34 protein-coding genes (1 of these 34 running past the window's edge) are annotated in these 57,671 nt (G+C 73.1%); 12 read left to right on the top strand and 22 right to left on the bottom strand.

The features are described 5' to 3' along the window. Nucleotides 1-296, bottom strand: partial view of a hypothetical protein gene (locus ABZ725_RS05260; protein ID WP_358801417.1) — the 5' portion only. 172 nt of this gene lie to the left of the window's left edge; only the first 296 of its 468 coding nucleotides appear in the window; its start codon is at nt 294-296; the stop codon falls past the left edge of the window. Nucleotides 297-448: 152 nt separating this feature from the next. Here ABZ725_RS05260 and ABZ725_RS05255 point away from each other — a divergent pair, with 152 nt between their 5' ends. Then, on the top strand, nt 449-1,870 hold the full coding sequence (locus ABZ725_RS05255; protein WP_358801416.1) for a lipase maturation factor family protein: 1,422 nt from the start codon (nt 449-451) through the stop codon (nt 1,868-1,870). On the opposite strand, the gene ABZ725_RS05250 is transcribed toward ABZ725_RS05255, so the two are convergent. From ABZ725_RS05250 to ABZ725_RS05230, 5 genes are read right to left on the bottom strand one after another with little or no spacing between them, the layout of a single operon-like run. Next, the gene (locus tag ABZ725_RS05250; RefSeq protein WP_358801415.1) at nt 1,858-2,682 is read right to left on the bottom strand and encodes an amidohydrolase family protein; all 825 of its coding nucleotides are present in this window, start codon (nt 2,680-2,682) and stop codon (nt 1,858-1,860) included. The two genes, ABZ725_RS05255 and ABZ725_RS05250, sit on opposite strands and share 13 nt — an antisense overlap. After that, nucleotides 2,679-2,993, bottom strand: a complete 315-nt coding sequence (locus ABZ725_RS05245) for an L-rhamnose mutarotase (RefSeq protein ID WP_358801414.1) — start codon at nt 2,991-2,993, stop codon at nt 2,679-2,681. Before ABZ725_RS05245 ends, ABZ725_RS05250 begins: the two co-directional genes overlap by 4 nt. Beyond that, a complete protein-coding gene (locus ABZ725_RS05240; protein WP_358801413.1) occupies nt 2,990-3,958 on the bottom strand; it encodes an aldo/keto reductase in 969 nt (322 codons plus the stop codon). Before ABZ725_RS05240 ends, ABZ725_RS05245 begins: the two co-directional genes overlap by 4 nt. Beyond that, nucleotides 3,955-4,710, bottom strand: coding sequence for an SDR family oxidoreductase (locus ABZ725_RS05235; RefSeq protein WP_351913989.1), 756 nt, complete (start codon nt 4,708-4,710; stop codon nt 3,955-3,957). Before ABZ725_RS05235 ends, ABZ725_RS05240 begins: the two co-directional genes overlap by 4 nt. Nucleotides 4,711-4,715: 5 nt before the next feature. After that, nucleotides 4,716-6,050, bottom strand: a complete 1,335-nt coding sequence (locus ABZ725_RS05230; protein WP_358801412.1) for an L-fuconate dehydratase — start codon at nt 6,048-6,050, stop codon at nt 4,716-4,718. A 164-nt stretch (nt 6,051-6,214) separates the two neighbouring features. On the opposite strand from ABZ725_RS05230, the gene ABZ725_RS05225 reads away from it, so the two are divergent. Further along, nucleotides 6,215-6,931: an FCD domain-containing protein gene (locus tag ABZ725_RS05225; protein WP_358801411.1), complete on the top strand. Its 717-nt coding sequence runs from the start codon at nt 6,215-6,217 to the stop codon at nt 6,929-6,931. A 109-nt stretch (nt 6,932-7,040) separates the two neighbouring features. Further along, nucleotides 7,041-8,384, top strand: coding sequence for an amidase family protein (locus tag ABZ725_RS05220; RefSeq protein ID WP_358801410.1), 1,344 nt, complete (start codon nt 7,041-7,043; stop codon nt 8,382-8,384). Between the two features lie 99 nt (nt 8,385-8,483). Here ABZ725_RS05220 and ABZ725_RS05215 read toward each other — a convergent pair whose 3' ends face one another. Continuing rightward, the gene (locus ABZ725_RS05215) at nt 8,484-8,657 is read right to left on the bottom strand and encodes a hypothetical protein (protein ID WP_358801409.1); all 174 of its coding nucleotides are present in this window, start codon (nt 8,655-8,657) and stop codon (nt 8,484-8,486) included. Between the two features lie 457 nt (nt 8,658-9,114). Here ABZ725_RS05215 and ABZ725_RS05210 point away from each other — a divergent pair, with 457 nt between their 5' ends. Both ABZ725_RS05210 and ABZ725_RS05205 read left to right on the top strand, forming a co-directional pair. Continuing rightward, nucleotides 9,115-9,564 (top strand): hypothetical protein, encoded by a 450-nt coding sequence (locus ABZ725_RS05210; protein WP_358801408.1) that lies wholly within the window; start codon nt 9,115-9,117, stop codon nt 9,562-9,564. Between the two features lie 25 nt (nt 9,565-9,589). Next, on the top strand, nt 9,590-10,348 hold the full coding sequence (locus tag ABZ725_RS05205) for an SDR family oxidoreductase (protein ID WP_358801407.1): 759 nt from the start codon (nt 9,590-9,592) through the stop codon (nt 10,346-10,348). Between the two features lie 9 nt (nt 10,349-10,357). Here the strand turns inward: ABZ725_RS05205 and ABZ725_RS05200 are convergent, their stop codons facing one another. From ABZ725_RS05200 to ABZ725_RS05180, 5 genes are all read right to left on the bottom strand, one after another. Then, nucleotides 10,358-11,866 carry an SDR family NAD(P)-dependent oxidoreductase gene (locus tag ABZ725_RS05200; protein ID WP_358801406.1) on the bottom strand — a complete coding sequence of 503 codons (1,509 nt, stop codon included), beginning with the start codon at nt 11,864-11,866 and terminating at the stop codon, nt 10,358-10,360. 104 nt (nt 11,867-11,970) lie between these two features. Beyond that, entirely contained in the window at nt 11,971-13,347 is a 1,377-nt protein-coding gene (locus ABZ725_RS05195) for a wax ester/triacylglycerol synthase family O-acyltransferase (RefSeq protein WP_358801405.1), read from the bottom strand. A 102-nt stretch (nt 13,348-13,449) separates the two neighbouring features. Continuing rightward, nucleotides 13,450-14,670: a glucose-1-phosphate adenylyltransferase gene (glgC, locus tag ABZ725_RS05190; RefSeq protein ID WP_351913972.1), complete on the bottom strand. Its 1,221-nt coding sequence runs from the start codon at nt 14,668-14,670 to the stop codon at nt 13,450-13,452. Nucleotides 14,671-14,723: 53 nt separating this feature from the next. Continuing rightward, the gene (gene glgA, locus ABZ725_RS05185; RefSeq protein WP_358801404.1) at nt 14,724-15,887 is read right to left on the bottom strand and encodes a glycogen synthase; all 1,164 of its coding nucleotides are present in this window, start codon (nt 15,885-15,887) and stop codon (nt 14,724-14,726) included. A gap of 38 nt (nt 15,888-15,925) precedes the next feature. Further along, nucleotides 15,926-16,705: a (2Fe-2S)-binding protein gene (locus ABZ725_RS05180; protein WP_358801403.1), complete on the bottom strand. Its 780-nt coding sequence runs from the start codon at nt 16,703-16,705 to the stop codon at nt 15,926-15,928. A 209-nt stretch (nt 16,706-16,914) separates the two neighbouring features. Between ABZ725_RS05180 and ABZ725_RS05175 the strand changes: the two genes are divergently transcribed. Then, nucleotides 16,915-18,126 (top strand): DMT family transporter, encoded by a 1,212-nt coding sequence (locus ABZ725_RS05175; protein WP_358801402.1) that lies wholly within the window; start codon nt 16,915-16,917, stop codon nt 18,124-18,126. On the opposite strand, the gene ABZ725_RS05170 is transcribed toward ABZ725_RS05175, so the two are convergent. Further along, nucleotides 18,116-19,333: a transglycosylase family protein gene (locus ABZ725_RS05170; RefSeq protein WP_358801401.1), complete on the bottom strand. Its 1,218-nt coding sequence runs from the start codon at nt 19,331-19,333 to the stop codon at nt 18,116-18,118. The two genes, ABZ725_RS05175 and ABZ725_RS05170, sit on opposite strands and share 11 nt — an antisense overlap. 206 nt (nt 19,334-19,539) lie before the next feature. Between ABZ725_RS05170 and gndA the strand changes: the two genes are divergently transcribed. Then, nucleotides 19,540-20,979 (top strand): NADP-dependent phosphogluconate dehydrogenase, encoded by a 1,440-nt coding sequence (gene gndA / locus ABZ725_RS05165; protein ID WP_358801400.1) that lies wholly within the window; start codon nt 19,540-19,542, stop codon nt 20,977-20,979. A gap of 457 nt (nt 20,980-21,436) precedes the next feature. Here the strand turns inward: gndA and ABZ725_RS05160 are convergent, their stop codons facing one another. The 3 genes from ABZ725_RS05160 to ABZ725_RS05150 form a co-directional block, all read right to left on the bottom strand. Continuing rightward, nucleotides 21,437-21,784, bottom strand: coding sequence for a GNAT family N-acetyltransferase (locus ABZ725_RS05160; protein WP_358801399.1), 348 nt, complete (start codon nt 21,782-21,784; stop codon nt 21,437-21,439). Between the two features lie 29 nt (nt 21,785-21,813). Then, a complete protein-coding gene (panD, locus tag ABZ725_RS05155) occupies nt 21,814-22,233 on the bottom strand; it encodes an aspartate 1-decarboxylase (protein WP_351913958.1) in 420 nt (139 codons plus the stop codon). 150 nt (nt 22,234-22,383) lie between these two features. After that, on the bottom strand, nt 22,384-22,863 hold the full coding sequence (locus tag ABZ725_RS05150; protein WP_358801398.1) for a MarR family transcriptional regulator: 480 nt from the start codon (nt 22,861-22,863) through the stop codon (nt 22,384-22,386). A gap of 273 nt (nt 22,864-23,136) precedes the next feature. Between ABZ725_RS05150 and ABZ725_RS05145 the strand changes: the two genes are divergently transcribed. The 5 genes from ABZ725_RS05145 (at nt 23,137) to ABZ725_RS05125 (ending at nt 29,322) form a co-directional block, all read left to right on the top strand. Further along, nucleotides 23,137-25,881, top strand: a complete 2,745-nt coding sequence (locus tag ABZ725_RS05145) for an AAA family ATPase (protein ID WP_358802046.1) — start codon at nt 23,137-23,139, stop codon at nt 25,879-25,881. 95 nt (nt 25,882-25,976) lie between these two features. Then, a complete protein-coding gene (locus tag ABZ725_RS05140) occupies nt 25,977-26,801 on the top strand; it encodes an alpha/beta hydrolase (protein WP_358801397.1) in 825 nt (274 codons plus the stop codon). Between the two features lie 19 nt (nt 26,802-26,820). After that, a complete protein-coding gene (locus tag ABZ725_RS05135; RefSeq protein WP_358801396.1) occupies nt 26,821-27,651 on the top strand; it encodes an alpha/beta hydrolase in 831 nt (276 codons plus the stop codon). A gap of 19 nt (nt 27,652-27,670) precedes the next feature. Continuing rightward, nucleotides 27,671-28,468 (top strand): alpha/beta hydrolase, encoded by a 798-nt coding sequence (locus tag ABZ725_RS05130; RefSeq protein ID WP_358801395.1) that lies wholly within the window; start codon nt 27,671-27,673, stop codon nt 28,466-28,468. Nucleotides 28,469-28,530: 62 nt separating this feature from the next. Then, nucleotides 28,531-29,322: an MBL fold metallo-hydrolase gene (locus ABZ725_RS05125; protein ID WP_358801394.1), complete on the top strand. Its 792-nt coding sequence runs from the start codon at nt 28,531-28,533 to the stop codon at nt 29,320-29,322. A gap of 58 nt (nt 29,323-29,380) precedes the next feature. Here ABZ725_RS05125 and ABZ725_RS05120 read toward each other — a convergent pair whose 3' ends face one another. The 6 genes from ABZ725_RS05120 to ABZ725_RS05095 all read right to left on the bottom strand — a co-directional run. Beyond that, nucleotides 29,381-34,852, bottom strand: coding sequence for a type I polyketide synthase (locus tag ABZ725_RS05120; RefSeq protein ID WP_358801393.1), 5,472 nt, complete (start codon nt 34,850-34,852; stop codon nt 29,381-29,383). 10 nt (nt 34,853-34,862) lie between these two features. After that, nucleotides 34,863-43,187 carry a type I polyketide synthase gene (locus ABZ725_RS05115; protein ID WP_358801392.1) on the bottom strand — a complete coding sequence of 2,775 codons (8,325 nt, stop codon included), beginning with the start codon at nt 43,185-43,187 and terminating at the stop codon, nt 34,863-34,865. Nucleotides 43,188-43,404: 217 nt separating this feature from the next. After that, nucleotides 43,405-44,607, bottom strand: a complete 1,203-nt coding sequence (locus ABZ725_RS05110) for an acyl-CoA dehydrogenase family protein (RefSeq protein ID WP_358801391.1) — start codon at nt 44,605-44,607, stop codon at nt 43,405-43,407. A 230-nt stretch (nt 44,608-44,837) separates the two neighbouring features. Further along, on the bottom strand, nt 44,838-46,349 hold the full coding sequence (locus tag ABZ725_RS05105) for an MFS transporter (RefSeq protein WP_358801390.1): 1,512 nt from the start codon (nt 46,347-46,349) through the stop codon (nt 44,838-44,840). A 68-nt stretch (nt 46,350-46,417) separates the two neighbouring features. Continuing rightward, entirely contained in the window at nt 46,418-49,276 is a 2,859-nt protein-coding gene (locus ABZ725_RS05100) for an aminotransferase class III-fold pyridoxal phosphate-dependent enzyme (RefSeq protein WP_358801389.1), read from the bottom strand. Nucleotides 49,277-49,288: 12 nt separating this feature from the next. Continuing rightward, nucleotides 49,289-57,671: SDR family NAD(P)-dependent oxidoreductase (locus ABZ725_RS05095; protein ID WP_358801388.1), on the bottom strand; the 8,383-nt coding region annotated here is incomplete at its 5' end.

Here is a 57,671-nt window from a genome sequence, read left to right as displayed (position 1 = left end):
ACATCGGGGGCGAGACCACGGTCGAGGCCGGCGTCAGCGTCGAGACCCGGGGCGGTTTCGGCATCGGGTCCGAGGTCGACGCCCGGGTCGGCGTCGAAATCGGCTTCGGTCTCGGCCTCGGTCGCGCTCTCGGCCTCGGAGGCCGAGTCCGCGAAGAGGGCCCGCCCCTCGGCCGCCGGGAGGACGACCTCCGAGCCAGGCATCGTGCCGTTCACTCCCGCACCGTCACGGCCGGCGACGAGGAGCGCCGCCGAGAGCGCACAGGCGGTGAGGAGAGCGGCAATGGGTAGTCGCACCACGTTCTCCCACATCGTCTCGGTCAGTCCAGATGAATCCACCGGGAGGTGATTCGCCCACTATTGTCTGCTTCACCCGCCTGTGTCACGCAAGCGGAGCACGCGCACACGCACAGTGACCTGGCCGGATCGGAGAAGAGGAGCGCAGGTCCGTGGAGTGGTTCACCGCACCCGAGTACGGGCTGAGCCGGCTGGTCTTCCAGCGGGCCCTGGCCGGTGTGTACCTGGTCGCGTTCCTGACGGCGGCCCTGCAGTTCCGGGCGCTGCTCGGCGAGCGGGGGATGCTGCCGGTGCCCCGGTTCGTCGAGCAGGTGCCCTTCCGGCGCGCGCCGAGCCTGTTCCACCTGCGCTACTCCGACCGCCTGTTCGCGGCCTGCGCCTGGACGGGCTGCGCGGTGTCCGCGGCGCTGCTGGCCGGGCTGGACGGCCTGTTGCCCCTCGGGGCGGCGATGGCGCTGTGGCTGGTGCCGTGGGCGCTGTATCTGTCGATCGTCAACGTCGGGCAGACCTGGTACTCGTTCGGCTGGGAGTCGCTGCTGCTGGAGACGGGTTTCCTCGCCGTGTTCCTCGGCAACGACGAGGTGGCCCCGCCGATCCTGGTGCTGTTCCTGATGCGCTGGATCCTCTTCCGGGTGGAGTTCGGCGCGGGCCTGATCAAGATGCGGGGCGACGCCTGCTGGCGCAAGCTCACCTGTCTCTACCACCACCACGAGACGCAGCCGATGCCCGGCCCGCTGAGCTGGTTCTTCCACCGGCTGCCGAAGCCGCTGCACCGCGTCGAGGCGGCCGCCAACCACGTCACCCAACTCGTCGTGCCGTTCCTGCTGTTCGCCCCGCAGCCGGTCGCGACCGCGGCCGCGTCGCTGATGATCCTGACCCAGCTGTGGCTGGTGGCGTCGGGCAACTTCGCCTGGCTGAACTGGATCACGATCGTCCTGGCCGTGCCCGCGCTCGAACTCCCCGGCGCGCAACGGTCCTTCCCGGCCACCCCGGTCTGGTACGAGGCGGTGGTCCTCGCCGTCGCCGCGCTGCTGCTGTTCCTCAGCTATCACCCGGTGGTCAACATGCTCTCCCGCCGCCAGGTGATGAACCGCTCCTTCGATCCGCTGCACCTGGTCAACACCTACGGCGCGTTCGGCAGCGTCAGCCGGATCCGCTACGAGGTGGTGGTCGAGGGCACGCTCGACGATGTGCCGCGCGAGGACTCCGACTGGCGGGAGTACGAGTTCAAGGGCAAGCCGGGCGATCCCCGGCGCTGGCCACGCCAGTTCGCCCCGTACCATCTGCGGCTCGACTGGCTGATGTGGTTCGCGGCGCTCTCCCCCGCGTACGCCGGACCGTGGTTCGGCGCCCTGGTGGAGCGGCTGTTGGAGAACGACCGCGACACGCTGAAGCTGCTGCGCAGCTCTCCGTTCCCGCCCGACGAGCCGCCCCGCCATATCCGCGCCCGCCTCTTCCGCTACCGGTACACGACCTGGCGGGAGCTGCGGGAGACGGGCGCCTGCTGGCGGCGGACCTATGTGCGGGAGTACCTGCCGCCGACCCGGCTGGCGGAGGCGGCTCAGAGGCCGTAGACGCGGACGGCGGTGGTCTCGAAGATCTGGGTCTGTTCGCCCGGGTCGGTCAACCGGCGTGCGAGGGCGAGGACTTCGCCGTACGACGCCAGGGGTGTGCACACCGGCCAGTCCGAGCCGAACATCAGCCGGTCCGGGCCGAAGGCCGCAAGCGCCGTGTCCGCGTACGGGCGCAGGTCGTCGACGGTCCAGGACTCGGGGTCGGCCTCGGTGACCATGCCGGACAGCTTGCAGACCGTGTTGGGCAGGGCGGCGAGGGTGCGGACGGCGGATGCCCACGGTTCCAGCGCGCCGGCGGCGATCGGCGGCTTGCCCAAGTGGTCGAGGACGAAGGTGAGTTCGGGCAGGCCGGCGGCCGCCCGGGCGCAGGCCGGGAGTTGGCCGGGCAGCACGACCAGGTCGTAGACGAGTCCGGCGTCGGCGACCGCGGCAAGACCATGCCGTACGTCCGCCCGCAGCAGCCACTCCGGGTCCGGCTCGCCCTGGACCTGGTGCCGGACGCCCTTGAGGTACCGGCCGCCGGGCAGCTCCCGCAGCCGGGCCAGTTCGTCGGCGACGTCCGGGCGGGTGAGGTCGGTCCAGCCGACGACGCCCGCGATCAGGTCGCTCCGGGCCGCGAGGGCGAGGAACTCGGGGGTCTCCTCGGCCACGGTGACCGTCTGGACCAGGACCGTGCGGTCGACTCCGGCCGCGCGGGCCTCGGGTGCGAGGTCGTCGACGGTGAAGTCCCGCCGCAGCGGGCTGTCTTCGGCGATCCAGTCCTGGTCGCGGACCGACAGGTCCCAGACGTGGTGGTGCGCGTCGACGGTCACGGCAGCTCCCAGACGACGGGCAGGCCCGCGCCCGCGCCCTCGTCGGAGTAGTCGTGCACCACGTCGAGCAGCTCGGCCATCCGGGCCTGCCACACCACGTTGACCGGCAGTTTCTCCAGCTCGGCGAGGAGACGGGCGTAGTCCTCGCACTCCAGGACGTGGAACAGGTCCGTGCCGCTGCGCCAGATCGTCCAGGAGGCGGCCCCGGAGGCCCGGATGGCGTCCGTCAGCTCCTTGGGGACCTCGCGGTGGGCGGCCTCGTACTCGGCGACGCGGTCCGCGCGGACCTTGGTGTGCAGGGCGACCCTCATGACGGCTCCTCGTCGGGAAGCAGACCGGCGTCCCGCAGTTCCTGCCAGAAGTCGGCGGGGACCGGGGCCGCGAACTGTTCGGCGCAGTCGCGCACTTCGTCCGGCGAGCGCGTGCCGACCAGGACGCTCGCGACGGCCGGGTGGGCGGAGCAGAAGGCCAGGGCGGCGGCCCGCAGGGTGGTGCCGTGCCGGTCGGCGATCTCCTTCATGCGCAGCGCCCGGTCCAGCAACTCGGGCGTCGCCTGTGCGTAGTCGAACGTCGCGCCGGGCCGGGGGTCGGCCAGCAGACCGGAGTTGAACGCGCCCCCGATGACCACCGACACACCCCGCTCGACGGCGGCGGGCAGCAGCTCGGCCCGGGCCCGCTGGTCGAGGAGCGTGTACCGGCCCGCGCACAGCACCACGTCGACGTCCGTGTCGGTGACGAAGCGCGTCAGCATCTCCGTCTGGTTCATGCCGGCGCCGATCGCCCCGACGACGCCCTCCGAACGCAGCTTCTCCAGCGCCGGGTAGCCCTCGCGGAAGGCCTGTTCGGCGTGGTCGTCGGGGTCGTGGAGATAGACGACGTCCACCCGGTCGAGGCCGAGGCGCTCCAGGCTCGCGTCCAGGGTGCGGCGGACGCCGTCGGCGCTGAAGTCCCACACGCGCTCGTGCGTGGCGGGGACGGCGAAGCCGTCGGCCAGATCGTCGCCGCCCCGGCCGGTCGGCTCCAGGCGGCGGCCGACCTTGGTCGAGATCGTGTACTGCGCGCGGGGGTGCTCGCGCAGGGCCGCGCCGAGGCGGCGTTCGGACAGGCCGAGACCGTAGTGCGGCGCCGTGTCGAAGTAGCGGATGCCCTGCTGCCAGGCGGTGGCCACGGTCTCGTGCGCCTGCTCCTCGCCGACTTCGGTGAACAGGTTGCCGATGACCGCCGCGCCGAAGCCGAGCGGGCTGACGGGGACGCCGCTGCGCCCGAGCCCGCTCATCGGCCCGCCGGCCTGAGCCTGAGGCCCTGCATGCCGCCGTCGACGGCGAGCGCGGTGCCGGTGGTGGCGCCGGACAGCGGGCTCGCCAGGTAGGCGACGGCCGCGGCGACCTCGGCGGCGCTGACCAGGCGGCCGGTGGGCTGGCGGGCCTCCAGCGCGGCGCGCTCGGCGGCCGGGTCGTCGGCCGCGTCGAGCAGCCGGCCGACCCACGGGGTGTCGGCGGTGCCGGGGTTCACACAGTTGACGCGGATGCCCTCGCGGACGTGGTCGGCGGCCATGGCGAGGGTCAGCGAGTACACCGCGCCCTTCGTCGCGCTGTACAGGGCGCGTTGCGGGAGGCCCGCGGTGGCGGCGATGGAGCAGGTGTTGACGACGGCCGCGTGCGCGGAGCGCCTCAGATGCGGCAGGGCGGCGCGGGCCGTGCGGACCATGCCGACGACGTTGACGTCCAGCACCCGGTGCCACTCGGCGTCGTCGTTGTCCTCGACGGTCCCCTGTGCGCCGATGCCCGCGTTGTTGACCAGGATGTCGAGCCCGCCGAGTTCGGCGACGGCCGCCTCGACGGCCGCGCGCACCGAGGCGTCGTCGCCGACGTCGGCACGGTAGCCGAGCAGAGGCTTCTCGACGCTCGACGGGTCCAGGTCGAGGACGGCGACGCGTGCGCCGCGCTCGGCCAGGAGCTCCGCGGTCGCCCGGCCGATGCCCGAGGCGCCCCCCGTCACCAGGGCCGTCAGCCCTTCGAAGTCGCTCACTGCGCCTACTCCTTCCGGTCCTTGAGGTCGGCGGCCCAGAACTCGCCGCCGGGATACGTGTACCGCGCGATCGACTCGGGCCGCATGGCGGCCGAGAAACCCGGCGCGGTGGGTGCCGTGTAGTGACCTTCGCGGATCACCACCGGGTCGAGGAAGTGGTCGTGCAGATGATCGACGTATTCGATGACCCGGTCCTCGGTGGTGCCGGTGAGGGCCACGTAGTCGAACATCGACAGGTGCTGGACGAGTTCGCACAGGCCGACGCCGCCGGCGTGCGGGCACACCGGGACCCGGAACTTGGCCGCCAGCAGCAGAATGGCGAGGTTCTCGTTGACCCCGCCGACCCGGGCCGCGTCCAGCTGGAGGACGTCGAGGGAACCGGCCTGGAGGAGCTGCTTGAAGACGACACGGTTGTGGACGTGTTCCCCGGTGGCCACCTTGACGGGGGCGACGGCCCGGCGGACGGCCGCGTGGCCGAGGACGTCGTCGGGGCTGGTGGGCTCCTCGATCCAGTACGGGTCGAACTCGGCGAGGGCGCGGGTCCAGCGGATCGCCTCTTCGACGTCCCAGCGCTGGTTGGCGTCGACCGCGATCCGGATGTCCGGGCCGACCGCGGAGCGGGCGACGCGGCAGCGCCGTACGTCGTCCTCGAGGTCCGCGCCGACCTTGAGCTTGATCTGCCGGAAGCCGTCGGCGACGGCCTCGGTGGCGAGGCGGGTCAGCTTCTCGTCGTCGTAGCCGAGCCAGCCGGGCGAGGTGGTGTAGCCGGGGTAGCCGCGCTCCAGCAGCCGGACCCGGCGTTCCTCGGCGCCTTCCTTGCCGCGGCGCAGCAGGGCGAGGGCCTCGTCGGGGGTGAGGGCGTCGGTGAGGTAGCGGAAGTCGATCTGGCGTACCAGCCACTCGGGCTCGGCGTCGGCGAGCAGCCGCCACAGGGGCCGGCCGGCGCGCTTGGCGGCCAGGTCCCAGGCGGCGTTGACGACCGCGCCGATCGCCATGTGCATCACGCCCTTCTCGGGGCCGAGCCAGCGCAGCTGGCTGTCGCCGATCAGGTCGCGGCTGAGCGTGCCCGGGTCGGCGCAGAGCTCGTCGACGGACCGGCCGACGACGTGCTCGCGCAGGGCGTCGAGCGCGGCGACCTGTACCTCGTTGCCCCGGCCGATGGTGAAGGTGAAGCCGTGCCCCTCGTGGCCGTCGGGAGCGTCGGTGCGCAGGACGACGTAGGCGGCCGAGTAGTCGGGGTCCGGGTTCATCGCGTCGGAGCCGTCGAGCTCGCGCGAGGTGGGGAAGCGGATGTCGTGGGTGTCGACCGCGGTGACGCGGGCGGTGGGCGGGGGCGCCATCGGTCGGCTCCTCATCTGGCGTGCTTCGTGCGACAGCCGCAATATTTATCAGACCACTTCCCCCTCAGACCACCCTTGGAGGCGAGTTTGGGCCCATTATTGGGGCAAGTGGTCCGACCACATCGATGACTAGACTGCGCGGCACCGGCGACAGGAGAGAGCACGTGGACGAGCCGCGGCAGGGCACGGCAGCAGCCCCCAAGGGCACGGTGACGCAGCGCGCCATCGAGCGGATCAAGGCGATGATCGGCGAGGGGCTGCTGGAGCCGGGCCAGCGGCTGCCGACCGAGCGCGATCTCGCGGCCCAGCTGGGCATCTCGCGCAGTTCGATGCGCGAGGCGATCCGGGCGCTCACGGTGCTGGGCGTGCTGGAGGCCCGGCACGGCTCGGGCATCTATGTGACGCAGCTCCAGGCCGGGGATCTGCTGGAGACGTTCGGGGTGGTCGCCGATCTGTCGCGCGGGCCCCGGCTGGTGGAGCTGCTGGAGGTCCGGCGGATCCTGGAGTCGACGGCGACCGCGCTGGCCGCCGCGCGGATCACCCCCGACCAGCTGGCCGTCGTGGCGGGCCACCTGGATGCGATGAACGCCACCGACGACCCCGACGAGATCCTCGCCCACGATCTCGCCTTCCACCGCGCGATCGCGGCGGCCGCCGGCAACGAGACGATGGCGGCGATCCTGGAGGGCCTGTCCTCGCGCACCTTCCGGGCCCGGGTCTGGCGCGGCTACCGCGAGGAGGGCGCCTTCGACCGCACCCGCCGCGAACACGCCGCGATCCACCGCGCCCTGGCCGCCCGCGACCCGGAGGCGGCCCGCGCGGCGGCGGCCGCCCACGTCGGCGAGGTGGCGGAGTGGCTCAGGGCCCAGGTGGGCCCCTGACCGGGAAGTGACCGGCAGACGGCCAGGACGTCGGCGGGCTCTCGACGCGGGGCGTGAAGGCGGGGCACAGTTCTCCTCACATACTCACCAGTAGGACCAAGGAGCCGCCGTGACCAGCTGGGTCGGTCGGACCGCCGTCGAGATCGCCGCCGCCGTTCGGGAGAAGGAGGTCACGCCGCGGGAGGTGGTGGCCGAGCATCTCGCGCGGATCGAGCGCCTGGACGGCCGGATCGGCGCGTTCCGGGTGGTGCGCGCCGAGGCGGCGCTCGCCGAGGCCGACGAGGTGGCCGCCCGCGCCGACCTGGCCGAACTGCCGCTGGCCGGGGTGCCGGTGGCGGTCAAGGACAACCTCGGCGTGCGGGGCGAGTCGACGCGGGTCGGCTCGGCCGCGACCCCGGACACCCCGGCCGACGCCGACCATGTCACCGTGGCCCGGCTGCGGGCGGCCGGCGCCGTGGTCGTGGGGCTGACCAATGTGCCGGAGCTGTGCGTCTTCGGCACCACGGAGGGCGTCCACGGCACCGCCCGCAACCCGTGGGACACCTCCCGCACGGCCGGCGGCTCGTCCGGCGGCAGCGCGGCCGCGGTCGCCGCCGGGATGACGCCGATCGCGCTGGGCAACGACGGCATGGGGTCGCTGCGCATACCGGCGGCCAACTGCGGCCTGGTGACCGTCAAGCCGGGCCACGGGGTGGTGCCGGCCGGGATCGGGGACGGCGACTGGTTCGGGATGTCGGAGAACGGTCCGCTGGCGACGACGGTCGAGGACGCGCGGCTGATGCTGTCCATCCTCGCCGGCGCCGACGTGACGGCGGCCGAGGAGCCCGGCGCGCTGAGGATCGCGGTGTCGGTGCGCAGTCCGCTGGCCGGAACCACGGTGAGCAGACCGTACACGGACGCGGCGCGGGAGGCGGCCGGGGTGCTGGTCCGGGCGGGGCATCATGTGGAGCGGGCGGACCCGCCGTATCCGCTGTCGCTGGGCGTCACCTCGCTCGCGCACTGGACGGCCGGCACCGCGGTGGACGCCGCGAGCCTCGACGCACGGCTGCTGACCCGGCGCACCCGGGTGCACGCGGCCCTCGGCCGGCGCTTCCTGGCCGGGGTGCGCGACGGCTCGGGGCGGGAGACGCTGCGCCGACGGCTGGAGCCGTTCTTCGCGGAGTACGACGTGCTGCTCACACCGGCGCTCGCGCGACGGTCGCCGAAGTCGGCGCCGTGGCACGAGCGGGGCTGGCTGCGCAACGTCCTGGCGAACACGAACTACTCGCCGCTGACCCCGCCGTGGAACCTGACCGGCTGGCCCGCGATGGCGGTCCCCTTCGGCACGCTGCCGTCGGGCGCTCCCACCGCCGTGCAGCTGGTGGGCCGGCCGGGGACGGAGGGCGAACTGCTGCGGCTGGCGGAGCAGTTGGAGAGCCTGCGGCCGTGGCGGCGGACGGCTCCGCTCGACTGAGGGACGGGGAACCGAAGGACGGGGAGAAGACGACGGAAGGGCTCGGCATGGGCGTGCCGGACGCGGCGCACGCCCATGCGGTGAGCGATCGCGAGCGGGTCAGTCCACGCTGGGCAGGATGTGGTCCTCGGCGAGGTCGTCCTCGTAGCCCGCGAGGCGGATCGGGGCGGAGCGGGCCCACACGTCCAGGCTGCCGATCTCACCGGGCCTGCGGTCGGCCCGCTCCGTGGGTTCCTTGGGACGTTGCTCGCGATTCGTCTTCTCCGGTGTCACCGCGCACTCCTTATGTGTCGGGTCACCCTCGGGGCGTGCCGGTCGGTCTGCGATCCGGCGCTCGACGCTCCCTCGGGTCTGGCTGGAGTCGGTGGCGACGCTGTGGCGCCGGTGACTCCCAGGAGGGCTGGCCGTTGTGAACCGGCTTGTCCCAGACGGACGGTGGGTGTGGGTGGCACTCCGTCGTGCTGTCCGTCCGATACAGACTAACCAAATGAGCGGGGTGCCGCTCGATAGGGCTGAAAACTTGGCGTAACCATGGCGCGTCACCCGCATGTCCCCGCAGGTGAATTGAACTCCTTCCGCCGCATTCACACCCTTTGAGTTCACCCGTCCGGCGTACACCGGCGCACACGCCTGCCGATCCGTCGCGCCGTTCAAGTGCCGTTCGTCCGGTCGCAAGCCGGACATGATCTGGTGGCGTCCGGCAACGGCTGTCTCGCGGAAGGACAGACGCATGGAGCTGCGCAGCGTCGAGGAGCTGATGGACCTGCTGTACGCCTGCCGGGGCGTGTCGGACGCCCCGGACGGCGGTGTCGTCGGCGTCGATCTGCACGATCACGCGCTGCAGACGGCGGCGCTGCTGCGCCGAAGTCGCCCCGCCGACAAGGAACTCCAGCTCACCGGGCTGGTCCACCCCATCGGCCGGCTCCTGTGCCCCACCGACGCCGGCCTGCGTTCGGAGCGCGCCGCCGACGCCGTACGCCCTCTGCTCGGCGCCCGTGTCTCCCGCCTCATAGGCCTCCACCCCTGGCACGAGGCTCCCGCCGACGACGACCTCTTCAGCCTGCGTCAGGCCGACGAGGACGGCCGGGTCGCCGGATTCGACGCGGGGGTGCTGGAGGACTGGCGCACGGTGCTGGAACTGGTGGCGGCACGGAACTCACGTCTCGGGGCTGTCGATTGAGGGTGGGCCGTGAGACCGTGCGCCGATGACGTCGTCGTACGGGTTGAGCGGTAAGGCTGCCGTCGTGACCGGCGGCACTCGGGGCATCGGCCGGGCGGTGGCGCGGGCGCTCGCGGACGCCGGGGCCCAGGTGTGCGTGAGCGCCCGCGACGCCGACGAGGTGCGCCGGGCGGCCGTGGAGCTGGGCGGGATCGGCCTCGCGGGCGACGTCGCGGACCCCGGGCTCCCCGAGGAGCTGACAGAGCTGTGCCTACGGACGTTCGGCCGGCTCGACGTACTGGTCAACAACGCCGCGTCCAACCAGCCGTACGGCCCGCTGATGGACGCCGACCCCGCCGTGTGGCGCCGGACGTTCACGGTGAACGTCGAGGCGCCGCTACGGCTCGTGCAGTGCGCGTGGCGCGGCTGGATGCGGGAGCACGGCGGAGCGGTGGTCAACGTCTGCACGGAGGGCGCGACCCACGTCGGCCCGTCCGTGGGCGCCTACGGCACCAGCAAGGCGGCCCTGCGCCACCTCACCCGGCAGCTGGCGGGCGAGCTGGGCCCGGGGGTGCGGGTCAACTCCGTCTCCCCCGGCCTCGTACGCACCGAGATGGCCCGCTTCATGTGGGAGCCGAGAGAGCCGGAGATCGCGCCGACCCTGCCGCTGGGCCGCATAGGCGAGCCCGAGGACGTGGCGAGGGCGGTGCTGTGGCTGGCGTCGGACGCAGCGGACTGGATCACCGGGGCCGACCTGCTGGTGGACGGCGGCACGAACGTACGAGCGGCGCGCATACCGACCTGAAGGGGCCGGCTACCACTTCCCGGGCGCGTAGTCCTTCAGGAAGACCCCGTACACGTCCTCGCCCGCCTCGCCGCGCACCACGGGGTCGTACACCCGGGCCGCCCCGTCCACGAGGTCGAGCGGCGCATGGAACCCCTCCTCCGCAAGCCGCAGCTTGTCGTAGTGGGGACGCTCGTCGGTGATCCAGCCCGTGTCGACGGACGTCATCAGGATCCCGTCGGCCTGGAACATCTCCTGCGCACTGGTCCGCGTGACCATGTTCATCGCGGCCTTCGCCGCGTTGGTGTTCGGATGCCCCGCACCCTTGTAGCCGCGCCCGAAGACGCCCTCCATCGCCGAGACGTTCACGACGTACGCCCGCCCGCTCGCCGCCCGCTTCGCGGCCTCGGCCATGGCCGGGCGCAACTTGCTGATCAGGATGAACGGCGCCGTGTAGTTGCACAGCTGGGTCTCGAGGAGCTCCACCGGGGAGATCTGCTCGATGGTCTGCACCCAGGTGTTGGTGTCGACCACGTCCGGCACCAGACCGCCCGCGTCGATGGCGGTGCCGTCGAGGTGCCGGGCGACGCTCGCGTTGCCCGCGACCAGGGCGAGGTCGGCGACCTGCTGTGCGTCCATGCCGCTGATGCCGGCGGGCAGCGCGGCGAGGCCGTCGACCGCGCCGGAGCCGAAGGCGCCGATGACGTGGTGGGCGGGCAGCTCGCCGGCGGGCAGCGGGGCGCTCTCGCCGCCGACCAGGGCGGCGTAGGCGGAGGGCAGCCGGCGCACGGTCTGCGTCGCGTTGTTGATGAGGATGTCGAGCGGGCCGGCCTCGGCGACCTGGTCGGCGAGGGCCACGGCCTGCGCCGGGTCGCGCAGGTCGATGCCGACGACCTCCAGGCGGTGGATCCAGTCGGCCGAGTCGTCCATGGCCTTGAAGCGGCGGATGGCGTCCTTCGGGAACCGGGTCGTGATCGTGGTGTGCGCGCCGTCGCGCAGCAGCCGCAGCGCGATGTACATGCCGATCTTGGCGCGGCCGCCGGTGAGCAGTGCGCGCTTGCCGGCGAGGTCGGCGCGGACGTCGCGCTTGGTGCGGTTCAGGTCGGCACACTCGGGACAGAGCTGGTGGTAGAAGTAGTCGACCTCCACGTACCGGGCCTTGCAGGTGTAGCAGGAGCGCGGGCGCTGGAGTATCCCCGCGATCTTGCCCTCCTCCGTGACGGAGGACGGCAGGATGCCCTCGGTCTCGTCGTCGATGCGCTGGGCGGAGCCGGTGGCGGTCGCCTCGGTGACCGCCTTGTCATGGGCGGTCTTGGCGGCCCGGCGCTCCTGGCGGCGGCGCTGCTTGACGGTGCGGTAGACGCCGGCGGTGGCCCGGCGCACGGTGATCGCGTCGGGGTGGTCGACGTCCAGCTTGTCGAGTTCGTCCAGCACCGCGAGGCAGACGGCGAGCCGCTCCGGGTCGATGCCGGGGCCGTACAGACCCTCGTCCACGGCCTCCTCGGTGATCGTCGCCGAGCCGTCCTCTGTCACCGTCATCGCGCTGCCGCTTCCCTGCTGACCCGGGTGGCGCTCCGACCGCGCCCGCCCTACGAACAGGGGATTTTACGGAGCGCCGGGCCTCTCCTCCAAACCCGTTCCCGTCAAGAGCCGCAGGCCGTGATGAGCGTCTCCACCTCGGCGGTCAGGGCGCGTGCGAACCGGTCGAGATCGGGAACGGCCTCGGCGTCGGCGACGAGCCCGTAGTGGACCTGGCCGCGGTAGGTCGAGACGGCGACCGCCAGCGCCTGTCCGCGGGCGAGCGGGGCGTACGGGAAGACCTCGGTCACCGGGTTCCCGCCGAGCTTCAGGCCGAGGCTGGGCAGCGGGACGCTGGTGACGAGGATGTCGAACCAGAGCCGGGCGGCCTGCCCGGCCAGCGGGCCGCCGAGACGGTGGCCGAGGGCCGGGACATGGTCGGCGAGCAGGGCGACGGCCCCGGCGCCCCGGCCCGGCCCCGCGTCCTTGTTGCGGTCCATGGCGGTGCGGACCGTGGCCAGCCGGCTCAGCGGGTCCGGGTCGTCGACGGGGAGCCGGGCCAAGTACCCGGAGAGCCGGTTGCCCTGTGGGTGGGCGGTGCGCGGGCGGCGCTTGGAGACGGGGATGAGGGCGCGCGGCACGACGCCGTCGCTGCCGTCGCCGCGTTCGTCGAGCCAGCGGCGCAGGGCGCCGGCGACCACGGCGATCAGCACGTCGTTGACGGTGCCGCCGGCGACCTTGCGGATCCGGTGCACATCGTCGAGGTCGATGACCACGCCCGCGGTGCGGCGGGTGCCGCTGGAGCGGGCGGTGAGGGCGGGGCTGGGGCGCATGCCCAGGGTGTGCACGGCGACGGAGGCGCCGATGTCGAGCGCGCGGCCCACGTCGGAGACGGCCCCGCGCAGCAGGTCGGGCAGTCTGCGCACGTCGGGGAGGAGCCCGCGGGGCGGTTCGGCGGGACGGGGCCGGGGCGCGGGCAGGTCCAGCGGATCGAGGACGGCCGCGGCCAGCGTCAGGGCGCGCAGACCGTCGGCGAGGGCGTGGTGGAACTTGAAGAGCACGGCGAAGGACCCGCCGTCCTCGCCGGGCAGCACATGCGCCTCCCACGGCGGGCGGCCGCGCTCCAGGGGCCGCTGCATGAGCAGGCCGGCGTCGGCCTGGAAGTCGGCGGTGGGCGGGTGCAGCGTGACGTGGTGGAGGCGGTCGAACTCGGGGTCCGGCTCCCGGGTCGCGCCGCCGAAGGCGAGCGGCAGCCGCAGGTCGAAAGGACGGCGCAGGTCGAACGGCTGGGCGGAGTCGAACGGCCGCCACACGTCGCGGATGCGCATGCGCAGCCCGGGGACGGCCGCCGCGCGGGCAGCGAGCAGGTCGGCGGCGTGGGCGCCCGCGGTGGGCGAGTCCGCCGTGAAGACGCCGAGCGCGCCCAGGTGCATGGGGTGCTCGGCCGACTCGAGGTTCCAGAACGCCAGGTCGAGGGGTGCCAGCAGATCATCAGCAGTCAAGGACTTGCCTCGCGTCGACGAAGGGTGAGGCAAGCAGTCAATCGCGCCGGGCGATTACGGTCAAGTACGATCATGCTACGCACAGTTAACAGCGCATTAAGTTCAGGACACCTGCTGACCCTTACCCAGGGCGATCACGCCGCCCTTGGACACCGTGTAGAGCTCCGTGTCCCGCTCCGGGTTCACGCCGATGGTCGCACCCGGAGGGACCTCGACGTTCTTGTCCAGGACCGCCCCGCGCACGACCGCACCCCGCCCGATGCGCACGTTGTCGTGCAGGATCGACCCCTGCACGACCGCTCCCGGATCGACCACGACCCCCGGGGACAGCACGGACCGGGTGACCTGACCGCGGATCAGACACCCCGAACTGATGATCGACTCGCCCGCGATGCCGCCCGCGCTGAAACGGGCCGGGGAAAGCTGACCCGAGTGGGTGTAGATCGGCCAGCTGCGGTTGTAGAGATTGAAGGCGGGGCGCTCGGCGATCAGATCCATATGGGCGTCGTAGTACGCGTCGAGCGTGCCGACGTCCCGCCAGTAGCCCTGGTCGCGGCTGGTCTCACCGGGCACATGACCGTCGCGGAAGTCGTACAGCTGGGCCTCGCCGCGCTGGGTGAGCTGAGGCAGGATCGAGCCGCCCATGTCGTGGACGGAGGTCTCGTCCTCGGCGTCCCGCTGGAGCGCCTCGATGAGCGCCTTGGTGGTGAAGATGTAGTTGCCCATCGAGGCGAACACGGACGCCGGGTCGTCCGCCAGCCCCGGCGGGTCGGCGGGCTTCTCCAGGAAGCGCTCGACCGTCTGGCCGTCCGAGCCGGGAGTGATCACCCCGAAGGACGAGGACTCGCCGCGCGGGACGCGGATCCCGGCCACCGTGACGCCCGCGCCGCTGTCGATGTGCTGGGCGAGCATCTGGCGCGGGTCCATGCGGTAGACGTGGTCGGCGCCGAACACGGCCACGTACTCGGGCCGCTCGTCGTAGATCAGGTTCAGCGACTGCAGGATGGCGTCGGCGCTGCCGAGGTACCAGCGCGGGCCGAGCCGCTGCTGGGCCGGGACCGGCGTGACGTAGTTGCCCAGCAGACTCGACATCCGCCAGGTGGTGGTGATGTGCCGGTCCAGCGAGTGCGACTTGTACTGCGTCAGCACGCAGATGCGCAGGACGTCGGCGTTGACCAGGTTGGACAGGACGAAGTCGACGAGCCGGTACGTGCCGCCGAAGGTGACCGCTGGTTTGGCGCGGTCCGCCGTCAGGGGCATCAGGCGTTTGCCCTCGCCGCCGGCCAGCACGATCCCGAGCACCGAAGGTCCACCACGACGCATGGCCGCTCCCCTCACCCTGTTGGATACCCATGGCTGCCCAGGCGCGAGCCCCTCTACGCCTGTTTGACGATCTCCTCATACAGCCGGACGGTCCGCCGGGCCACCGCGTCCCAGCCGAACTCGTCCACCGCGCGGGCCCGGCCTTCCTCCCCCATGCGGCGCGCCGTCTCCGGATCGCCGAGCAGCGCGTCCAGCGCGCTGCCGAGGCCCGCCTCGAAATCGTCGTCGACGGTGACGAGCGTGCCGGTCACGCCGTCCTCGACGACCTCCGGTATCCCGCCGACCCGGGAGGCCACGACGGGCGTGCCGCACGCCATCGCCTCCAGGTTGACGATGCCGAGGGGCTCGTACACCGACGGGCAGACGAACACGGCCGCGTGGGTGAGGAGTTGGATCACCTCGGGGCGCGGCAGCATCTTCGGGATCCAGTGCACGCCGTCGCGGGCGCCGCTCAGCTCCGCGAAGAGGTCGCGGAACTCCCGGTCGATCTCCGGAGTGTCGGGCGCGCCCGCGCACAGCACGACCTGCGCCGCGGGGTCGATGTCCCGGACCGCGCGCAGCAGATGCGGCACCCCCTTCTGCCGGGTGATGCGGCCGACGAACAGCACGAACGGGCGGTCCGGGTCGAGCCCGATCCGGGCGAGGGCGTCGGTGCCGTGGTCGGGGCGGTAGAGGGCGGTGTCGATGCCGTTGTGCACGACATGGACCCGGTCCGGGGCGAGCGACGGATAGCAGGTGAGGATGTCCTCGCGCATCGCGCCGGAGACGGCGATCACCGCGTCGGCCGCCTCCACCGCCGTCCGCTCGGCCCAGCTCGACAGGGCGTAGCCGCCGCCGAGTTGTTCGGCCTTCCAGGGCCGCAGGGGCTCCAGCGAGTGCGCGGTGACGACGTGCGGGACGCCGTACAGCTGTTTCGCGAGATGTCCGGCGAGGTTGGCGTACCAGGTGTGGGAGTGGACGAGTTCGCGGCCTTCGAGGGCGGCCGCCATGGCGAGGTCCACGGAGAAGGTGCGCAGCGCGTCGTTGGCGCCGTCGAGCGCGGACCAGGGGCGGTGCCGCTGGACGCCGATCGCCCGGTCCGCGCCCGAGACCTCGCCCCAGCAGTGCACCTCGAGGTCGATGAGCTGCCTCAACTCCCGGGCGAGGAACTCGACATGGACGCCCGCTCCGCCGTACACGTCCGGGGGATACTCCCGGGTCAGCAGTCCCACTCGCACCCGGAACCCCCAGTCTCAGCGGTCGGCTCCCTTCATGGTCACCCAGACGGGGCGTGTGGGGAAGAGCGCGGGGGTCGTGTGAAGCAACAGTCGCCGCAGACACCGCCGTCGGGCACCCGGTAGTAGAGACAGCAGCTGCGGCGGCGGAACGCGGTGCCGGTCAGGGCGCCGGTGTCCGCGAGGAGCGGGTGGGCGAGGAGTTCGGCGGTGAGGGCACGCGCGTGTGCGGCGACGTCGGGGCGGCCTCGGGCGTGCGCCCACTGGTCCAGCAGACGGGCGGTCGAGGCCAGGGCCGAGGCGGCGTTGCCGCGCAGCAGGCCCGGCGCGACCGGGTGGCGGACGCGCAGGGCGGCGGAGAGGGGTTCGAGGTGGCCGTCGAGGACGGTCGCGGCCACGGTCGCCGCGTCCGCGGGCCTCGGCCGCACCTGCGTCAGCCACAGGTCGTCCGGGGCGCCGGCGTCCGGGTCCCAGCGCAGCAGCCTCGGGGAGAGGTCGGGGATCGACCCGTACAGGACGGCGCAGCCCAGCGTGACCGACCACAGTCGGGCCGCGAGCCCCTGCTGCGCCACGGAGGCCCCGATGCGGTCCTCGGGGGCGCGCAGGGCCCGGTTCACCTTGCGGACCCGGAAGGTCAGGGGATCCGCGTGGGCGTCCGCTGCCGCGCCGTCAGGGATCTCCCCGTAGGCCTGCGCCAGGGTCGGCAGGGGCCGGGGCGGCTCTCCTGCGCCGGGTAGTGGGGTGCGCAGGGCGAAGAAGCCGCCGAGCGGGCGGAGCGCGGCGAGTTGCGGGTCGAGGTCCACGAGGTGCAGTAGTACCAAGGTCGGTAGGGGTCGCGCTCAGGGGGATCCCCGGTACGTCACCCGCCTGAGGGAGGACAGCGGGGGCTTCGTACTCCATCGGTAGTAGGACTCATTGCGTGCTCAGGTACGACGACGGGAACAGATCCACAAGGCATCGTGTTGGTTATGAGAGCCAGCCGTTCGCCGCGCCGGGCCCCGCGCCCCCGCCTCACGCAGAGGAGCAGCTCATGAGCGCCCTCGCGTTGTCCGTGGTCCTGTCGCTCGTCTCCGCCGTGGCGTATGCCGGCGGGGCGATCGTGCAGGAGCGGGTCGCGGAGTCCTCGCCGGGCGAGGAGTACGCCCCGCTGCGTCGGCTGAGCTGGTGGGGCGCGGTGGCGTTGAACGGCCTCGGCGGCATTCTCCATGTGGTGGCGCTGGCCTATGGCCCGCTCAGTCTGGTCCAGCCGCTGGGCGCGCTGACCATCGTGTTCGCGCTGCCCATGGCCGCGCTGTTCGTCGGCCGCAAGGCCGGGGCGACGGCCTGGCGGGGCGCGATCATGGCGACGGTCGGTCTCGCCGGTCTGCTGTCCCTCGTCGGGGCGTCCGACGCGCAGTCGCTGAGCACCCCGCAGCGGGTGACGGTGGCCGTGTTCACCGCCGGTGCGGTCGTGGGCCTGATGATCGCCGCGCGGGCCGCGCATCGGCACCCGGCGGTCCGCAGCATGCTGCTGGCGACCGCGTCGGGCATCGCGTTCGGCATGTCGTCGGTGTTCACCAAGACCGTCGCCGTCGACTGGACCGGCGGCGTCTCGGCCGCCGACCTCCCGTCCCTGGCCGTGATCGGGGTGCTGGCCACGGCCGGCATGCTGCTGTCGCAGGCCGCCTACCGGGGTGCGGGCCTCGCGGCCCCGCTGGCGACGCTGACCGTGGTCAACCCGGTGGTGGCGGCCGCGGTCGGCATCACGATGTTCGGCGAGACCTTCCGCTACGGCACCACGGGCACCGCGCTCGCGCTGAGCTGCGGCGTGGTGGCGGCGGGCGGACTGATCCTGCTGACGACAGAGCGTCTTCAAAGCGGATCCCCGGTGGCCGGGCTTCCGGCTGCCCAGACTGCCCCGGCGCTGACGCCGGACCCCGACGACCTGACCCCGTCGGCGGGCCTTCCGAAGCAGCCGCGCCGGGAGGAGGCGCTCGCGGAGGCACTGGAGGAGGCCTTGGAAGACACGCTGGAAGAGGCCATGGAGGAGTCCTTGGAGGAGTCCTTGGAGGAACAGGCGAACCTGCCGGTGGCGGCGCAGGGAGCACAGCCACTGGTGCCGGCCCAAGCCGGTGAGACGGTCCCCGTCGAAATGCCGGCTGAGGACGAACCGCCGGTTCTCCTCCTCCACCACACCTTCCCCGGTGGCCTGTACGTCCCGGCGCCGATCCCCGACCGGCGCCGGGTGCGCGTCAAATCCTGACGCCGCCGGCCCTGAGATAGGCCACCGGGTCGACGTCCGTACCGAAACCGGGCCCCGTCCGCACCTCGAAGTGCAGATGCGGGCCCGTGCTGTTGCCCGTGGAGCCGGACCGGCCGATGCGCTGGCCGCCGCTCACCGACTGACCGTCCCGTACGGAGATCGCCGAGAGATGGGCGTACTGCGAGTAGCGGCCGTCGGCGTGCCGGATGACCACCTGGTAGCCGAAGGAGCCGCCCCAGCCCGCGCTCACCACCTTGCCCGCCGAGACCGCCTTCACGGACGTGCCGGTGGGCACCGGGAAGTCGACGCCGGTGTGGTAGCCCTTCGACCAGGAGGAGCCGCTCGCGTGGTACGGCGTTCCGGTGGCGGCGGTGACGGGCGCGACCAGGGAATGGCCGGTCGTCGCCTTGCCGTCGGTCTCCTTGGCCTTGGAGCTCTTGGCCGGCTTGCTCTCCTTCTTGCTTTCTTTCTTGCTCTCCTTGGCGCCCGAGGAGGTCTTGGGGGAGGTCTTCGGCGAGGTCTTCTGCTTCGCCGCCTCCTGCAGGCTGAGCCGCTGGCCGGGCAGGATCAGGTCCGGGTCGGCTCCTATGACCGTCCGGTTCGCCGCGTACAGCCCCTGCCAGCCGCCCTTGACCTCCTCCGTGTCGGCGATGCCCGAGAGGGTGTCGCCGCGGACGACCGTGTACACCTCCGCGGTGCCCGCCCGGGACTGGGGCGTGCTCTGGGGCCGTACGTCGTCCAGAGACGTCTTGGACGTCTTCGACGTCTTGGTGGACTTCTCGGCCGCCTTCGAGGCTGTGCCGTTCGGGTGGATGTCGGGCGCGTCGCCGCCCCGGCTCAGCCCGGCCCGCTCCGAGCACAGCGGCCAGGCGCCGGGGCCCTGTCCGTCCAGCACCTTCTCGGCCACGGCGATCTGCTGGTCCTTGGTGGCCAGATCCGCACGGGGCGCGTACCGCGTGCCGCCGTACGCCTCCCAGGTGGACTGGGTGAACTGCAGTCCGCCGTAGAAGCCGTTGCCGCTGTTGATGTTCCAGTCGTTGGTCGACTCGCACGCGGCGACCTTGTTCCAGGTGTCCACGTCGGCCGCCTGGGCGACTCCGGTGCCGATCAGCGGTATCGCCATGCCGGCGCCGCCCGCCGTGACGGTGAGTGAGGCGCGGTTGATCCTGTTCGGCTGATACCGGCGGTGCCGGCCGCGTACGGCCATGGAGATCCCCCATCGACATGCGTCAGGAGCCGCAAAAGTACGGGCTGCGAACTGGCCATGACAAGACCACAACCGGCCGCGTGGGCTCCGTCGGGAGCACGGGGAGACCCTGTCGGGAAACCGCTCGCGAAACCCGTCAAGATGGTCCTCAGGGACGGTGACGTATGGACCGTACTGACGGGCACACCTTTGGAGGAGCCAACCGTATGAGCACTTCAGCCCAGATCGGCGTCACGGGGCTCGCGGTCATGGGCCGCAATCTCGCCCGCAACTTCGCACGCAACGGCTACGCCGTCGCGCTGCACAACCGTACGGCGGCGAAGACGCACGCCCTGGTCGAGGAATTCGGCCACGAGGGCGAGTTCGTCGCGGCCGAGACCGCCAAGGAGTTCGTGGCGGCGCTGGAGCGGCCCCGCCGCCTGGTCATCATGGTCAAGGCCGGTGAGCCGACCGACGCGGTGATCAAGGAGTTCGCCCCGCTGCTCGAACCCGGCGACATGATCATCGACGGTGGCAACGCCCACTTCGCCGACACCCGCCGCCGTGAGAGCGAACTGCGCGAGCAGGGCATCCACTTCGTCGGGGCCGGCATCTCCGGCGGCGAGGAGGGCGCGCTGCACGGCCCGAGCATCATGCCGGGCGGCTCCCCGGAGTCGTACGAGTCGCTGGGCCCGATGCTGGAGAAGATCTCCGCCAAGGCGGCGGACGGCTCACCCTGCGTCACACACGTCGGCCCGGACGGCGCCGGCCACTTCGTGAAGATGGTCCACAACGGCATCGAGTACGCCGACATGCAACTCATCGGCGAGGCCTACCAGTTGCTGCGCGACGTCGCCGGGTACGAGCCGGCGCAGATCGCGGACATCTTCCGCACCTGGAACACCGGACGCCTCGACTCCTACCTGATCGAGATCACGGCCGAGGTGCTGTCCCATGTGGACGCGGCCACGGGCAGGCCCTTCGTGGACGTCGTCGTGGACCAGGCGGAACAGAAGGGCACCGGCCGCTGGACGGTCCAGATCGCGCTGGACCTGGGCGTGCCGGTCTCGGGCATCGCCGAGGCCGTCTTCGCGCGGTCGCTGTCGGGGCACGCGGCGCTGCGCGAGGCCTCGCGCGGCCTGGCGGGACCGAAGGCGTCGGCGCTGGGCGAGGCGGAGGCGCAGGCCTTCGCCGACCGGGTGGAGCAGGCGCTGTACGCCTCGAAGATCGTGTCGTACACCCAGGGCTTCCACGAGATCGCCGCGGGCAGCCAGGAGTACGGCTGGGACATCGACCTCGGCGCGGTCTCCGCGATCTGGCGCGGCGGCTGCATCATCCGCGCGGCCTTCCTGGACCGGATCCGCGCCGCGTACGACGCCCGGGCCGACCTGCCGAGCCTGCTGTCCGACGCGACGTTCGCCTCGGAGATCGCGGCGGCGCAGGACCCGTGGCGTGAGGTGCTGGTGTCGGCGACGCTTCAGGGGGTGCCCACGCCCGGCTTCGCGGCGGCGCTCGCGTACTACGACGCGCTGCGTGCGGAGCGGTTGCCTGCGGCGCTCACGCAGGGGCAGCGGGACTTCTTCGGCGCGCACACGTATCGGCGGGTCGACGGGGAGGGGTCCTTCCACACGCTGTGGGGCGGGGACCGGTCGGAGGTCTCCGCGTAGCGCCCAGCGGGTTGGGTGATTCCGTGGGGGCGCGGGTGCGCGTGGGTGGGGGTTGTTCGCGCAGTTCCCCGCGCCCCTTGGGGGTGTGCGCTCGTCGTCCGGGTGCACGTGGGTGGGGTCGGCCGCGCAGTTCCCCGCGCCCCTAGGGGGCGTCAGGTCAGGGGTGGGCCCGGTTCCGGGTCGGGGGTCGGTTCCGGGCCCGGGGGGATCGGGGAGGGGGACGGATCCGGGGGTGGGCCCGGTCGTGGGGGAGGGGTCGGTTCCGGGGCCGGGGGTGGCGCCGGGGTGGGTACCGGGGTGGGGAAGGGGTCCGGGGGGACCGGGAGCGGGGAGGGGAGTGGGTCGGTCATCGTGTCCTCCGGCCAGTTGTCGCGCTTGGCTCTGGACTACTCCCCCGCGTACCCGGAGCGGCCGCGGCCACTCACCCGGGTGGCCGAGGTGCCGCAGGCCGCGTCGGTCAGAACCGGCCGGGGTGCGCGCGCAGCCAGTCCTTGGCGGCGGCCAGCAGCGCGGGGTCGGCCGCGGGAGCCTCGTCGGGATGACGTGCGGCCCACTTCACGACGTACGGGCACAGGGGCGCCACGGGGACGCCCTCGCGCTCGGAGACGGCGTACAGCTCGCGCGCCAGCGACCCAGCGATGCCCTTGCCCTCGTGGGCGGGCTCGACGATGGTGTGCACCGGGACCAGCGCGCGCCCGGGCGACTCCAGGACGAAGTACTCGATGCGGCCCACGACTTCGCCGCCGTCGCCGACGGCTTCGAGGCGGCCGGCCGCCCGGTCGTCGCGGATCTCGATGTCGCTCATGGGCACTCCCGGTGCGAAGGCTGTTTCGGTCAGACCGACACCGCGTGCGGGCTGCGCTCCTGGTCGGAGCCCGGTACCGGCTGCGACGGGTCGGCCCCGAGGGCCACGATCCGGTTGTCGCGGTCCACGTGCACGACCCGTGGCTCCAGCACCCGCGCCTCGGCATCGGTCACCTGAGCGTAACTGATGATGATCACCAGGTCGCCGGGGTGGACGAGATGGGCGGCGGCCCCGTTGATCCCGACCACCCCCGACCCCCGCTCGCCCTCGATGACGTATGTCTCCAGCCGCGCCCCGTTGGTGATGTCGACGATGTGGACGAGCTCGCCGGGCAGCAGATCGGCGGCGTCCAACAGCTCGGCATCGATGGTCACCGATCCCACGTAGTGCAGGTCGGCCTGGGTGACGGTGGCGCGGTGGATCTTGGACTTGAACATGGTGCGCAGCATTTGGACTCCTGGAAGACGGCTCTCCGCCCGCTTTCTGCAGGTCAGAGGCACTCTTCACCGCACAATGACACGCCTGGACCCAAATATGTCTATGAAAATCAACACACAGCCGCAGGCAGGCTCCTCACCTGCAGCTCTCCCGGCCGCAGGTCACCTGCGGCCGGGGGCCGGGGGCATGGCTGCGATGCGGATGCGATGGCGGTCCTGGAGAGCCCGGCTGCGGCGCAGGTAGCTCATGATCGCGGCGAGTTCGTCGCCGGTGTAGGCGGCGATCTCGGCGGCGCCTTCCTCGGCGATGGGCCCGTAGATCTCCCAGGCCAGGCGGGCGGCTTCGGGGGTGATGCGGATCTGGGTTCTGCGACGGTCGTCCGGGTCCGGGGTGCGGGTCAGGTAGCCCAGGCGTTCCATGCGGTCGAGCATCGCGGTGACGCTGCCGGTGGTGAGGCCCAGAGCGGCGCCGAGCCGGCTCGGGGGCACGCTGTCCTGCCCGACCAGGATCTCCAGGCAGCGCAGGTCGGTGCGGTTGACACCGAGGAGTGAGGCGGCGGCCTCGTCCACAGCATCGAACGAGGCCTGATACGCCTGCGCCTCCTCGCCGAGCCGGGCGCGCAGTTCTTCGACGGACTCCACTGGTTCCCTTGACATTCAAGTAACACGACAATCAAGCTAAACATATCTCGACTATCAAGATAGTCGAATGCCGAGCGACTCGGGAGGGGTAGTCGTGGAGGGCAGGGTACTCAAGAGGGCTCTGGTCATCAGGAGTGGCGTCGCCGGTCCGGTGGCCGCTACGGCGTTACGGAGAGCCGTTCCGGAACCGACCGTGTGCGAGGCGCGCGCCGAGGCGGCCGGCGGACAGATCGGGGCGGATCCGACCGTGGCCGTGAACGGACTGCCGGCGTGATGCTCAAGGGGCGGGTCAGGGAACGTGAAGCCCTCAGTCGATTGGTTGCGGACCTGCGCGAGCGGTTGAGCGGTGTCGTCGTCCTGCGCGGTGACGCCGGGATCGGCAAGACCGTCCTGCTGGATCATGCGGCTGCGGAGGCCGCCGACCTGCGCGTCCTGCGGGTGGCGGGGGTGGAGGCGGAGTCCGGGTTCCCGTTCGCGGCGCTGCACCGTCTGCTCTTGCCGTTCCTGGACGGCCTCAAGGAGCCCGGCGCGCTGCCCGCGGCCCAGCGCGCGGCGCTGCGGGTGGCTTGTGGGCTGGCCGACGGCCCGGCCGCTGATCAGTTCCTGGTGGGGCTCGCGACGCTCAGTCTGCTTGCGGAGGCCGCGAAGCAACGACCTGTGCTGGCCTGCGTCGACGATGTCCAGTGGCTCGACAAGGAGTCCTTGGGCGTGCTCGCTTTCGTCGGTCGGCGGGTGCGCGCCGAGGGCATCGGTCTGCTGTTCGCCGCTCGGACCGGTTTCGACGCACCTGCGGGCATTCCCTGCACCGAAGTCGCCGGGCTGGAGGAAGAGTTCGCTTTGGAACTGCTGCGGGAGGCCGTCCCCGGACAGCTCGACGCCCGTGTCGCGTCGCGAATCGTGGCCGCCACGGCCGGGAATCCGCTGGCACTGGCCGACCTGGGCCAGGAGCTGTCTGCCGACCAGCTCTCCGGAGGGCTCGCACTGCCCGAACCGCTGCCTGTGGGCGGCAGACTGGAGGCGCACTACCTCCAGCAGGTCCGTGAGCTGCCGGAGCCGACGCAGACCTGGCTGCTGCTCGCCGCCGCCGAGCCGGGCGGCGACCTGAGGTACCTCACGAGCGCGGCAGGCCGGCTCGGGATCGACGCGGAGGCCTCCGGCCCGGCCGAAACCGCGCGTCTGGTGGTGCTGCACGCCGCCGCACAGTTCCGCCATCCGCTGGTGCGGTCGGCGGTGTACAGCGGCGCCACCAGCGTCGAGCGAAGGCGGGCGCACCACGCGCTGGCCCAGGTCACTGACCGCCCGGCCGACGCCGACCGGCGGGCGTGGCATCTCGCCGCGGCCGCGATGGGGACGGATGCCGCCGTCGCCGCGGAGGTGGAACGCGTGGCCGACCGGGCGGGCGCGCGGGGTGGCTACGCCGCGCGCGCCACCTTCCTGACCCGGGCAGCCGAGCTGACGCCCGAAAACGACGTACGAGAGGGGCGCCTGCTGGCGGCGGCCGAGGCAGCGCTGCGGGCCGGGGCGCCGCTGCAGGCGGAGTCGCTGCTGGACGGGATCGACGGGGAGCTGCTCGGCGAGGTCGGCCAGGGCCGGGCACTGCTCGTCCGGGCGAACACGGGCATCGCGCTGGGCCGCGCGGATTCGTTCGCGCAGGCGCCGGCGCTGTGCGCGCGCGCCGCCCGATTCCTCTCCGACGGCGCTCCGGACCTGGCTCGTGAGGCGCTTCTGAGGGCGATCGACCGCGTCATCACCGCGGAGCACCTCATACGGGACACGACGCCGGCCGAGATCGCCCGGGCCGTGGAGACGCTCGTGCCGCGCACCGGTGAGGCGACCGGCGTCGACCTCGTGCTGCGCGGCTTCGCGGTCCTGGCCACCGACGGCTACGAACAGGCCGTACCGCACCTGCGGCGGGCCTGCGCCATGGTGCTGGACCCGGACACCCCTGAGGAGGAGGTGCTGCGCGCCTATCTGCCCGCCGTCACCCTGTCGATGATCCTGTGGGATGAGCAGACGCACACCGCTGTCATCGGGCGGGCGGCCGACGTCGCCCGGCGGACCGGCTCCCTCTGGCAGCTGGACTCCGCGCTGTACTGCGCCACGATGTCCAAGACCAATCTCGGCGAACTGGCCGCCGCCGACGAGCTGTTGGCCGAGGGCCACCAGATCCGCGCGGCGATCGGCGCGAACGACGACGTGTGGGCCATCTACCGGCATCCCGAACTGCTCGCCTGGCACGGAGAGCACGACGACCTGGACGCAGTGCTGCGCGGCTCGATGGAGGCCGGCGCCTGGCTCGGAAGCGGCGCGGTCGAGTCCGTCGCCCGCATCGGCATGGTGGTGCTGGCCCTGAGCCGCGGCGACTACGCAAAGGCGCGCACCGTCGCGCACGAACTGATCGAACAGGACGTGCTCGGGGTGCACTCCCGGCTGCTCCCCTGCCTTGTCGAGGCCGCCGTACGCTGCGGCGACCGAGTCCTGGCGGCAACCACGCTGGCCACGCTGGCCTCCCGGGCAACGGCCTCCGGCACGCCCTGGGCCCTGGGCCTGCTGGCCCGCTCGAGCGCCCTGCTCGCGGCTGTCGACGACGCCGAGCCGCTGTACGACGAGGCGATCACCCTCCTGTCGGGCACGAGAGCCCGCTCCGATCTCGCCGTCGCCCACCTGCTGTACGGCGAGTGGCTGCGCCGCCGTAAGCGGCGCAAGGACGCCCGCGAGCAACTGCGTACGGCCGTCTCGATGTTCGACGCCATGCGGGCCACGGGATACGCGGCGCGCGCCGCTCAGGAGCTCGCCGCCACCGGAGCGCACCCCCAGCGCGGGACGGCCGGGACGACGAGCAGGTTGACCCCACAGGAACTCCAGATCGCCCGCCTGGCCAAGGGTGGTGCGACCAACGCCGAGATCGCCGCGCAGCTGTACATCAGCGCCAGCACCGTCGACTACCACCTACGGAAGGTCTTCCGGAAGCTCGACGTGACGTCCCGGCGGCAACTCCACCACGCGTTCGACGACTGAATGCGGCCACGCCTACGCGCTCCACGGGATTCGAGGACCGTCCGTCCTGGCCGAGGCTGGGGCGACCGAACAGATCCTGCAGACGGGAGCACGCCATGCCGTATGTCACCGCAAGCGACGGAGCGCAGATTTTCTACAAGGACTGGGGCACGGGCCGGCCGGTCGTGCTCAGCCACGGCTGGCCGCTGAACTCGGACAGCTGGGAGGCGCAGCAGCTGTTCCTCGCGGCGAACGGCTTCCGCGCCATCGCCCACGACCGTCGTGGGCACGGCCGTTCCGACCAGACGTGGCACGGCAACGAGATGAACACCTACGCCGACGACCTCGCCACCCTCATCGACACGCTCGACCTGCGCGACGCGACGCTCGTCGGCTTCTCCACGGGCGGCGGGGAAGTCGCCCGCTACATCGGGCGGCACGGCACCGCCCGCATCGCGCAGCTCGTGCTGGTCTCCGCCGTACCGCCGTTCATGCTCAAGACCGACGACAATCCCGGTGGTGTACCCGTCGAGGCGTTCGACGCGATCCGCGCCGGGTCGCTCGCCGACCGCTCACAGCTGTACCGCGATCTGGCCGACGGCCCGTTCTTCGGCAACAACCGGCCCGGCGCCGACGTGTCCCAGGGCATCCGGGACGCTTTCTGGCGCCAGAGCCTGCAGGCCGGACACCGAGGCGCCTACGAGTGCATCGCGGCCTTCTCGGCCACCGACTTCCGCGCCGACCTGGACGCCTTCGACGTGCCCACGCTGGTCGTCCACGGCGACGACGACCAGGTCGTGCCCTTCGATGTGGGCGGCAAGGCGTCGGCGGCCCGCATCAAGAACGCGACGCTGAAGGTCTACCCGGGCGCGCCGCACGGGATCACGGACACGCACAAGGAACAGCTCGGCACCGACCTGCTGGACTTCCTCAACTCATGACCACAGAAGGAACCACCGCATGATTCCCGAAGGTCAGCCCCGCCGCCGAGTTCTCGGCGGGCTGCTCGCGGCGGGAGCGGTCACGCTCGGCGCCGCCCCCGCCCCCGCCCCCGCTTCCGCCCGCTCGGGCGGCGGCACGAAACCGACCGTCGTGCTCGTGCACGGCGTGTTCGCCGACTCCTCCGGCTGGAACGACGTCATCGCCCGGCTGCTGAAGGCCGGATTCCCGGTCATCGCCCCGGCCAACCCGCTGCGCGACCTGGCGGGCGACTCGGCGTACGTCGCCGGCGTCGTCGACACCGTCCCCGGCCCGGTCATTCTGGTCGGTCACTCCTACGGCGGCGAGGTCATCACCAACGCCGGACGCGATCGCTCCCATGTCAAGGCGCTGGTGTACGTCGGGGCCTTCGCGCCCGACGAGGGCGAGAGCGCGTTGCAGCTCGCCGACATGTTCCCGGGCAGCAAGCTGAAGGACGCGCTGGTGACCCGCCCGTTCCCGCTGCCCGACGGCACGACCGGCACCGACGGCTACATCGACCAGGCGAAGTTCCACGAGGTCTTCGCCCAGGATCTGCCGACCTCCGTGACGCGGCTCATGGCGGCCACCCAGCGCCCCGGCAGCGTGGGCGGGTTGGCTTCCGGCAGCGGCGTACCGGCCTGGCGGAGCCTGCCGTCCTGGTACGTGATCCCGACCGCCGACAACGTCATCCCGGCCGCGGTGCAGCGCTTCATGGCCGAGCGCGCCGGGAGCACGACCGTCGAGGTGAAGGGCTCCTCCCACGTCGTGATGATGTCGCACCCCGACATCGTGGTCCGCCAGATCCTGGCCGCCCACCGCGCCACCCGTTGACGTCCTGGAAGGAACATCGATGAGCGCACCGGACACCATCGTCCTGATCCACGGCTTCTGGGTGACGCCGCGCAGCTGGGAGCACTGGATCGACCGCTACGAGAAGCAGGGCTACCGCGTGCTCGCGCCCGCCTACCCCGGCTTCGAGGTGGAGGTCGAGTCCCTGAACGCCGACCCGACCCCGATCGAGAAAGTGACTGCCCCGCAGATCATGGAGAGCCTGGCGAACGTGATCCGCGGACTCGACAGACCGCCCGTCCTGATCGGCCACTCCGCGGGCGGCGCGTTCACCCAGGTCCTGCTCGACCACGGCTTCGGCGCGGCCGGAGTGGCCATCAACTCCGCGCCCACCGAAGGCGTGAAGGTGACCCCGCTGAGCCAGGTGAAAGCGACCTTCCCCGTGCTCAAGAACCCCGCCAACCACCACAAGGCGGTCGGCCTCACCCCTGAGCAGTGGCATTACGCCTTCACCAACACATTTCCCGAGGACGAGTCCCGGGCGCTCTACGAGCGTTACGCGATTCCCGCGTCGGGCCGCATCCTGTGGAACAGCGTGCTGGCCAACCTCCAGCCCGGCCACCAGGACATCTGGGTGAACTACCACAACGACGACCGTGCACCGCTGCTGTTCCTCTCCGGCGAGCTGGACCACCTCATGCCGCCCAAGGTCCAGCAGTCCAACGCCCAGCACTACAAGTCGAACACCGTCACCGAGGTCAAGGTGTATCCGGGGCAGCCGCACCTGATGCCGGCCTCCCCAGGCTGGGAAGAGATCGCGGACTACGCACTGTCGTGGGCCTTGTCGCACGCCCGCTAGCCGAACCACCACGCCCGGGACGGTCATACCCGCCGTCCCGGGCCACCGGAAGGGATCACGGCATGACCGACGTCCGCGTCACCCACATCGGCGGCCCGACCACACTGATCGAGGTAGGCGGCTGGCGACTGCTGACCGACCCGACGTTCGATCCGCCGGGGCGCCGCTACTCGTTCGGCTGGGGCACGTCCTCCCGCAAGGCGTCCGGCCCCGCCCTCGCCGTCGCGGACGTGCCGCCGGTCGACGCCGTCCTGCTCAGCCACGACCACCACGGCGACAACCTCGACACGGCCGGGCGCGCCCTGCTGCCGACCGCAGGTGCCGTACTCACCACGTCGTCCGGAGCACGACGACTGGGCGGCAACGCTCGTGGCCTGGCGCCCTGGACGGCCACGCGCCTTCAGGCCCCTGGTCGCACGACGATCGAGGTCACCGCGACCCCCGCCCGCCACGGACCGCCGCTGTCCCGGCCGATCACCGGGGACGTCATCGGCTTCGCGCTCCGTTGGAAGGGACAACAGCACGGTGTGCTCTGGATCTCCGGAGACACCGTCCTTCACGACGGCGTACGACACGTTGCCCGCCGCCTTGACGTGGGGACCGCCCTGTTGCACATGGGCGGCGTGCGCTTCCCGCTGACGGGCCCGATCCGGTACACGATGACGGCCGCTCAGGCTGTGGAGCTGTGCCGTCTGCTCACCCCGCGAACCGTCTTCCCCATCCACTACGAGGGCTGGCACCACTTCCGCGAGAACCGCGATGCCATCGAACGGCACCTGGCCTCGGCCCCCGCCGACATCCGGGACCGCTTCCGCTGGCTGCCCGCCGGAACGGGCGTCGACGTCAGCGTGTGACGGCGACGCCGACCAGCGTACGCAGCTGTCCGCTCCGGGCACTGTGGCCCGTGCCACGTCAGCTGCCGTCCAGGAACCGGAAGAGCTCCTCGTCGGTCGCCGCCGTGACGTCGAGTCTCGGCTCGGGGTGGTCGGTGGAGTCGCGGTACGCGCGTACCTTCGCCAGGAGGCTCTCGATGCGGTCGGTGACCTCGTCGCCGTCCGGGCCGGTGACCGCGGACAGGGTCAGGGCGGACTCGACGCGGGCGAGTTCGGCGAGCACCGAGCCGGTCGGGGCCGGGGCTCGGGCCCCGAGTTCCCGGATCAGCTCGCGGGTGACGGCGGACGCCGTCGGGTGGTCGAAGACCAGCGTCTGGGCGAGTCTGAGGCCGGTCTCGGCGCTGAGGCGGTTGCGGAACTCCACGGCGGACACCGAGTCGACCCCCAGCTCGGAGAACGCGCGGTCGGGTTCGATCGCGCGTCCCGTCGGGTAGTCCAGGACCTCTGCCATCTGGGTGCTCACCAGGTCGAGCAGCACGTCGAAGCGCCGGTCCTCCGGCAGGCCGGCCAGTCGGTCGAGGACCGGGCCCGAGCGGGTGGACGCCGAGCGCGGGGTGCGGCGTACGACTCCGCGGCCGGCGAGTCGGCGCAGGATCGGGGGCACGTCCGACTGGGCGCGGGTCGAGGCGAGGTCCAGGGTGACCGGGACGAGCACCGGCTCTTCGAGGCCCAGCGCGGCGTCCAGCAGGGCGAGGCCCTGTTCCGACGAGAACAGACTCACCCCGAGCCGGCCCAGCCGGGCCAGGTCCACGTCGGAGAGCTGCTCGGTCATCGTGCTGCGTTCGGCCCACATGCCCCAGGCCAGCGAGACCCCGGCCAGCCCCTGGGCCCGCCGGTACTGTGCGAGGGAGTCCAGGTAGGCGTTGCCCGCGGCGTAGTTGGCCTGGCCCGCCGGGCCGATCAGGCCGGACATCGAGGAGAACAGCACGAACGCCGACAGGTCGAGGTCGCGGGTCAGCTCGTGCAGGTTCCAGGCGGCGACCATCTTGGGGCCCAGCACGGTGTCGAGGCGCTGCGGGGTCAGGTCGGTCAGGACGCCGTCGTCGACCACGCCCGCCGCGTGCACGACGCCGGTCAGCGGGGTCTCGGCCGGGATGTCGGCGAGCAGCCGGGACAGCGCGGCCCGGTCGGCCGTGTCGCAGGCGGCCAGGACGACCTCGGCGCCCAGCCCGGTCAGCTCGGCCGCCAGGTCCACGCCCCGGGGGGAACCGGCCCCGGCGCGGCTGACGAGCAGCAGCCGCCGCACGCCGTGGGCGCTCACCAGGTGCCGTGCCACGACACCGCCGAGCATGCCGGTGCCGCCGGTGACGAGCACCGTGCCGGTGCCGAACGCCGCCGGTGGGGCGGCGCCGCTGCCGACCTCGGCCCGGACCAGTCGGGGCACCAGCACCCGGCCCTTGCGGACCGCCAACTGCGGCTCCAGGGCGACCAGCGCCGCCACCGCGTCCCACGGCACCGGCTCGGCGTCCACGTCGATCAGCCCGAACCGGCCGGGGCTCTCGGTCTGCGCCGACCGCACGAGACCCCACACGCCGGCCTGGGCGAGCCCGCCGACCCGCTCCCCCGGCTCGGCGCCGACCGCGCCCTCGGTGACCAGCACGAGCGTGCCGGAGGCGAACCGCTCGTCGGCGAGCCACTCCTGCATGACGGCGAGCACCGCGCCGGTGACCTGCCGGGCGTCCGGGCCGGCCGGGCAGCGCAGGAACACCACCTCGGGGTCGGCGGGGAGGTCCGGCGTGCCGTTCGCGAGCGTCCAGCGGACGCGCTCGGCCGGCTCGGCGGGCACCGCCGACCAGTCCACCCGGAACATCGACTCCGCGGGCCCGCCCGAACCGGTCGTCGGCAGTTGACGGAACCGCAGTGCTTCGACCGACGCCACCGGCGCACCGGCCGCGTCGGCGAGCTGTATCGTCACCGCGTCCTCGCCGGCGGGCGCCATCCGCACCCGCAGCACGGACGCCCCGACCGCCGACAGGGACACCCCGGACCAGGCGAACGGCAGGACGGCGCCGTCCATCCCGTCGAGGAAGCCGCCGTACCAGACCGTGTGCAGCGCAGCGTCCAGCAGCGCCGGGTGCAGGCCGAAGCGGTCCGCGTCGGCCGCCGGCTCCGGCGGCAGGGCGACCTCGGCGAACACCTCGTCGCCGCGCCGCCACAGTCCCGTCAGGCCCTGGAAGGCCGGGCCGTAGTCGTAGCCACGGGCGCCGAGGTCGGCGTACACATCGCCGACGGCGATCTCGTCCGCGCCTTCCGGTGGCCAGTGGGCGGCCTCGAACTCCGTCGGTCGGGGCGCGTCGGCCAGCGAGCCGTCGGCGTGCCGGATCCACTCGCCGCCGTCCGGCTGGGCGTGCACCGACACCGTCCGGTGGCCCGACTCGTCGGCGTCGCCGACCATGACCTGGATCCGGGCGCCGGTGCGCTCTCCCAGCACCAGCGGTGTGTGCACGGTCAGTTCGTCGAGCAGGTGGCAGCCGAGTTCGCGGCCGGCCCGCAGCGCCATCTCCACGAACGCCGCGCCCGGCACGATCACCCGGCCCAGCACCGCGTGGTCGGCCAGCCAGGGCTGGGTCTCCAGCGAGAGCCTGCCGGTCAGCACCGTCGCGCCGGACTCCGGCAGGGTCAGCACGGCGCCGAGCAGCGGGTGCTCCCCGGCGGCCAGACCTGCGGCCCGCAGGTCGCCCGGCTGCGTAGCGACGTCCATCCAGTACCGGTCGCGCTGGAAGGCGTAGGTCGGCAGGTCCACGGCGGTCGCACCCGTGCCGGCGAACGCCTGGGGCCAGTCCACCTCCATGCCGTGGACGTGCGCCGCGGCCAGCGCGGCGAGCGCGGTGGCCGGTTCCGGGCGGTCGGCGCGCAGCACCGGCACCGCGACCGGCAGCGCGTCGCTCTCGGTGAAGCAGCCCTCGGCCATGGTGGTCACCGCGGCGTCCGGCCCGACGCCGACGAACCGGGTGACGCCGTCCTCGCGCAGTCGGCGCACCGCGTCGGCGAACCGCACCGGCTCGCGGACCTGGCGCACCCAGTACTCCGGTGAGCGCAGTTCCTCGGCCGACGCCGGCTCGCCGGTGAGCGTGGACACGATCGGCAGCACCGGCTCGTGGAAGGTCACGTCGGCGAGCAGCGCGCGGTAGGGCTCCAGCATCGGGTCCATCAGGGGCGAGTGGAACGCGTGGCTGACCCGTAGGCGCTTGGTCCGTCGGCTCAGGGACGCGAAGTGCTCGGCGCAGCGCAGCACCGCGTCCTCCTCGCCCGACACGACCACCGACCGCGGGCCGTTCACGGCGGCGATACCGGCCGCGCCGATCCCGCCCGTGTCGTCGCCTGTCAGCGCCGACGCGACCTCGTCCGCGGTCGCCTGGATCGACGCCATCGCGCCGCCCTCGGGCAGTCGCTCCATCAGCCGGCCGCGCGCGGCCACCACCCGGCAGGCGTCCGGCAGCGTCCACAGCCCGGCGACGAACGCCGCCGACAGCTCGCCGATGGAGTGCCCGGCCAGCGCGTCCGGCCGTACGCCCCACGAGCCGAGCAACCGGGTCAGCGCGACCTCGACCGCGAACAGCGCGGGCTGCGCCCAGCCGGTGCGGTCCAGCAGTTCCGCCCCGCCCGAGTCCGAGTCCGAGTCCGAGTCCGTCTCCGTCTCCCCGAGCAGTACCTCGCGCAGCGGGCGGTCCAGGAGGCCGTCGAAGCCGGCGCACACCTCGTCCAGGGCCGCGGCGAACACCGGGAACGCCGCGTGCAGTTCGCGGCCCATGCCGAGTCGCTGGGTGCCCTGTCCGGCGAACAGGAAGGCGGTGCGGCCGGGGCGGGCGACGCCCCGCACCACACCGGAGGCCGTGTCGCCGTGGGCGACGGCCCGCAGGGCGGCGAGCAGCCCGTCCCGGTCCGCCGCCACGACCGCGGCGCGCTGTTCGAACACCGTCCGGGTCGTGGCCAGCGTGAACGCGACGTCGAGCGGGTCCAGGGCGTCCGCGGCGGGCAGCAGCCGTTCGGCCTGGCCGGCCAGTGCTTCGGGCGTCCTGCCGGACAGCACCAGCGGCATGAGCGGCTGCGGCATACGGGCCGCCGCCGGCTCGGCCTGCTCGGCGTGCTCGGTCGGCTCGGCCCGCTCGGGGTCCGGCGCCTGTTCCAGGATCACGTGCGCGTTGGTGCCGCTGATGCCGAACGACGACACGGCGGCCCGTCTCGGCCCGTCCGTCACCGGCCACTCGCGCCGCTCGGTCAGCAGGTCGACCGTCCCCGCCGACCAGTCCACGTGCGAGGACGGGGTGTCCACGTGCAGGGTCTTCGGCAGCACGCCGTGGCGGAGCGCCAGCACCGTCTTGATGACGCCGCCGACCCCGGCCGCCGCCTGGGTGTGTCCGATGTTGGACTTCAACGACCCGAGCCACAGCGGACGTTCGCGGTCGACGCCATAGGCGTCCAGGACGGCCTGCGCCTCGATGGGGTCGCCGAGGCTGGTGCCGGTGCCGTGCGCCTCGACCGCGTCCACGTCCGACGGGGACAGCCCGGCGTCCTCCAGCGCCTGGCGGATGACGCGCTGCTGGGACGGTCCGTTCGGGGCGGTGAAGCCGTTCGACGCGCCGTCCTGGTTGACCGCGCTGCCGCGCACCACGGCGAGCACCGGGTGCCCGAGCCGCCGTGCGTCCGAGAGCCGCTCCACCAGGAGCATGCCGACGCCCTCGCCCCAGCCGGTGCCGTCGGCGGCGTCGGAGAAGGACTTGCAGCGCCCGTCCGGGGACAGCCCGCGCTGGCGGCTGAACGCGACGAGCATGCCCGGGGTGGACATCACCGTGGCGCCGCCGGCCAGCGCCAGCGTGCACTCCCCGCGGCGCAGCGACTGGACCGCCAGGTGCAGCGCGACCAGCGACGACGAGCAGGCCGTGTCGACGGTGACGGCGGGCCCCTCGAAGCCGAAGGTGTACGCGATCCGTCCGGAGGCGGCGCTGTTCGTGGTGCCGGTGAGCAGGTGCGCCTCCGCGCCGCCGACGGCCTGGTGCAGCCGTGGGCCGTAGTCCGCGGCCATGGCCCCCGCGAACACCCCGACCCTGGCGCCGCGCAGTGCCGCGGGGCGCAGCTCGGCCCGCTCCAGCGCCTCCCACGAGGTCTCCAGCAGCAGCCGCTGCTGCGGGTCCATCGCCACCGCCTCGCGGGGCGAGATCCCGAAGAACTCCGGGTCGAACTCCGTGGCCCGGCGCAGGAATCCGCCGCGCCGGGTGTAGGTGCGGCCCGGGGTGTCGGGGTCCGGGTCGTAGAGCGCCTCCAGGTCCCAGCCCCGGTCGGCGGGGAACTCGGTGATGGCGTCCTCGCCTGCGTCCAGCAGTCGCCACAGGTCCTCGGGCGAGTCGACGTCGCCGGGGAACCGGCACGCCATGCCGATGACGGCGACCGGTTCCGAGCCGGACTGCTCGGCGTCCCGCAGTTGCTGTCTGGTCTGCTGCAGCTCGGCCGTGACCCGCTTGAGGTACTCGACCAGCTTCTCTTCGTTGCTCACGGGTCCTCCGTCAGGGCATGCCAAGTTCGCCGTCGATGAGGTCGAAGAGCTCGTCGAGCTCCAGCCCGTCCAGCTCACGGGCCGGCCGCGCGGGCTTCGCGGTCGGGTCGGTCGGAGAGGTCTGCCGGGTGGCGCCGGTCGGATCGGTCGGGCCGAGGGCGGCGCCGAGATGGGCGGCGAGGGCCGTCGGCGTCGGGTAGTCGAACACCAGGGTGGCGCGCAGGCGCAGGCCGGTCGCCGCCCCCAGCCGGTTGCGCAGGTCCACCGCCGTCAGCGAGTCGAACCCGAGTTCCTTGAAGGTACGGCCGGGGTCGACCGCGCCGGGTGTGCCATGGGCCAGTACGCCGGCCGTGTGCTCGCGCACCAGGCCGAGCAGGGCCTCCGCCCGGTCGGCCTCGGACATCCGGGCCAGGCTGTCGCCGAGCGGCGCGGCGCCGCCCGGCCCGCCCGCGGCGGCGGCCTCCGCCCGCCGGACCCGGTCGCGGACCACCCCGCGCAGCAGCGCCGGCACGACGCCCTGGGCGCGCACCGCGGCCGGTTCGAGCCGGGCCGGGACGAGCAGCGCCTCGCCGGAGGCGAACGCGGCGTCGAACAGGGCCAGTCCGTCCGCCGTGGACAGCGGGGCGAGGCCCGCCCGGCGCATCCGGCTCAGGTCGGCGTCCGCGAGGTGGCCGGTCATGCCGCTGGCCTCGGCCCACAGGCCCCAGGCGAGCGACACGGCCGGCAGGCCCCGCGCGGCGCGGTGTTGGGCCAGGGTGTCCAGGTAGGCGTTGGCGGCGGCGTAGTTGGCCTGGCCGGGCAGGCCGAGGATCCCGGCGACCGAGGAGAAGAGCACGAACATCGACAGGTCGAGCCCTTGGGTCAGCTCGTGCAGGTTCAGGGCGGCGTCGACCTTGGGCCGCAGGACGCGTTCGAGCTGCTCCGGCCGCATCGCGTCGACGACGCTGTCGTCGAGGAGCCCGGCGGCGTGCACCACACCGGTCAGCGGGTGTTCGGCGGGGATCGACGCCAGCAGCGCGGCCAGCGCCTCCCGGTCGGCCGTGTCGCAGGCGGCCACGGTGACCGTCACGCCCGACTCGGTCAGCTCCGCGGCGAGTTCCGCGGTGCCGGGGGCGTCCGGCCCGCGTCTGCTGGTGAGCAGCAGGCGGGTCACTCCGTAGCGGGAGACCAGGTGCCGGGCGAACAGGCCGCCCAGGGTGCCGCTCGCGCCGGTGAGCAGCACCGTGCCCGCCGTGAGGTCCCGCCGGGTCGCGGGCGCGCCGGTGATCCTGGCCAGCCGGGGCACGACGGGCCGTCCCTTGCGGACGGCGAGCTGCGGCTCGCCGGTGGCCAGGGCGGCCGGCAGCGCCGCGACCGACGCCTCGTGACCGTCCAGGTCGACGACGACGAACCGGTCCGGGTGCTCCCGCTGTGCCGAGCGGACCATGCCCCACACCGTGGCGCCCGCCGCGCCGAGGGCGTCCGTCTCGGCCGGCTCCACGACCACCGCGTTCCGGGTGAGCAGCACCAGCCGTGCGCCGGCGAACCGCTCGTCGGCGAGCCACTCCTGGATCAGTCGCAGCGCCCGGCCGGCCACGGCGTGGGCGCCGCCCGCGGTGGGCTCCCCGGTCAGCGCGGCGAACACCGTCTCCGGTACCGGTCCGTGGTCGGCGAGCGCGCCGAGATCGGCGTGGGAGGGCGCTCCCCCGCGGGCGACCCCGAGTTCGTCGGCGCCGACGACCGCCCAGGGCCGGGGGTCGAAGGAGGTCTCGGGCGCCTGTGTCTCGGCCCAGTCCACCCGGAACAACGCGTCCGGGGCTCCGGCGGCGGGCGCGCCGGCCGGGAGCGGTCGCAGCGCCAGCGACTCCACGGACGCCACCGGCGCCCCGGTCGCGTCGGCGAGCCGCAGCGAGACCGTGTCCGGGCCGTCCGGCGAGATCCGCACGCGCAGTGCGGACGCGCCGGTGGCCCGCAGCGACACGCCCTGCCAGGAGAACGGCAGCCGGCAGTCCGAGCCGTCCGCGACGGCGGCGTGCAGCGCGGCGTCCAGCAGTGCCGGGTGCAGCCCGAACCGGCCGGCGTCCGCCTCGATCTCCTTCGGCAGCGCCACCTCGGCGAAGATCTCCGTGCCCCGCCGCCACCAGGAGCGCAGGCCCCGGAACGAGGGGCCGTAGCGGTAGCCGAGTTCGGTCCAGCGCTCGTACCCGCCGTCCCACTCCACCGCGACCGCGCCCGGCGGCGGCCAGGAGGTCAGATCGAACTCCTCGGCCCGGTGGACGGTTCCGTCGGCGAGCAGCCCGCTCGCGTGCCTGCGCCACTCGCCGGAGCCGTCGGCCGGGCGGGCGTGGACGGCCAGTTCACGACGGCCGGACGCGTCCTGCTCGCCGACCGTGACCCGGATGTCGACCGCGCCGTGCGGCGGCAGGACCAGCGGCGTCTCGCAGGTCAGCTCCGCCACCTCGGCGCAGCCTGCCTCGTCGCCCGCGCGGACGGCCAGCTCGACGAAGGCGGCGCCGGGAAGCAGCACCGACTCGCCGAGCCCGTGGTCGCCCAGCCACGGCTGGGCCCGCAGGGACAGCCGGCCGGTCAGGACGAGGCCTCCGGAACCGGGGAGTTCGACGACGGCGCCGAGCAGCGGGTGGTCCGCCGCGACCAGTCCCGCCGCCGCCACGTCCGCCGTGTCGCCGGCCGGCGTCGGTTCGAGCCAGAAGCGCCGCCGCCGGAACACGGAGGTGGGCACGTCGATCTGCCGGGCGCCGGGGAAGACGGCCCGCCAGTCGGGGTTCACGCCACGTGTGTAGGCGCCGGCCAGCGAGGTCAGGAACCGCTCCAGGCCGCCGTCGTCGCGGCGCAGGGAGCCGACGGCGACCGCGTGCTCCGTCACGTCCTCGACCGCCGCCGTCAGCACCGGATGCGGGCTGACCTCGACGAACACCGAGTGCCCCTGCTCGGCGAGCACTCCGACCGTCTCGGCGAAGCGGACCTGGCGGCGCAGGTTGCGATACCAGTAGCCGCCGTCCAGGCCGGTGGTGTCCAGCAGGCCGGCGGTCACCGTCGAGTAGAACGGGATCGTCGACGGACGGGGGGTCAGCCCGGCCAGGACGGTGGCCAGTTCGTCCGCGATCCGCTCCACCTGCGCCGAGTGCGAGGCGTAGTCCACCGGTAGCCGCTTGACCCGCACCTCGGCGGCCTCGCACTCGGCGACGAGTTCGTCCAGTGCGTCCAGGTCGCCTGCGACGACGACGGATCCCGGGGCGTTGACCACGGCCACCGAGATCCGGCCGTCCCACCGGGCAAGGCGTTCGGCGGCCTCGTCCTCGGACTGGGCGACCGAGACCATCCCGCCGGCGCCGGACAGCGCCAGGATGGCCCTGCTGCGCAGGGCGACGACCTTCGCCGCGTCCGCGAGGTCGAGCGCCCCGGCGACGCAGGCGGCCGCGATCTCGCCCTGCGAATGACCCACCACCGCGGCGGGCCGCACACCGTAGGAGCGCCAGAGGGCGGCCAGCGACACCATCACCGCGAACAGCGCGGGCTGGACGACGTCCACCCGCTCCAGTGCGTCGGCGTCGCGCAGCACCTCGAACAGGTTCCAGTCGACGTAGGGAGCGAGGGCGTCCGCGCAGGCCTTCATCGACTCGGCGAACACCGGTGCGCAGTCCAGCAGTTCGGCCGCCATCCCGGTCCACTGCGCACCCTGGCCGGGGAAGACGAACACCACCCCGCCCGCCTCCCGCGCGGTGCCGCGCACCACTCCGGGCGCCTCGGCGCCGGCGGCGAGCGCGGTCAGGCCGCGGCGCAGCGCGGGCAGGTCCGCGGCGACGACGGCGGCGCGGTGCGGCAGGCCGGCGCGGGCGGCGGCCAGCGAGAACCCGGTGTCCGCCGGGTCCAGCCCGGGATTGGCGTCCACGAAGGACAGCAGGGCGGCGGCCTGGGCCGCCACCGCGTCCTCGCCGGTGGCGGAGAACGCCCACGGCAGCACGGGAGCACCGGGCGCGGCGGGCACGACGGACGCGACGGGCTCCGACTGCGGCTCCGGCGGGGCCTGTTCGATGATCACGTGGGCGTTGGTGCCGCTGATGCCGAAGGAGGACACCGCGGCCCGGCGGGCCCGGCCGGTCCGCGGCCACTCCCGCGCCTCGGTCACCAGCTCCAGCGCGCCGGCGGACCAGTCGACGTGCGGGGTCGGCTCGTCGACGTGCAGGGTCCTCGGCACCACCCCGTGCCGCAGCGCCTGCACGGTCTTGATGACTCCGGCCACCCCGGCGGCGGCCTGGGTGTGGCCGATGTTGGACTTCAGCGACCCCAGCAGCAGCGGGCGGCCCGGCTCCCGGTCGCGGCCGTAGGTGGCGGCGAGCGCCTCGGCCTCGATCGGGTCGCCGAGCGTCGTCCCGGTGCCGTGCGCCTCGACGACGTCCACGTCCGCCGTGGACATCCCGGCGCCGGCGAGCGCCTGCCGGATCACCCGTTCCTGGGCGACCCCGTTGGGCGCGGTGAGCCCGTTCGACGCCCCGTCCTGGTTGGTCGCGCTGCCCCGCACCAGGGCCAGCACCCGGTGGCCCTCGCGGCGCGCGTCCGACAGCCGTTCGAGGACGACGATCCCCGCGCCCTCGGACCATCCGGTGCCGTCGGCGGCGGCGGAGAACGCCTTGCAGCGGCCGTCCTCGGCCAGTCCGCGCTGCCGGCTGAACTCCACGAACATCCCGGGCGTGGACATCACCGCCACGCCGCCGGCGAGGGCCAGCGAGCACTCCCCGGCGCGCAGGGCCTGCGCGGCGAGATGCAGCGCGACGAGCGACGAGGAGCAGGCGGTGTCCACGGTGACCGCGGGACCCTGGAGCCCGAGCGTGTAGGCGATCCGGCCGGACGCGACGCTGATCGTGCTGCCGGTCAGCCGGTAGCCGTCGGACTCGGCGTGCGCGGCGTCCAGCCGGGGGCCGTAGTCCTGTGCCATGGCCCCGACGAAGACGCCCACGGGCGTGCCGCGTTGGCCGCCGGGGTCGATGCCGGCCCGTTCCAGCGCCTCCCAGGACGTCTCCAGCAGCAGCCGCTGCTGGGGGTCCATGGCGAGCGCCTCCCGCGGCGAGATGCCGAAGAACTCGGGGTCGAACTCGTCGGCGTCGTGCAGGAAGCCGCCGTGCCGGGTGTAGGACGTGCCCGCCCGGTCCGGGTCGGGGTCGTGGAGCCGGTCGGTGTCCCAGCCGCGGTTGGCGGGGAACTCCGAGATCGCGTCGGTCCCGTCCATGACCAGCCGCCACAGGTCGTCCGGGGAGGCGACGCCGCCGGGGAGCCGGCAGGCCATCCCGACGATCGCGATCGGATCGTCGGCACCGGCGCGGACGGCGAGGGCGGCGGGGACGGCGGGATCGGCGGCGGTGGTCTGCTCGTCGCCCGAGGTCGACGTCCGCAGGTGGTCGGCGAGTTCGGCCGGGGTCGGGTGGCCGAACAGCACGCCCGTGGGCAGGGTGCGTCCGATCGCCGCGCTGAGCCGGTCCCGCAGCTCCACGGAGGACAGCGAGTCGACGCCGAGTTCCTTGAAGGTCGTGCCGGCGTCCACCGCGTCGCCGCCCGAGTAGCCGAGCACGACCGCGAGGGTCGACCGGACCAGCCCGAGCATCTCGGGCCGGGCAGGAGCCGCGGCGGCCGTCGCCGCGGGTCCCGGCTCGGCGGCCGCGACCCGGTCGGCGGCCCGATCGGCGGTCCGGTCGGCGGTCCGCACGGCCGCCCCTTCGGCGGGCTCGGTGAGCCAGTGGCGCTCGCGCTGGAAGGCGTAGGCGGGCAGGCCGACGGTGCGGGCGCCGCGCAGAGCGAACACCCGGGACCAGTCCACTTCGACACCGCGCACATGCAGTTCGGCGAGCGACGCGAGGAAGCGTCTCGGGCCGCCCTCGCGCCGCCGCAGCGAGCCGGTGACCACGCCGGACTCCAGCCCGGCCTGCTCCGTCGTGTCCCGCAGGGCCGGCAGGAGCACCGGATGCGGGCTGCACTCGACGAACACCGTGTGGCCGTCGCGCACCAGCGCCTCGGTGGCCCGCTCCAGCTCGACGGTCTGCCGCAGGTTCCGGTACCAGTACGCGGCGTCCAGCCCGGCGGTGTCCATCGGCGCGCCGGTGACCGTGGAGTAGAACGGCACGGGCGACGACATCGGCCGGATGCCGTCCAGCACGGTGAGCAGGCGCTCGCGGATCTGTTCCACCTGGGGTGAGTGGGAGGCGTAGTCGACGGCGATCCGTCGGGTCTCGACGCCTTCCGCGGTCCACCGCTCGACCAGTGCGTCCAGCGCCTCGGGGTCGCCGGAGAGCACCACCGACGAGGGGCCGTTGGCGGCCGCGACCGAGACCGCGCCGTCTCCCTCGGCGAGCCGGTCGCGGACGTCGTCGGCCGACAGCAGCACCGACACCATCGCGCCCTGCCCGGACAGCGCGGAGAGGGCCTGGCTGCGCAAGGTCACCACCCGCGCGGCGTCCTGCAGCGACAGGGCGCCCGCCACGCACGCGGCGGCGATCTCGCCCTGGCTGTGCCCGACCACCGCCGCCGGCTCGACCCCGCAGGAGCGCCAGAGGGCGGCCAGCGACACCATCACCGCGAACAGCGCGGGCTGGACGACGTCCACCCGCTCCAGTGCGTCGGCGTCGCGCAGCACCTCGCTCAGCGACCAGTCGACATGGGGTGCGAACGCCTCCTCGCAGGCGCGTATCGACTCGGCGAACTCCGGTACGTCGTCCAGCAGTCCGACCGCCATGCCCGCCCACTGCGCTCCCTGCCCGGGGAAGGCGAAGACCACCTTCCCGGCCGCCGTGGTCTGTCCCTCGACGACGCCGGCGACGGCCCTGCCGTCGGCGAACGCGGCGAGCCGGTGCAGCAGTTCGGCGCGGTCGTCGCCGACGACGACGGCACGGTGGCGGAAGGCGGTCCTGGTGGTGGCGAGGGAGAGGCCGATGTCCGCGGCGGGCTCGGTCCGGTCCTCGACGAAGGACAGCAGCCGGGCGGCCTGGGCGCGGAGCGCCGCGTCGGTGCGGCCGGAGAGCGGCCACGCCAGCGCGCCGGCCGCCTCGGGCGTACGGGTCGCGGGGCCGGTCGACGGGCCGGTCGAAGGGGGTTCGGCGACCACCAGGTGGCAGTTCGTGCCGCCCATGCCCCACGAGCTCACGCCGGCCACCAGCGGCCGGTCCGGTTCCGGCCACGGCGTCAGCTCGGTCTGCACCGTCAGCCCGAGGTCGTCGAGGGGGATGTCCGGGTGCGGGGTTGCGAAGTTCAGGCTCGGCGGCAGCATCCGGTGCCGGATGCCGAGCGCCACCTTGAGCAGCCCGGCGATGCCGCCGGCGCCCTCCAGATGCCCGATGTTGGTCTTGACCGAGCCCACCCGCAGCGGTGCGTCCGGCTGCCGCGCGCGCCCCAGTGCGGCGCCGAGCGCGGCGGCCTCGATCGGGTCGCCCACCTTGGTGCCGCTGCCGTGCAGCTCCACGTACTGCACGTCCCGCCGTGCGACGCCGGCCCGCCGGTACGCCTGCCGGACGACGTCCTCCTGCGCGGACCTGCTCGGCACGGTGAGGCCGGTGTGCTCGCCCTCCCCCGCGCCGTCGTTGTTCACGGCGCCGCCGGTGAGGACGCAGTAGACGTCGTCGCCGTCGGCGAGCGCGGCGTCCAGCGGTTTGAGGACGACGGCCCCGCCGCCCTCGCCGCGCACGAACCCGTTGGCCCGCGCGTCGAAGGTGAAGCACCGGCCGTCCGGTGACAGGCCGCCGAACCGCACGGCGCCGAGGGTCGTCTCGGCCAGGATGTTCAGGTTCACGCCCCCGGCGACGGCGACCGCGCAGTCGCCGCGGCGCAGGCTCTCGCACGCCAGTTGGACGGCGACCAGCGAGGAGGACTGCGCGGTGTCGACCGTCAGGCTCGGTCCGCGCAGGCCGAGGTGGTGGGAGATCCGGTTGGCGATGATCCCGCGGCGGGTACCGGTCATGGTGTGCCGGCCGATGCCCGCGTCGCCGAGCCGGTCCTGGAGTGCCGCGTAGTCGTCCCACATGGCGCCGACGAACACCCCGGTGTCGCCGCCGCCGAGTTCGGCGGGGACGATCCGCGCGTCCTCCAGCGCCTCCCAGGCGAGCTCCAGCATGAGGCGCTGCTGTGGGTCCATGGCGGCCGCCTCGCGCGGTGAGATCCCGAAGAATCCCGCGTCGAAGCCGTCGATCCCGTCGAGGAATCCGCCGAGGCGGTGCGGCAGTGCGGCCCCGGGCCAGCGCCCTCGGGGAGCCTCGCGTACGGCGTCGGTCCCGTCCCGCAACAACCGCCAGAACGCGTGGCCGTCGCCGGCCCCGGGCAACCGACAAGCCAATCCCACCATGGCGATCCGTCTCATGTCCACAGTCAACAATGGGGGTCGCCGATATGGCTTGTTTCACCGACCCAAAATGCCGGTGTAAATCTGGTGGCCGATAACAGTCTGGACTGATCGACATTGAGCTGCGCACAAAAAGATGCATCGGCATTGGGCCGCGGACATCGAATTGTTTCGACCGCGGCACAATGCCGATGCATTCACATCGACGTCAGGGGGAAAACCCCGGATGAACGTCTCAGTACAGCAGGGTCACCGACGGGCGGACTTCCAGCAGTGCGCGGCTGTAGTCCTCCAGGATGATCGGTGCGTTGAGCGCGGTGTGGCGGCTCATCACCGATATATCGCGCCACAGCCGCTGCAGCGGGTTGGACAGGGCGAACGCGCTGCCGCCGACGATGTCGAGCAGCTTCTCCACGGCCTCCCGCGACTTCTCCTGGGCGGACCGCTGGTGCATACGGGCCCGGGCCCGGTCGACCCACGGCATCGGGTCGATCTCCGGCACTCCGTCGAAGGTGTCGCCGATCTCGCGCAGATGCATCTGGGCGGTCTCGACGAGGTGCGTGGCCTCGGCGAACCAGATCTGCACCGAGGGCGCGTCGGCGGCGGCCTCGTAGTTGACGTAGGTGATCGGCCGCTTCTTGTCCAGCAGCTGCCGGGTGACCTCCAGCGCGCCCTGCGCCGCGCCGACGATCGCGGCGAGCGACTGGGTGCTGCCCTGGACGAGCATGGTGTCCCGGTCGTCCTCGCCCGGCAGATCCGTGAGGCTGAACTCCTTCGCCCGGCGCTCCGGGACGAACAGTTCCTCGGCGACGACCGTGTGGGTGCCGGAACCGGCCAGACCGGCCGAGTGCCAGGTCCGCTCGATCTTCACCTCGTTCATGGGGACGACGACGCCCACGAGGTCCGTGGTCGGCTCCTCGCCGTCGAAGATGGGCACGACGGGGATGTAGGCCCAGTCCGCGATCTCACAGCCCGAGCTCCACGGGAACGTGCCCGTCACCTGGTATCCGCCGTCGACGCGCGAGGCCTTCGTCGTGGTCAGGTGGGCGGTGGAGATGACGTACGCGTCGGGGTTGTCCGCGAACATGTCCGACAGCGCGCTCTCGGGCATCCCGGTCAGCGCGAACCGGGTCGACGCGGTGTCGATGGCCAGGTTCCAGGCGGCCGACCCGCAGCCCTTGCCGACCTCCGCGATGATCGACAGAAGATCCGGCATCCGAAGCTCGTAGCCGCCGTAGCGGGTCGGCGTCGTGAGGCGGAACAGCCCGGCGTCGCGCAGCGCGACGACGACCTCCTCGGCGAGCCTGCGGTCCTGTTCGGTCTTCACCGCGTGCTCGCGGATCAGCGGCACAAGCTCGCGGGTACGCGCCACGATCTTCGCCACGTCGACCGTGGACACGGTCGTCTCGTCCGCCAGCTCACCGGCCACTGCTGTCACGAAGTCCTCCTTGGATTGCGCGTCGTGGGCCGGCCCGGATCGGGGAGGCTCATCGCACCGCGTCTCACGGACGAGTCAATCGGCTTCGGGCCTGCGGTCCCAGCGCCGGGCACCCAAAAACCGGCCGCCGGGCTGGCACTGGGAACCAAGTGCCGGCCGACGACCGGTTTCCGGTCGAACGCCGCCGAACGATCCGCCGTCGGGCCGGACCGATCAGCTGCTGAGGCGGATCAGACGGTGGGCACGGCGGCCGGTTGGCCGACCTCCGGGTCCGCCTGCGACGTCACATGACGGTCGAACATCAGGCCGCAGAGGATCGCCCCGCCGAGGAAGACCACGGCACCCCAGAAGAACGCCGTCGTGTAACTCTCCACGGCGGCTTCCGAGATCAGCTGCGGGGTCGGCTTCTTGCCCTCGACGAACGAGTCCGCCGCGGTGATGGCCAGGGTGCTGAGCAGCGCGGTGCCGATCGAGCCGCCCACCTGCTGCACGGTGTTGACCAGCGCCGACGCCGCGCCGGCGTCCTGCGGTTCGACCCCGACGGTGGCCACCGCTGCGCCCAGCGAGACGACGAGGCCGAAGCCGACGCCGGCGATGAGCGACGGGACCATCACACCGCCGAGGTAGGAGCTGTCGACGGTGAGCCGGCTGAGCCAGAACGAGCCCACCGCGGCCAGGACGAGGCCGGCCGGGATCAGCACCCGGGTCCCGAGCTTCGGCTCCAGCACCGGCGGGATGGTGGTCGCGCCGATGCCGATGCCGACGATCATCGGCAGGAAGGCCAGACCGCTCTCGATCGCGGAGAACTCCAGGATCAGCTGGAGGTAGTAGGTGAGGAACAGGAACTGCACGAACAGCCCGATGCCCAGCAGGAACATCGCCAGGTAGGCGCTGCCCCGGTTGCGGTGCAGCACGATCCGGATGGGCAGCAGCGGCGTCCGCGAGCGGAGCTCGAACAGCACGAACGCGACCAGCAGGACGGCGCTGGCGACGAGGAAGCCCCAGACGTCGGTCTTCCCCCAGTCGCCGTCGTCGGCGTTGGAGAGACCGTAGGCGAGGCAGAACAGGCCGACCGAGGCCGTCACCGTGCCGGGCAGGTCGAGCCGCTCCGCGCGGTGTTCGGCCTGCCGGTTGTGCATCGTGAGCAGCGCGCCGACGAAGACGGCCGCCGTGAAGATCACGTTGACGTACAGGCACCAGCGCCAGTCCAGCCAGTCGGTCAGCGCGCCGCCGAGGACCAGACCGAGCGCGAGGCCGCCGCTGCCCAGCGCGCCGTAGACGCCGAAGGCCTTGACCCGCTCCTTCGGGTCCTTGAACACGGTCAGCAGAAACGACAGCGCCGCCGGTGCGACGAGCGCGGCGAACCCGCCCTGGAGTGCGCGGGCCGTGATCAGCATGGCGAAGCCGTTGGCCGCGCCGGCCAGCACCGACATGGCGCCGAACCCGACGATCGAGATCATCAGCGATCGCTTGGCGCCGATGAGGTCGACGATCCTGCCGCCCAGCAGCAGCAAGCTGCCGAAGGCCAGCGCATAGGCGGTGACGACCCACTGCCGGTCGCCGTCGCCGAACCCGAGATCCGCCTGTGCAGACGGCAGCGCGATGTTGACGACCGTCGTGTCCAGGAAGATCGTTAACTGCGCGACGCCGATGACCGCCAGGATCAACCAACGGTTGGCGTAGTGGGGGTCGGGCGCACCTTTCGCCGCCACCCTCGACTCGGAATCTGCTGACTCTGACATTCCACTTACCCTCTATTGATCAGGCCGGACCATCGGCCGATGGCCGGCAAACTGGCGTTTGGCGGAAATCAGGTGGAAATTGTCTCGAATCCGTGCTGCTTCGCGAGGTCGACAATGGCGTGTACCCGTTCACGGGTAATGAGGCCGTTGCCCATCGATCCACTCTTGCCGGACAACCCGAGAGTGACTGCTTCCGCCACCCCAGCCAACAATTCACCCGCACCCTGTGAGGCACCGAGGCCACGCGGCAGAATACCGCGGTTGGACGCAGAAAGTATACCACCGCGCACGTAGCGTAGATCGCCACGAGAAGCCACCGAAGAAGCCTCGGAACCGGTCCCGAAAAAGGACAGATCGGCGATCACGGCACCGTCTCCGAGATGTTTTTCGTCGAGCACGGAAACCGGGCTCGAATGGGCCGAGAACACCACCTGAGCATTCCGCACCGACAAAAGATCGTCGGTCACCACGACGAACGGGTTGATGTCGTAGGCGTCGTCGAGATAAGCGGCGATCTGCGCGCCGCTCGGCTCGTCGCCGCCCCGCCCCTCGGCCAGCCACCGGACGATGAGCGGCTCGACGGACAGCGCCGCCGGGATGCCGGTGAGCGCACCGCCGGCCGCGATCCGCTCCCACGCCTCCTGGTAGATCCGGCGCTCCGCGGCCCGCAGCCGCTCGGCCGAACCCGACCGGCCGCTGCCCACCAGCACGATCTTGGCGGCCTCCAGCGCGCTGATCGCGCCGAGGGCCGATCCGAGGTGCCCGCCACCGCCGACGACCGCCACCGTCGTCCCGTCGAGCCCGCCGAACCGCTCGGCCGCGGCGGGCCGGACGGCGGCCAGGGCCGAGCCGACCGTGAGCGCGCCGCCCGTGGTCACCGTGATCCCGGGAACCCGCAGCGCGCCGCCGTGTCCGCTCACCGCGCCGAGTCCGAACCCGAGGCCGACGGTGTCGCAGCCGTCGGCCTTCGCCGCGCGCACCCGGCGGTCGAGGTCCAGGCCGATCAGGAAGGTCTGCCCGGAGACCTGGTACTCGCGCAGCTGCGCCTGGGTCACCAGCAGCGGGTAGACGGTGAGGTCCACCGACGTCCCCTGCGGCGAGTCGAACCGGACCGGCGCGAACGCCGGCAGGTCCTTGAGCAGTTCGGACCGCCGGGCGTAGGCGAACAGGCGCTCGTCGTCCAGGTCGGCGAGCGACGGGTCGAACTCCCGCAGCATGTCCGGGGTCAGCGGGTAGCCGACGAACCCGACCTTCGCGGCAGCCGGCTCGGCCGGTGCGCTCTCCTCGGCCGCGGCCGGCCGGAAGTCCCTGATGTCCGCGCGCGGAGCGTCCTCCGCGGCCCCGGTCAGCACCTGGACCAACGGCAGCGCGTCCTGGTTGCGCAGAATCGTGCAGACCTCGGTGAGACCGCCCCGCAGCTGCTCGATCTGCTCGTCGCTGATGTAGATCGACGGCTCGATCCGCAGCATGTTCGGCACGCTCGCGGTCGGGCCGGTGCGGATCTGGTGGGCGGCCTGGAGATAGCTGCCCAGCTGGAAGACGAGCAGGCCGGCCAGTGCCTTCTCCCGGATGACCGGGGACGAGGCCTGGCTCTGGTCGGCGAACTCCAGCCCGATGAGCAGGCCCTTGCCGCGGACGTCGGCCACCACGTCGGGGAATGCGGCGGCCAGTTCGCGCAACATGCCCAGGATGCGTTCGCCGCGTTCGGCGGCACGTTCGTAGGCGGCGCCGTCGTGGGCCTCGAGGAGTTCCAGCGTGCGCAGGGCGATGGCCGTGGAGAACCCGTCCTTGGCGAAGGTCGAGCTGTGCACCAGCTCGAACTCGGGGCGGTAGCGCGACTGCCGGACGAGCAGGGCGGAGGTCTTGCCGATGCCGCCGCCGAGCGACTTGCCCAGCACGAAGTAGTCGGCGAGCAGCCCGATATGGGAGCTGGCGAAGAACTTCCCGGTGCGCCCCATCCCGCTCTGGATCTCGTCGACGACGACCGGGCACTCGACCTCGGCGCAGATCTCCCTGATGCGGGCGGCGTACTCGGCGGTCAGCTCGTGGATCCCGCCCTCGCCCTGGATCGGCTCGACGATCAGTCCGGCGACCACCGGGAAGTCCCGCTCGACGAGCGTGACCCGGCCGTCCAGGACCTGGACGTCGAGCACGCTGACCCGCTGCTCGGCGACCGCGCTCTCGAACGCCTCGGCGTCGTTCGGCGGCACGAATCTCACCGGCTGCCCGAGCGAGGCGAAGGCCGCCCGGAAGAGCGGGTTGAAGGTGAACTGCAGGCTGCCGACGAGCTTTCCGTGGAAGGCCCGCTCCAGCGCGAAGAACACCGGACCGGTCCCCGCCCGCGCCATGTTGTGCGCGGCCACCGCGCCGAGCAGCGCCCCGAACTCCTCGGCGTTCGTCGGCACGGGCACATCGCCGGGCAGCAGGGAGACGTCGTCCGGCAGCGCCGCGGTCCCCTCGCCCACCGCCCGCAGCGCGACGTCGACGTTCCACTCGATCTCTTCGAACAGGGCCTTCATCCGCAGCACACGGTCGAACTCGCAGTGCTTGACCGCCGCCTCGACCGCCTCCGCGCCGCTGTTGGCGAAGGTGATGGCGTACGGCTCGGCGCCGGGGAACTCCCGGCCGAGCACCCCGTTCAGCACCGCGCCGACCTGGTCGGCGACCGGGTGCGCGGAGTGCTGCGAGTGCACCGGCCAGCCCGCGTCCAGCAGTTCCTTCGCGTAGGCCACGATCTCCGGGTGGTTGTGCCCGAGCATCAGCGAGCCCCAGCCGCCGATCAGGTCGAGCACCGGCACCTCCGCACCGGTGTCGTCCAGGTAGTACAGGCTGTTCTTCTCCGCCCGGACGTACTCGATGTCCAGGCCGAAGGTGCCGAGCATTCCGGTCAGTAGGGCTTCGGCGTATCGGGTCGGTGCGTTCACCATGTCTCCTGGTGTTCAGCGGTTCGGGTGTGCGGAGGAGGAGCGGCCCAGTTCCCTGTCGATGAAGTCGAGGACCTCGTTCTCGGTCGCGTCGGCCAGGTCGGTGCTCTCGCCGGGGCCGTGGACCGTGTCGGGCCGCGCGTCGGTCCATGCCTTGTTCCAGCGGGTGAGGATGGCGGTCAGCCGGTCGGCGATCTCGGACTGCCCGGACCCCGTGTCGTCCGCCGGTCCGACGTCGACCGGGACGGCCATCAGGACGGCCTCCAGCTTGTCCAGCTCGGCCAGTGCGGAGCGGCGGCTGACCCCGTCGGCGGTGGCGAGCCGTTCGAGCAGGTGGTCCACCAGCACGCCGGGAGAGGCGTAGTCGAAGACCAGCGTGGTCGGCAGCGACAGACCGGTCTGCTCGGCCAGCCGGTTGCGGAACTGCACGGCGGACAGGGAGTCGAATCCGGAGTCCCGGAACGACACCTCCCAGCGCAGGTTCTCCGGGGTCGCGTGGCCGAGCACCCCGGCCGCCTCGGCGCGCACCAGGTCCCGCAGATACGCCTCGACCTCGGTCCTGGTCAGGTCCGCGAAGCGGTCGGCCGGCAGGTCGGCGCTCGCCTTCCGGCGCACCCCGCGCGGCACCAGCCCGCGCAGCACCGCCGGGATCTGCGCGGTGTCGCGTTGCAGCGCGGCGAGATCGAGCGGGGCCGGCGCGACCACGGCGTGGCCGGTGGCGAGCGCGGCGTCGAACAGCTCGCACGCCTCGTCCTCGGCGATCACCCGCAGCCCGGACTGTCCGCCGGCGACCATCCGGCCCCAGGCCAGCGACACCGCGGGCAGTCCACCGGCCCGGCGCTGCGTGGCCAGCGCGTCCAGATACGCGTTCGCCGAGGCGAAGTTGGCCTGACCCGGGCTGCCGAGGACGCCGACCACCGAGGAGAACAGCACGAACAGTGCGGGCGGCGCGTCCATGGTCAGCTCGTGCAGATGCCACGCCCCGTCCACCTTGGGCCGCAGCACCTGCGCGACGCGCTCCGCGGTGAGCGCGGTGAACACCCCGTCGTCCAGGACGTTCTCGGTGTGCACGATCCCGGTCAGCGGATGCTCGGCGGGGATGCCCGCGAGCATCCCGCGCACGGCCTCCCGGTCGGCCAGGTCGCACACCGCCACCGTGGCCGTCGCGCCGAGCGCGGCCAGGTCGTCGCGCAGCCGCCCGGCGGACGAGTCCGGCCGCCCGTGCGGGTCGGCGAGCAGCAGGCGCCGCACGCCGTGCGCGGTGACCAGGTGCCGGGCGAACAGCGCGCCCAGCGGCCCGTCCGCGCCGGTGACCAGCACGGTCCCGCCGGCCTCCGGCACAGGCGCAGGCGAAGTGCCCCGCGCGGTCGACGGCACGAGCCTCGGCGCGAGCAACCGCCCGGTGCGGACGGCCAGTTGGGGCTCGCCCGCGAGGGCCGCCGTGAACAGCAGCTCGGTGGCGGCCGGGTCGTCGTCCAGGTCGACCAGCACGATCCGGTCGGGGTGCTCGGCCTGGGCCGATCGCAGCAGGCCCCAGACGGCGGCGCCGGCCGGGTCCCGGACGTCGTCCTCCGCCTCGACGGCCATCGCTCCCCGGGTCACCACGACCAGGCGGTTGTCCGGCAGGTCCTCCTGGGTCAGCCAGGACTGCGCCACGTCGAGCGCGCGTTCCACGGCCCGGTGCACCGCGGCGACCTGGTCACCGGCCGGGTCCGGCCGTGACGGCTGGACCAGCAGGGCGTCCCACGGGGTGTAGGCGGCCGCCGCCTCCTTGACGTCGGCGAACCTCAGCGGCGCCACCGCGGTCAAGTCGCCGAAGCCGTCGAGGGAGCCGTCACCGGTGCCGTCGCCGGTGCCGTCGCCCAGCAGGGCGAGCAGGGTGTCCGGCTCGTCGTCGTCCGTCGTCGTCTCGACCGTGGTCCAGCGCAGTTCGAACAGCGAGGCCGTGCCGGACGGCGCCGGCGCCACGTCTTCCCTCGGCGTCAGGGCGACGGGAGTCAGGCGTACCGACTCGGCCGTCAGCACCGGCAGTCCGGCCTCGTCGACCGCCGCCAGGCGGAACGCGTCCGGTCCGGCGGGGGCCAGGTGCACGCGCAGGGCCGTCGCCTCGGTGGCGTGCAGGACGACGCCCTCCCAGGCGAGCGGCAGCCGGGGCGTGCCGTCCGGCGCGCTCTGCGGATCGCTCTGCGCACCGTCGATCCGTGCATCGCCGAGGAGCAGCGGCTGGACGGCGGCCTCCAGCAGGGCGGGGTGGACGCCGAACCCGCCGAGGCCGGCGAGGGCCGGTTCGGGCAGACGGACCTCGGCGAACAGCTCGTCCCCGCGGCGGGACACGGACTCCAGGCCCTGGAACACCGCGCCGTAACGGTGGCCCGCGTCGGCGAGGTCCTCGTACGCCCAGTCCACCGCCGTGGCCTTGGCCGGCGGCCAGGCGGTCGGCTCGGTCTGCGGCCGGTCGCCGGCGGGGGCCAGGACGCCGGTGGCGTGGCAGGTCCAGGTCCGGTCCCGCGCGGCGCCGTCGCCGCCCGGGCCGTCGGCGGGCCGGCTGTAGACGCCCACCGTCCGCCGTCCGGCCTCGCCGGGGGCGCCGGTGACGACCTGCACCTGCACACCGCCCTGCTCGGGCAGCACGAGCGGTTCGGTGACCGTGAGTTCGGCCAGTTCGGGGCAGTCGGTCGCGTCGCCGGCCCGGATCGCCAGGTCCACCAGGGCCGAACCGGGCAGTACGGGCAGGTCGGCGACGCGGTGATCGGCCAGCCAGGGATGGGTGGTGAGGGACAGCCGGCTGGTGAACACCAGCTCGTCCCGGCCCGCGACCTCGACGGCCGTGCCGAGCAGGGCGTGCTGCGCGGAGTCGGCGTCGAGGCCCGCGATGTCTCCGGACTCGGCCGACCAGTACCGCTCACGCTGGAACGGATAGGTGGGCAGGCTCGTGCGACGGGCCCCGGTGCCGGCGAACACGGCCGTCCAGTCGACCGCCGCCCCGGCGACGAACAGTTCGCCCACGGCCTCGAACAGCCGGCGCACCGACGGCCGGCCGTCCTGGAGCAGCGGCACCGACCCTTCGAGCAGCTGCCCGGGACCCGACTCGGCGAACCGGGTCATGCGCTGCTCGGCCATCCACCGCTCGGCGGCGGCGACGCCCTCGGAGCCGTCCAGGCCCAGCGGGTCGTCGTCGGTCGTCGGCCGGCCGGTCCGCAGCGACACCACCGGGAACCGCGGTTCGGCGAGAGTCACCGCGGCCCGGTCCCCGGACGTCAGGAGCCGGCCGACGGCGTCCGCCGGGAGCGCCCCGGCGACGAACGCGGCGGCCAGCTCGCCGACCCCGGCGCCGGCCACGCAGCCGAACGTGACGCCCCAGGACTCCAGCAGCCGGAACAGCGCCACCTCGGCGGCGAACAGGATCGCGTCGTCCCCCGGCCCGTCGAGCCCGAGCCCGGACAGGGTCTGGTCGAAGGCCTCGGCATAGGCCGGGAACGTCTCGTACAGGGCGCGTTCCGGGCGGTCGGCGGGCCGGCCGGTGAACAGGAAGGCGGTCCGGCCGTCCCCGACGACGGGCGCGTCGCCCTCGGCGATCGCCCGCAGCCCGGCCAGCGCCTGCGCACCGCCCCCGGTGACGAGCACGGCGCGGTGGTCGAACACCGACCGGGTCGCCAGCGAGAGCCCGATGTCGAGCGGGTCCGGCGCGCTGTCGGAGTCCAGCAGGGACAGCAGACGGGCGGCCTGGGCGCGCAGCGCCTGCGGCGACTTGGCCGACAGCGCCCACGGCGCCACCGGCAGGGACGTCTCGGCCCCCACCGGAGCCCGGACCGGCTCCTCGGGCGCCTGTTCCAGGATGATGTGCGCGTTGGTGCCGCTCATCCCGAAGGCGGAGACCGCGGCCCGGCGCGGCCGGTCCAGCTCCGGCCACGGACGGGACTCGGTCAGCAACTGCACCGCGCCCGACGACCAGTCCACCGCGGACGTCGGCTGCTCGACGTGCAGGGTCTTCGGCATCAGGCCGTGCCGCATGGCCATGACCGCCTTGATCAGCCCGCCGGCCCCGGCGGCGTGCTGGGTGTGCCCGATGTTCGACTTCACCGATCCCAGCCAGATCGGACGGTCCGCCGCCCGGTCCCGGCCGTAGGTCGCCATCAGCGCCTCGGCCTCGATGGGGTCGCCGAGCCGGGTGCCGGTGCCGTGCGCCTCCAGGAGGTCCACCTCGGCGGGCGCCACCCCGGCGTTGGCCAGCGCCTGGCGGATCACGCGCTGCTGCGAGGGGCCGTTGGGCGCGGTCAGGCCGTTGGACGCGCCGTCGGAGTTCACCGCGCTGCCCCGGATGACCGCGAGCACCGGATGCCCGTTGCGCCGGGCGTCGGAGAGCCGTTCCAGGACGAACAGGCCCACGCCCTCCGACCAGCCGGTGCCGTCCGCGGACTCGGCGAACGCCTTGGACCGGCCGTCGGGCGACAGCGTGCGCTGCCGGGAGAACTCGACGAACCCGATGGGCTGCGCCATCACCGTCGCGCCGCCCGCGAGCGCCAGACCGCACTCGCCGCTGCGCAGCGCGTTGGCGGCCAGGTGCACCGACACCAGCACCGACGAGCAGGCCGTGTCGATGGACATCGTCGGGCCCTCCAGCCCGAGGGCGTAGGAGATCCGGCCGGAACCGAAGGACGTCGTGGAGCCGGTCAGCAGATAGCCCTCGGCGCCTCCCTCGGCCGCGTCGGCGCCCGCCCCGTACTCCTGCGCGGTCAACCCGGTGTAGACGCCCGTGTCGCTGCCGCGCAGCGACAGCGGGTCGATCTCGCCGCTCTCCAGCGCCTCCCACGAGGTCTCCAGGAGCAGCCGCTGCTGCGGGTCCATGGCCAGCGCCTCGCGCGGCGAGATGCCGAAGAAGCCCGCGTCGAACTCGGCCGCGTCGTAGACGAATCCGCCGACCCGGGGATAGAACGTGCCCGGCTTGTCGGGGTCCGGGTCCCAGAGCCGCTCGATGTCCCAGCCGCGGTCGGCCGGCATGTCCGACATCGCGTCCACCTCGTCGGCGACCAGCCGCCACAGCTCCTCGGGGGTGGTGGCCCCGCCGGGGAAGCGGCACGCCATCCCGACGATCGCGATGGGCTCGTTCTCGCCGCCGGAACCCGGGACGGCCGCGGCGACGGCCGCCGCCGGCGCCCGCAGGTCGCCGCTCAGCTCGGCGAGCAGGTACTGGGCGAGCGCCGAGGTCGTCGGATAGTCGAAGACCACGCTGGGCGACAGCCGCAGTCCGCTGGCCGTGGACAGCCGGTTGCGCAGCTCGACCGCGGTCAGGGAGTCGAAGCCCAGCTCGCGGAACGGCACGGTCTCGCCGACCCGTTCGCCCGCGCCGAACTGGAGCACCGCGGCCACCTCGGACCGCACCAGGTCGGCGATCTGCTCCTGCCGCTCGTGCTCGGGCAGCACGGCCAGCCGGTCGGCAAGGGACCGCTGATCGCCCGCGCCCCGCCGGACCACCCGGCGGGCCGGGCCGCCGACCAGACCGCGCAGCATCGGCGGGACGGAAGCCGCCCCGCCCCGCAGCGTCCGCGTGTCGAGCCGCACCGGCAGGCTCACCGGGCGGTCCGCCGCCAGCGCGCGATCGAACAGCGCGGTCCCGGCCTCCGGGGAGAGGGGCCGCATGCCGGTGTGGCGCAGTCGGTCGTCGGCGGCGACCCCGGCCTGCAGGCCGCCCTCCGCGGCCCACAGACCCCAGCCGAGCGAGACGGCGGGAAGGTCGTGGGCGCGGCGGTACAGCGCGAGTGCGTCGAGGAAGTGGTTGGCCGCCGAGTAGTTGGCCTGTCCCGCGTTGCCCAGCGTGCCGGCGAGCGAGGAGAACAGCACGAACAGCGCGAGCGGTCGATCGCGGGTGAGTTCGTGCAGATGCCAGGCGGCGTCCACCTTGGGTCGCAGCACGGACGTCATACGGTCGGGGGTGAGCGCGGTGAGGACGCCGTCGTCGATGACGCCGGCGGTGTGCACGACGCCGGTGAGCGGGTGTTCCGCGGGGATCGAGTCGAGCACGGCGGCCAGTGCCGAGCGGTCGGCCGCGTCACATGCCGCGATCCGTACCGTGGCGCCGAGGGCGGTGAGCTCGTCGGCGAGTTCGCCCGCTCCGGGGGCGTCGGGGCCTCGTCGGCCGGTCAGGAGCAGGTGGGTGACGCCGTGGTCGGTGACCAGGTGTCGGGCGAAGAGGGCGCCCAGCGCGCCGGTGCCGCCGGTGACCAGGACCGTGCCCTCCGGCTGCGTCTTCGGCCCGACGGCGTCCGTCGCGGGCTGCGGAGCCAGCCGCGGCACGGTCACCGTGCCGGCGCGCACCGCGACCTGATCGTGGCCGGCCGCCAGCACGGCGGGGAGGATCACGAGCGAGGCCGGGTCGTCGTCGACGTCGGCCAGCACGATCCGCTCGGGATGCTCCGACTGCGCGGACCGCAGCAGACCCCACACCGCGGCGCCCACCAGGTCGGGTGCGATGTCGTCGTCCTGGCCGGTCGCCACCGCGCCCCGGGTCAGCACGAGGAGGCGGCCGGCCAGGAAACGGTCGTCGGTCAGCCACTCCCGCACCAGGTCCAGCGCCTCGACGGCCGTGTCGTGCACGGACGCGACGACCTCGCCGTCCGGCTGTCCGGCGTAGCGGACCACCAGCACATCGGCTCCGGCCGCCTCCGACAGCGTCGCGCAACGGTCGACGGACAGCGTCGCGTCGACGTCCCGGCCGGGGGCGCCGAGCAGGGTCCAGCGCCCGGTCGGCTCGGTCGGGCTCAGCTCGGCCGGGACCCAGTCCACGCCGAGCAGCGAGCCGGCCGTCTCGTTCCGCGCGGCCGGCAGTGCGGTCGACACCGGGCGCGCCTCCACCGACCGCACCTCGGCGACCGGCTGTCCCGACGCGTCGGCGAGCTGCACCCGGCAGGAGGTCCTGCCCTCGGTCTCGCCTTCGACGACCAGCCGCACCCGCAGCGCGGTCGCGCCGGTCGCGTAGAGGCTGATGCCGTTCCACACGAACGGGAGCTGGAGCGTGAAGTCCTCGCCCGCGTCGGCGATCGCGGCGACGACCCGAGGGTGGATGGCCGCGTCGAACAGGGCGGGATGGATGCCGAACCGCGCCGTGTCGGTGTGCTCCGGCAGCGTGACCTCGGCGAAGAACTCGGTGCCGGCGGCGCTGTCGCGGCGCCACAGCGTGTGCAGCCCGCGGAACACCGGGCCGTAGACGTAGCCGTGTTCGGCGAGCCGGTCGTAGAACCCGTCCGTCTGCATCGGCTCGGCGCCTTCCGGCGGCCATTCGCTCAGCTCGAAGCGCGGCTCGGGCGCCGAGGGGGCGAGCAGACCGGTGGCGTGACAGGTCCACTCCTGATCGGTCTCACGGCAGGAGTGGATCGCGAACGGCCGGTGCCCGCCGTCCTGCGGCTCCTTCACCACGACCTGGACCCGCACCCCACCCGTCTCGGGGATGACGAGCGGCGCGGTCACCACCATCTCGTCCACGCCGGCGCAGCCCGCCTCGTCGCCGGCCCAGATCGCCATGTCGATCAGCGCGGTCCCGGGCACCAGCGCCCGGCCGCCCAACTCGTGCTCGGCGATCCACGCGTGCGTGCGTGCGGAGAGCCTGCCGGTGAACACCACCTCGTCGGCGCCGGCCACCCGCACCACCGCGTCCAGCATCGGATGGCTCGCGGCCGCCTGCCCCGCCGAGACGACGCCACCGGCCGACGCCTCCTCCAGCCAGTAGTGCTGGTGCTGGAAGGGGTAGGTCGGCAGGTCCACCAGGGCCGCCCCGGCGCCCGTGAGCAACTGCTTCCAGTCGACGGTGTGCCCGTCCGCGTGGAGCCGGGCGAGCGCGGTGAGGGCGGTTCGGACCTGGGGCTGGTCCCGGCGTTGCAGTGCGGTGAAGGTCGCGTCGACGCTCTGCGGACCCATCGCGCTGAGCACGCCGTCGGGGCCGATCTCCAGGAACCTCGTCGCGCCCAGTTCACGGAGCCGTACGACATGGTCGGCGAACCGCACCGGCCGACGGATGTGATCGACCCAGTACCCGGCCGAACGCACGTCCTCGTTGCCCGCCGCCATCGCGATCACCGGCTCCGACAGCTCCACCGCCTCCACCACCGCGGTGAACTCCTCCAGCACGGGGTCCATCAGGGGGGAGTGGAAGGCGTGGCTGACGGTGAGGCGGTTGGTCTTGCGTCCCTGGCCGCGCAGTTCCTCTGCGATCCGGGTGACGACCTCCTCGACGCCGGAGATCACCACCGAGGAGGGCCCGTTCACCGCGGCGATCCCGGCGAGGGTCTCGTGTCCGTGCAGGAGTTCCTCGACCTCAACTTCGGTGGCCTGGACGGCGATCATCGCGCCGCCGGGGGGAAGGGCCTGCATGAGCCGGCCCCGGGCGGCCACGACCCGGCAGGCGTCG

It is taken from the genome of Streptomyces sp. NPDC006872 (assembly GCF_040635845.1).
Lineage (GTDB): Bacteria > Actinomycetota > Actinomycetes > Streptomycetales > Streptomycetaceae > Streptomyces.
Note: the sequence above shows the minus strand (reverse complement) of the source record. Positions and strands in the feature narration are given on the sequence as shown.

Excerpts from the sequence above, each read along its gene's own strand:
- ABZ725_RS05245 (WP_358801414.1), bottom strand. The coding sequence starts at position 2,993 with ATGAGGGTCGCCCTGCACACCAAGGTCCGCGCGGACCGCGTCGCCGAG.
- ABZ725_RS05240 (WP_358801413.1), bottom strand. The coding sequence starts at position 3,958 with ATGAGCGGGCTCGGGCGCAGCGGCGTCCCCGTCAGCCCGCTCGGCTTC.
- ABZ725_RS05230 (WP_358801412.1), bottom strand. The coding sequence starts at position 6,050 with ATGGCGCCCCCGCCCACCGCCCGCGTCACCGCGGTCGACACCCACGAC.
- ABZ725_RS05210 (WP_358801408.1), top strand. The coding sequence starts at position 9,115 with ATGGAGCTGCGCAGCGTCGAGGAGCTGATGGACCTGCTGTACGCCTGC.
- ABZ725_RS05205 (WP_358801407.1), top strand. The coding sequence starts at position 9,590 with ATGACGTCGTCGTACGGGTTGAGCGGTAAGGCTGCCGTCGTGACCGGC.
- ABZ725_RS05200 (WP_358801406.1), bottom strand. The coding sequence starts at position 11,866 with ATGACGGTGACAGAGGACGGCTCGGCGACGATCACCGAGGAGGCCGTG.
- glgC (WP_351913972.1), bottom strand. The coding sequence starts at position 14,670 with ATGCGTCGTGGTGGACCTTCGGTGCTCGGGATCGTGCTGGCCGGCGGC.
- ABZ725_RS05175 (WP_358801402.1), top strand. The coding sequence starts at position 16,915 with ATGAGCGCCCTCGCGTTGTCCGTGGTCCTGTCGCTCGTCTCCGCCGTG.
- ABZ725_RS05170 (WP_358801401.1), bottom strand. The coding sequence starts at position 19,333 with ATGGCCGTACGCGGCCGGCACCGCCGGTATCAGCCGAACAGGATCAAC.
- gndA (WP_358801400.1), top strand. The coding sequence starts at position 19,540 with ATGAGCACTTCAGCCCAGATCGGCGTCACGGGGCTCGCGGTCATGGGC.
- ABZ725_RS05160 (WP_358801399.1), bottom strand. The coding sequence starts at position 21,784 with ATGAGCGACATCGAGATCCGCGACGACCGGGCGGCCGGCCGCCTCGAA.
- panD (WP_351913958.1), bottom strand. The coding sequence starts at position 22,233 with ATGCTGCGCACCATGTTCAAGTCCAAGATCCACCGCGCCACCGTCACC.
- ABZ725_RS05145 (WP_358802046.1), top strand. The coding sequence starts at position 23,137 with ATGCTCAAGGGGCGGGTCAGGGAACGTGAAGCCCTCAGTCGATTGGTT.
- ABZ725_RS05140 (WP_358801397.1), top strand. The coding sequence starts at position 25,977 with ATGCCGTATGTCACCGCAAGCGACGGAGCGCAGATTTTCTACAAGGAC.
- ABZ725_RS05135 (WP_358801396.1), top strand. The coding sequence starts at position 26,821 with ATGATTCCCGAAGGTCAGCCCCGCCGCCGAGTTCTCGGCGGGCTGCTC.
- ABZ725_RS05130 (WP_358801395.1), top strand. The coding sequence starts at position 27,671 with ATGAGCGCACCGGACACCATCGTCCTGATCCACGGCTTCTGGGTGACG.
- ABZ725_RS05125 (WP_358801394.1), top strand. The coding sequence starts at position 28,531 with ATGACCGACGTCCGCGTCACCCACATCGGCGGCCCGACCACACTGATC.
- ABZ725_RS05115 (WP_358801392.1), bottom strand. The coding sequence starts at position 43,187 with ATGAGACGGATCGCCATGGTGGGATTGGCTTGTCGGTTGCCCGGGGCC.
- ABZ725_RS05105 (WP_358801390.1), bottom strand. The coding sequence starts at position 46,349 with ATGTCAGAGTCAGCAGATTCCGAGTCGAGGGTGGCGGCGAAAGGTGCG.
- ABZ725_RS05100 (WP_358801389.1), bottom strand. The coding sequence starts at position 49,276 with ATGGTGAACGCACCGACCCGATACGCCGAAGCCCTACTGACCGGAATG.